The 56,563-nt window shown below is 57.7% G+C and carries 57 protein-coding genes (2 of these 57 cut by a window edge); 27 read left to right on the top strand and 30 right to left on the bottom strand.

Annotated elements, in window-relative coordinates:
• Both ACHUE7_RS08935 and ACHUE7_RS08940 read left to right on the top strand, forming a co-directional pair.
• On the top strand, positions 1–1,353 hold the 3' portion of the coding sequence (locus ACHUE7_RS08935) for an ATP-dependent helicase C-terminal domain-containing protein (protein WP_394169659.1). Its footprint begins 1,020 nt before the window's first position; only the last 1,353 of its 2,373 coding nucleotides appear in the window; the start codon falls outside the window, past its left edge; it ends in the stop codon at positions 1,351–1,353.
• A gap of 18 nt (positions 1,354–1,371) precedes the next feature.
• Positions 1,372–1,776, top strand: a complete 405-nt coding sequence (locus ACHUE7_RS08940) for a diacylglycerol kinase (RefSeq protein ID WP_394169660.1) — start codon at positions 1,372–1,374, stop codon at positions 1,774–1,776.
• A 49-nt stretch (positions 1,777–1,825) separates the two neighbouring features.
• Here ACHUE7_RS08940 and ACHUE7_RS08945 read toward each other — a convergent pair whose 3' ends face one another.
• Both ACHUE7_RS08945 and ACHUE7_RS08950 read right to left on the bottom strand, forming a co-directional pair.
• Positions 1,826–2,227, bottom strand: a complete 402-nt coding sequence (locus ACHUE7_RS08945; protein WP_127555032.1) for a hypothetical protein — start codon at positions 2,225–2,227, stop codon at positions 1,826–1,828.
• 269 nt (positions 2,228–2,496) lie between these two features.
• On the bottom strand, positions 2,497–2,808 hold the full coding sequence (locus ACHUE7_RS08950; RefSeq protein ID WP_127555031.1) for an ArsR/SmtB family transcription factor: 312 nt from the start codon (positions 2,806–2,808) through the stop codon (positions 2,497–2,499).
• 172 nt (positions 2,809–2,980) lie between these two features.
• Between ACHUE7_RS08950 and ACHUE7_RS08955 the strand changes: the two genes are divergently transcribed.
• From ACHUE7_RS08955 to ACHUE7_RS08975, 5 genes are all read left to right on the top strand, one after another.
• On the top strand, positions 2,981–3,424 hold the full coding sequence (locus ACHUE7_RS08955; protein WP_348475622.1) for an RDD family protein: 444 nt from the start codon (positions 2,981–2,983) through the stop codon (positions 3,422–3,424).
• A gap of 163 nt (positions 3,425–3,587) precedes the next feature.
• Positions 3,588–5,063 carry a leucyl aminopeptidase gene (locus ACHUE7_RS08960; RefSeq protein WP_394169661.1) on the top strand — a complete coding sequence of 492 codons (1,476 nt, stop codon included), beginning with the start codon at positions 3,588–3,590 and terminating at the stop codon, positions 5,061–5,063.
• A 457-nt stretch (positions 5,064–5,520) separates the two neighbouring features.
• Positions 5,521–5,949 (top strand): DNA polymerase III subunit chi, encoded by a 429-nt coding sequence (locus ACHUE7_RS08965; protein ID WP_394169662.1) that lies wholly within the window; start codon positions 5,521–5,523, stop codon positions 5,947–5,949.
• Positions 5,950–6,492: a hypothetical protein gene (locus ACHUE7_RS08970; protein WP_394169663.1), complete on the top strand. Its 543-nt coding sequence runs from the start codon at positions 5,950–5,952 to the stop codon at positions 6,490–6,492.
• Between the two features lie 102 nt (positions 6,493–6,594).
• Positions 6,595–9,450, top strand: a complete 2,856-nt coding sequence (locus ACHUE7_RS08975) for a valine--tRNA ligase (protein WP_394169664.1) — start codon at positions 6,595–6,597, stop codon at positions 9,448–9,450.
• Between the two features lie 14 nt (positions 9,451–9,464).
• On the opposite strand, the gene ACHUE7_RS08980 is transcribed toward ACHUE7_RS08975, so the two are convergent.
• The 9 genes from ACHUE7_RS08980 to ACHUE7_RS09020 all read right to left on the bottom strand — a co-directional run bounded on the left by ACHUE7_RS08980 (position 9,465) and on the right by ACHUE7_RS09020 (position 14,860).
• Positions 9,465–9,836: a hypothetical protein gene (locus tag ACHUE7_RS08980; protein WP_394169665.1), complete on the bottom strand. Its 372-nt coding sequence runs from the start codon at positions 9,834–9,836 to the stop codon at positions 9,465–9,467.
• Positions 9,836–10,489: a carbonate dehydratase gene (can, locus tag ACHUE7_RS08985; protein WP_127555024.1), complete on the bottom strand. Its 654-nt coding sequence runs from the start codon at positions 10,487–10,489 to the stop codon at positions 9,836–9,838. The genes ACHUE7_RS08980 and can overlap by 1 nt, the downstream gene beginning before the upstream one ends.
• Before the next feature lie 132 nt (positions 10,490–10,621).
• Positions 10,622–11,029, bottom strand: coding sequence for a YqaA family protein (locus tag ACHUE7_RS08990; protein ID WP_394169666.1), 408 nt, complete (start codon positions 11,027–11,029; stop codon positions 10,622–10,624).
• 5 nt (positions 11,030–11,034) lie between these two features.
• Positions 11,035–11,640: a flavin reductase family protein gene (locus ACHUE7_RS08995; RefSeq protein WP_394169667.1), complete on the bottom strand. Its 606-nt coding sequence runs from the start codon at positions 11,638–11,640 to the stop codon at positions 11,035–11,037.
• 73 nt (positions 11,641–11,713) lie between these two features.
• Positions 11,714–12,454, bottom strand: a complete 741-nt coding sequence (locus tag ACHUE7_RS09000; protein WP_394169668.1) for a pyridoxine 5'-phosphate synthase — start codon at positions 12,452–12,454, stop codon at positions 11,714–11,716.
• Between the two features lie 57 nt (positions 12,455–12,511).
• A complete protein-coding gene (locus ACHUE7_RS09005) occupies positions 12,512–12,829 on the bottom strand; it encodes a hypothetical protein (RefSeq protein ID WP_394169669.1) in 318 nt (105 codons plus the stop codon).
• Entirely contained in the window at positions 12,826–13,239 is a 414-nt protein-coding gene (locus ACHUE7_RS09010) for a YiiD C-terminal domain-containing protein (RefSeq protein ID WP_394169670.1), read from the bottom strand. Before ACHUE7_RS09010 ends, ACHUE7_RS09005 begins: the two co-directional genes overlap by 4 nt.
• On the bottom strand, positions 13,236–13,916 hold the full coding sequence (locus tag ACHUE7_RS09015) for an HAD family hydrolase (protein ID WP_394169671.1): 681 nt from the start codon (positions 13,914–13,916) through the stop codon (positions 13,236–13,238). Before ACHUE7_RS09015 ends, ACHUE7_RS09010 begins: the two co-directional genes overlap by 4 nt.
• A complete protein-coding gene (locus tag ACHUE7_RS09020; RefSeq protein WP_394169672.1) occupies positions 13,916–14,860 on the bottom strand; it encodes a zinc ABC transporter substrate-binding protein in 945 nt (314 codons plus the stop codon). The genes ACHUE7_RS09015 and ACHUE7_RS09020 overlap by 1 nt, the downstream gene beginning before the upstream one ends.
• Before the next feature lie 135 nt (positions 14,861–14,995).
• Here ACHUE7_RS09020 and ACHUE7_RS09025 point away from each other — a divergent pair, with 135 nt between their 5' ends.
• Complete coding sequence (locus ACHUE7_RS09025; protein ID WP_394169673.1) at positions 14,996–15,748, top strand: ATP-binding cassette domain-containing protein; 753 nt, start codon at positions 14,996–14,998, stop codon at positions 15,746–15,748.
• Positions 15,741–16,544 carry a metal ABC transporter permease gene (locus ACHUE7_RS09030; RefSeq protein ID WP_394169674.1) on the top strand — a complete coding sequence of 268 codons (804 nt, stop codon included), beginning with the start codon at positions 15,741–15,743 and terminating at the stop codon, positions 16,542–16,544. Before ACHUE7_RS09025 ends, ACHUE7_RS09030 begins: the two co-directional genes overlap by 8 nt.
• Positions 16,545–16,564: 20 nt before the next feature.
• Here the strand turns inward: ACHUE7_RS09030 and ACHUE7_RS09035 are convergent, their stop codons facing one another.
• Complete coding sequence (locus ACHUE7_RS09035; protein WP_127555015.1) at positions 16,565–16,819, bottom strand: DUF4404 family protein; 255 nt, start codon at positions 16,817–16,819, stop codon at positions 16,565–16,567.
• 204 nt (positions 16,820–17,023) lie between these two features.
• Here ACHUE7_RS09035 and cueR point away from each other — a divergent pair, with 204 nt between their 5' ends.
• The gene (gene cueR / locus ACHUE7_RS09040) at positions 17,024–17,422 is read left to right on the top strand and encodes a Cu(I)-responsive transcriptional regulator (RefSeq protein WP_394169675.1); all 399 of its coding nucleotides are present in this window, start codon (positions 17,024–17,026) and stop codon (positions 17,420–17,422) included.
• A 78-nt stretch (positions 17,423–17,500) separates the two neighbouring features.
• Positions 17,501–18,361, top strand: a complete 861-nt coding sequence (locus ACHUE7_RS09045) for a mechanosensitive ion channel family protein (RefSeq protein ID WP_394169676.1) — start codon at positions 17,501–17,503, stop codon at positions 18,359–18,361.
• A gap of 43 nt (positions 18,362–18,404) precedes the next feature.
• Here ACHUE7_RS09045 and ACHUE7_RS09050 read toward each other — a convergent pair whose 3' ends face one another.
• The 3 genes from ACHUE7_RS09050 to ACHUE7_RS09060 form a co-directional block, all read right to left on the bottom strand.
• Positions 18,405–19,373: a zinc transporter ZntB gene (locus ACHUE7_RS09050; protein ID WP_394169677.1), complete on the bottom strand. Its 969-nt coding sequence runs from the start codon at positions 19,371–19,373 to the stop codon at positions 18,405–18,407.
• A gap of 124 nt (positions 19,374–19,497) precedes the next feature.
• Complete coding sequence (locus ACHUE7_RS09055) at positions 19,498–19,959, bottom strand: YbjN domain-containing protein (protein WP_394169678.1); 462 nt, start codon at positions 19,957–19,959, stop codon at positions 19,498–19,500.
• A gap of 75 nt (positions 19,960–20,034) precedes the next feature.
• On the bottom strand, positions 20,035–20,490 hold the full coding sequence (locus ACHUE7_RS09060) for an Lrp/AsnC family transcriptional regulator (protein ID WP_127555010.1): 456 nt from the start codon (positions 20,488–20,490) through the stop codon (positions 20,035–20,037).
• 159 nt (positions 20,491–20,649) lie between these two features.
• Between ACHUE7_RS09060 and ACHUE7_RS09065 the strand changes: the two genes are divergently transcribed.
• The 3 genes from ACHUE7_RS09065 (at position 20,650) to ACHUE7_RS09075 (ending at position 23,894) form a co-directional block, all read left to right on the top strand.
• Positions 20,650–21,612, top strand: coding sequence for a DMT family transporter (locus ACHUE7_RS09065; RefSeq protein WP_394169679.1), 963 nt, complete (start codon positions 20,650–20,652; stop codon positions 21,610–21,612).
• Between the two features lie 49 nt (positions 21,613–21,661).
• The gene (locus ACHUE7_RS09070) at positions 21,662–22,846 is read left to right on the top strand and encodes an amino acid aminotransferase (protein ID WP_394169680.1); all 1,185 of its coding nucleotides are present in this window, start codon (positions 21,662–21,664) and stop codon (positions 22,844–22,846) included.
• Positions 22,847–22,997: 151 nt separating this feature from the next.
• Entirely contained in the window at positions 22,998–23,894 is an 897-nt protein-coding gene (locus ACHUE7_RS09075) for a VanZ family protein (protein WP_394169681.1), read from the top strand.
• Between the two features lie 6 nt (positions 23,895–23,900).
• Here the strand turns inward: ACHUE7_RS09075 and ACHUE7_RS09080 are convergent, their stop codons facing one another.
• Positions 23,901–24,812 (bottom strand): LysR family transcriptional regulator, encoded by a 912-nt coding sequence (locus ACHUE7_RS09080; RefSeq protein WP_394169682.1) that lies wholly within the window; start codon positions 24,810–24,812, stop codon positions 23,901–23,903.
• Between the two features lie 97 nt (positions 24,813–24,909).
• Here ACHUE7_RS09080 and ACHUE7_RS09085 point away from each other — a divergent pair, with 97 nt between their 5' ends.
• The gene (locus ACHUE7_RS09085) at positions 24,910–26,013 is read left to right on the top strand and encodes a citrate/2-methylcitrate synthase (protein WP_394169683.1); all 1,104 of its coding nucleotides are present in this window, start codon (positions 24,910–24,912) and stop codon (positions 26,011–26,013) included.
• Here ACHUE7_RS09085 and ACHUE7_RS09090 read toward each other — a convergent pair.
• The 8 genes from ACHUE7_RS09090 to ACHUE7_RS09125 form a co-directional block, all read right to left on the bottom strand.
• Positions 25,998–26,897 carry a DMT family transporter gene (locus tag ACHUE7_RS09090; protein WP_394169684.1) on the bottom strand — a complete coding sequence of 300 codons (900 nt, stop codon included), beginning with the start codon at positions 26,895–26,897 and terminating at the stop codon, positions 25,998–26,000. The two genes, ACHUE7_RS09085 and ACHUE7_RS09090, sit on opposite strands and share 16 nt — an antisense overlap.
• A gap of 15 nt (positions 26,898–26,912) precedes the next feature.
• Positions 26,913–27,332, bottom strand: coding sequence for a phosphoribosyl-AMP cyclohydrolase (gene hisI, locus ACHUE7_RS09095; RefSeq protein ID WP_394169685.1), 420 nt, complete (start codon positions 27,330–27,332; stop codon positions 26,913–26,915).
• A 58-nt stretch (positions 27,333–27,390) separates the two neighbouring features.
• The gene (locus ACHUE7_RS09100; RefSeq protein ID WP_394169686.1) at positions 27,391–28,572 is read right to left on the bottom strand and encodes a hypothetical protein; all 1,182 of its coding nucleotides are present in this window, start codon (positions 28,570–28,572) and stop codon (positions 27,391–27,393) included.
• A gap of 49 nt (positions 28,573–28,621) precedes the next feature.
• Positions 28,622–29,314: an ABC transporter ATP-binding protein gene (locus tag ACHUE7_RS09105; RefSeq protein WP_394169687.1), complete on the bottom strand. Its 693-nt coding sequence runs from the start codon at positions 29,312–29,314 to the stop codon at positions 28,622–28,624.
• A 374-nt stretch (positions 29,315–29,688) separates the two neighbouring features.
• Complete coding sequence (locus ACHUE7_RS09110) at positions 29,689–30,918, bottom strand: ABC transporter permease (RefSeq protein ID WP_394169688.1); 1,230 nt, start codon at positions 30,916–30,918, stop codon at positions 29,689–29,691.
• 1 nt (position 30,919) lies between these two features.
• A complete protein-coding gene (locus ACHUE7_RS09115; RefSeq protein ID WP_394169689.1) occupies positions 30,920–32,146 on the bottom strand; it encodes an ABC transporter permease in 1,227 nt (408 codons plus the stop codon).
• Positions 32,147–32,155: 9 nt separating this feature from the next.
• Positions 32,156–32,926 carry an outer membrane lipoprotein-sorting protein gene (locus ACHUE7_RS09120; protein WP_394169690.1) on the bottom strand — a complete coding sequence of 257 codons (771 nt, stop codon included), beginning with the start codon at positions 32,924–32,926 and terminating at the stop codon, positions 32,156–32,158.
• Between the two features lie 47 nt (positions 32,927–32,973).
• Positions 32,974–33,654, bottom strand: coding sequence for a cyclic nucleotide-binding domain-containing protein (locus ACHUE7_RS09125; protein WP_348475656.1), 681 nt, complete (start codon positions 33,652–33,654; stop codon positions 32,974–32,976).
• A gap of 341 nt (positions 33,655–33,995) precedes the next feature.
• On the opposite strand from ACHUE7_RS09125, the gene lnt reads away from it, so the two are divergent.
• Positions 33,996–35,516, top strand: a complete 1,521-nt coding sequence (gene lnt, locus ACHUE7_RS09130) for an apolipoprotein N-acyltransferase (RefSeq protein ID WP_394169691.1) — start codon at positions 33,996–33,998, stop codon at positions 35,514–35,516.
• Here lnt and ACHUE7_RS09135 read toward each other — a convergent pair whose 3' ends face one another.
• A complete protein-coding gene (locus ACHUE7_RS09135; RefSeq protein WP_394169692.1) occupies positions 35,517–36,386 on the bottom strand; it encodes a 23S rRNA (adenine(2030)-N(6))-methyltransferase RlmJ in 870 nt (289 codons plus the stop codon).
• A 558-nt stretch (positions 36,387–36,944) separates the two neighbouring features.
• On the opposite strand from ACHUE7_RS09135, the gene ACHUE7_RS09140 reads away from it, so the two are divergent.
• The 5 genes from ACHUE7_RS09140 to ACHUE7_RS09160 all read left to right on the top strand — a co-directional run bounded on the left by ACHUE7_RS09140 (position 36,945) and on the right by ACHUE7_RS09160 (position 42,225).
• A complete protein-coding gene (locus ACHUE7_RS09140) occupies positions 36,945–37,727 on the top strand; it encodes an ABC transporter ATP-binding protein (RefSeq protein ID WP_394169693.1) in 783 nt (260 codons plus the stop codon).
• A gap of 1 nt (position 37,728) precedes the next feature.
• Positions 37,729–38,433: an ABC transporter ATP-binding protein gene (locus tag ACHUE7_RS09145; RefSeq protein WP_348475660.1), complete on the top strand. Its 705-nt coding sequence runs from the start codon at positions 37,729–37,731 to the stop codon at positions 38,431–38,433.
• Between the two features lie 19 nt (positions 38,434–38,452).
• Positions 38,453–39,454 carry a branched-chain amino acid ABC transporter permease gene (locus ACHUE7_RS09150; RefSeq protein ID WP_348475661.1) on the top strand — a complete coding sequence of 334 codons (1,002 nt, stop codon included), beginning with the start codon at positions 38,453–38,455 and terminating at the stop codon, positions 39,452–39,454.
• Positions 39,454–40,719, top strand: a complete 1,266-nt coding sequence (locus tag ACHUE7_RS09155; protein ID WP_394169694.1) for a branched-chain amino acid ABC transporter permease — start codon at positions 39,454–39,456, stop codon at positions 40,717–40,719. The genes ACHUE7_RS09150 and ACHUE7_RS09155 overlap by 1 nt, the downstream gene beginning before the upstream one ends.
• Before the next feature lie 111 nt (positions 40,720–40,830).
• Complete coding sequence (locus ACHUE7_RS09160) at positions 40,831–42,225, top strand: NAD(P)/FAD-dependent oxidoreductase (RefSeq protein WP_394169695.1); 1,395 nt, start codon at positions 40,831–40,833, stop codon at positions 42,223–42,225.
• Here the strand turns inward: ACHUE7_RS09160 and ACHUE7_RS09165 are convergent.
• On the bottom strand, positions 42,222–43,688 hold the full coding sequence (locus tag ACHUE7_RS09165; protein ID WP_394169696.1) for an aspartate ammonia-lyase: 1,467 nt from the start codon (positions 43,686–43,688) through the stop codon (positions 42,222–42,224). The genes ACHUE7_RS09160 and ACHUE7_RS09165 overlap by 4 nt on opposite strands.
• 138 nt (positions 43,689–43,826) lie before the next feature.
• Here ACHUE7_RS09165 and ACHUE7_RS09170 point away from each other — a divergent pair, with 138 nt between their 5' ends.
• Positions 43,827–44,732, top strand: a complete 906-nt coding sequence (locus ACHUE7_RS09170) for a LysR substrate-binding domain-containing protein (RefSeq protein WP_394169697.1) — start codon at positions 43,827–43,829, stop codon at positions 44,730–44,732.
• Between the two features lie 68 nt (positions 44,733–44,800).
• Here ACHUE7_RS09170 and ACHUE7_RS09175 read toward each other — a convergent pair whose 3' ends face one another.
• Both ACHUE7_RS09175 and ACHUE7_RS09180 read right to left on the bottom strand, forming a co-directional pair.
• Positions 44,801–46,000 (bottom strand): ABC transporter substrate-binding protein, encoded by a 1,200-nt coding sequence (locus tag ACHUE7_RS09175; protein WP_394169698.1) that lies wholly within the window; start codon positions 45,998–46,000, stop codon positions 44,801–44,803.
• 298 nt (positions 46,001–46,298) lie between these two features.
• A complete protein-coding gene (locus tag ACHUE7_RS09180) occupies positions 46,299–47,837 on the bottom strand; it encodes an alpha/beta fold hydrolase (RefSeq protein ID WP_394169699.1) in 1,539 nt (512 codons plus the stop codon).
• 154 nt (positions 47,838–47,991) lie between these two features.
• Here ACHUE7_RS09180 and ACHUE7_RS09185 point away from each other — a divergent pair, with 154 nt between their 5' ends.
• From ACHUE7_RS09185 to ACHUE7_RS09205, 5 genes are all read left to right on the top strand, one after another.
• Positions 47,992–49,191, top strand: coding sequence for an acetate/propionate family kinase (locus ACHUE7_RS09185; protein ID WP_394169700.1), 1,200 nt, complete (start codon positions 47,992–47,994; stop codon positions 49,189–49,191).
• A 34-nt stretch (positions 49,192–49,225) separates the two neighbouring features.
• The gene (gene pta / locus ACHUE7_RS09190) at positions 49,226–51,349 is read left to right on the top strand and encodes a phosphate acetyltransferase (RefSeq protein ID WP_463558922.1); all 2,124 of its coding nucleotides are present in this window, start codon (positions 49,226–49,228) and stop codon (positions 51,347–51,349) included.
• Positions 51,350–51,462: 113 nt separating this feature from the next.
• Positions 51,463–53,310 carry a methyl-accepting chemotaxis protein gene (locus ACHUE7_RS09195; RefSeq protein ID WP_394169702.1) on the top strand — a complete coding sequence of 616 codons (1,848 nt, stop codon included), beginning with the start codon at positions 51,463–51,465 and terminating at the stop codon, positions 53,308–53,310.
• Between the two features lie 111 nt (positions 53,311–53,421).
• Positions 53,422–54,393 (top strand): D-2-hydroxyacid dehydrogenase, encoded by a 972-nt coding sequence (locus tag ACHUE7_RS09200; RefSeq protein ID WP_394169703.1) that lies wholly within the window; start codon positions 53,422–53,424, stop codon positions 54,391–54,393.
• Positions 54,394–54,618: 225 nt separating this feature from the next.
• Complete coding sequence (locus ACHUE7_RS09205) at positions 54,619–55,293, top strand: MaoC family dehydratase (protein ID WP_394169704.1); 675 nt, start codon at positions 54,619–54,621, stop codon at positions 55,291–55,293.
• 66 nt (positions 55,294–55,359) lie between these two features.
• Here the strand turns inward: ACHUE7_RS09205 and prmC are convergent, their stop codons facing one another.
• Together prmC and prfA are read right to left on the bottom strand one after the other, a co-directional pair.
• On the bottom strand, positions 55,360–56,205 hold the full coding sequence (prmC, locus tag ACHUE7_RS09210) for a peptide chain release factor N(5)-glutamine methyltransferase (RefSeq protein ID WP_394169705.1): 846 nt from the start codon (positions 56,203–56,205) through the stop codon (positions 55,360–55,362).
• Positions 56,206–56,235: 30 nt separating this feature from the next.
• A protein-coding gene (gene prfA / locus ACHUE7_RS09215) for a peptide chain release factor 1 (RefSeq protein WP_394169706.1) crosses the window boundary here: on the bottom strand, positions 56,236–56,563 show its end. The gene runs 758 nt beyond the window's last position; the window shows 328 of its 1,086 coding nt (coding positions 759–1,086); its start codon lies off the right edge, out of view — the gene reads right to left on this strand; the stop codon is at positions 56,236–56,238.

The raw sequence follows: 56,563 nt of genomic DNA on the forward strand, positions 1-56,563 counted from the left end.
ATTACCCAGGCCGACCTTAAACCCCTGGTGTTGAATCTTGCTGACTGGGGACTGCAACGCGAGGATGCCTTTTGGCTAACACCTCCCAACCCGGGCCGCTGGCAAGTCGCGCTGAGTCAACTTCACGCCTGGCAGGCCGTCGACACCACTGGCGCGCAACTGACCGATCATGGCCGCACGCTGATCCGTGTCGGGCTTCCCCCGGCGCTGGCACACCTGGTCAGTCTGGCCACCGAGGCTGGACTGGTCAGCGACGCCCTTTGGTTTGCCGCCCTGCTGAGCCTGGAACAGCCTCTGCCTGAGCCGGTGCGAGATGCATTTTCCAGCTTGGTGGCACAGGGCGATGCGCGCCTGAAACAGGAAACCCGGCGACTGGCCCGTTCACTGGGTGTAACGCTCAACAATCAGGCCGACACCCTACCCGATGCCTTGCTGATCAGGGCATTTCCGCAACGCCTGGTCCGGGTAGATTCAGATGGCAACGCCCGACTGGCAGCCGGCCGACAAGTCCGGAGCCGGGAACAGACACCCAAACCCGGCTGGTATCTGCTGTTACACGGCCAAGACCAGGGCGGCAGCATTCTTGCCCATACTTTATGGCCGCTTGATGAAGCAGCCATCATAGACGCATTGCCTGAGACGGAAACCGTTCGTTACCGGCCCGAACAGGACCGGTTTGAAGCCGAGCAACGTCGCGGTGCCTTTGTGATGTCTACCCGGCCCACACGACCGGACGCCCGCCAAAAAGCAGAAGCCTGGCGTCAGTGTTTGATTCAGACACCTGTCAGGCAGTGGCCTGACGCCGAATCTCTCGGTTACTGGATCGATCGCTATCAATTGGTACGCCATCACCTGCCGGATGACTGGCCCGATCTGCCAACTCCGGATGTTCTGGTGCGCTGGGCTGAGCCTTATTTGAGCGCTCTGACGCGTTTGTCGGGGCTCAACACCCCCGAGGTACTCAACGCCTGGCTCGGCTACGACAAGGTGAAGCAATTGCATCGACTGTGCCCGTCACGCTGGACAGCACCCTCCGGCCGGGCGGTTCCGCTGGTCTACGATGCGGATGCCAGCCGTGTGTCTGCTGATCTGAAGTTGCAGGAAGCCTTTGGTTTATCGGAGTCACCCCGGTTGGTTGGCGGCCATTTGACGCTGACACTCAACCTGCAAGCGCCCAACGGCCGAACCCTCGCCAGTGTCATCGATTTGCCACATTTCTGGGCTAGCGTTTACCCTGAAATCCGCAAGGAAATGCGCGGCCGCTATAACAAACACCCCTGGCCAACCGAGCCGATGGCGGCGCCGGCAACACAGGCCACCAACCGCCAACTGGCCAGACAACGCACATCATAACGAGGCTACTTCCACTTTATGGACTCCTATTCGCGCATCAGGGAGCTTCGCAACCTGCCCGCCAGAGGCTTGCAACGCTGGGTCAATGCCACCCGCTACAGCTGGCAGGGGTTGCGCAGCGCGGTCAAGCACGAAGAGGCTTTCCGCCAGGAAACCATCGCTTTGTTCATCGGCCTGCCCGCCGCTCTGTGGATAGCAACCACCCTGTGGCAAGCGGCCATTCTAATCGCGTCTCTTTTGCTGATTATGGTGGTAGAGATGATCAACAGTGCGCTCGAAGCCCTGGTTGACCGGGTCAGTACAGAATTTCACGAATTGTCGGGACGCACCAAGGACATGGGCTCCGCTGCGGTCTTGCTGACGATCTTCATAGCCATGGTTGTCTGGGGCGCCGCCATCTGGCAAAAATGGCTGGCGGGCTGATCCTGTTTACTTCCTATCACTCAACGGGTGAAGCCAGTCGTGGCGTCTGTCAGAAATCACTGAACGCCTGATAGGGCCAAACCTGCGCCGGGCGATCTTCCACCCGCTCAATCAGCCCGTACTCGGCTTCCAGGCGCGCCATGATGGTCATCGCCAGTTCGAATTCTGCCTGCTCGCCTATGTCTTCACCGGTTATGGCAAAGCACAGCTTCCGGTTGGACCGCATAAAGCCGCGTGTCGTTATTGCTTCCGTATTGAAGCGCTGAATAAAGCTCTTGATGGGTTCGCTCTGAGTATCAGGCGCCTGACTGAGTGTCAGGTTCCAGACACGCTCCCAGCAACGGGCAGCGAGTCGGATTCGGGGAGGCAACGGCGGCAGCTCACTTGAGCTGTACCGGGGTGCGTGCAGTCTGCTGACATTGGCATCGAGTCTGGGTTTTGCTTCGGTCATGTTCGCCCTGTCTGGTCAGTCGAATGGTACTGTAAAGCGACCGCATACCCTCCTGGGGTAGCCAGCCTGCCTGGTACACCTCGTCTTTCCGTGACTTGCAACGCTGAATAGTGTGGTCTTACCGGTCATCTTCTCCCTGACTAAAAAGTAACCTATACACTTTCACAGCAAAGTCAATTCCCCTGCCCCCAAACTGTGCTTCACAACGCAGTTAAAACGCAGGTTCCGGCCATGCTCGTCAAAATAACGTCGGCTTTCAACCCCGCAGGTTATTCGCAATAGAGCTTGTGCATCAGCCCAATGACCTGTTCTGCCTCGTCGCTGGCGATGCGGTAATAGACCGTTTGTGCCTGTTTGCGCACTTTCACCAGGTTATCGCGGCGCAATCGCGCCAGGTGCTGCGACAACGCCGACTGACTCAGGTCGATGCGCAGATTCAGCTCGGAAACGGATTTTTCACCGTCGAGCAGATTGCACAGAATCAGCAACCGGCATTCATTGCTTAATGCTTTCAGCAGCAGAGAGGCATCGTGTACGTTCTGCTCCATGTCATCAACGACCCGTTGCTTCCCGGTGGCCATTGCATCGCGCTCCTTGGTTAGGTGAACGCAAATGATAAACGACTACCCGCTACTTTCTCTACCGATAACTGTTCTTTTTTGCCCATCGACAGCGCCCGGGCCGCCGGTTGAATCTTGGCAAGCCACACGCATTGCATTACCCTGCCGACCATTCCGATTGACAGGTACCCCCATGACCGACGCTCTACCCCTCCGGCCCGCAGGACTGATCCGCCTGATTGGCAGCCTGATTTACGACTGGCTGGTGCTATTGGGCGTGCTGATGTTGCTCGGCTTTGTGGCTGTCGCGTTCAATAAGTTCCTGACCGGCGCCGATGCCATTGCCCCCGGCAACCCCCTATTCATACTTTGGAACCTATTGATCATCTATTTCTATTTTGCCGGGTTCTGGGTCACCAAAACCCAGACGGTCGGCATGCGCGCCTGGCGCATTCACCTGGCCTCGACCAATAACCGGCCGCTGGGCTGGATGCACGCGACCCTGCGGCTACTGGCAGCCATTCCCGCCTGGGGACTGGCCGGCATGGGCATATTCTGGCGCTACACCAACCAGGACCGAATCGGCTGGCAAGATCAGGCAAGCTGGACTCAGGTCTACTATCGGCCCAAACGCTGACCGATCAGCGTTCGCCGCTGCTGACACCCCGACGGCAAAGAATTTTGCCCGTGCACCGCGCCAGCGCTGCCAACTGGTGGCTCCATTGGCTATGATGGAGCTACGAACCGGGCTGCTACCCGGTCAATTCCAATTGTTCACCGCATATTAGGTTGGAGACATCATGCAATTTACCGTTTCATCCGCCGCACTCGGCGCTACCAGCACAGACGCCCTGGTTATTTTCCATTTTGAAGACACGGACAGCGCAGCCCTGGCCGGCCTGACCGAAACACACCCCAAACTGATTCAGTCGCTGCGCGACGCCAAACTGCTGTCTGCCAAAACCGGACAGGTCACCCCGCTGCTCGGTCACACCGATCTGCCGGCTGGTCAAGTCTTCGTTATCGGCGCTGGCAAACAGGCCGACTTCCGCGAAAACCAGTTCATTAAAGTCATTAAAGCGGCCATCAGCACACTGAAAGGCACCCAGGCAAAAACCGCCAGCATCGCCCTCGACGACATTCAGGTCGCCGGCCGCACCCTGCCCTGGACGGCCCAGAAAGCAACCGAGGTCATTCTGACCGGCCTATACCAGTACGACACCACCAAATCCAAGAAAGCCGATGCCAGCACCCTGACAGCGCTGACGTTCCTAAGTTCGGACGACACCCTGGAAGCACCGGTTCGTACCGGCAAGGCCCTCGCCCACGGCGTCAACGTCGCCCGCGAACTGGGCAATCTGCCCGCCAACATCTGCAACCCCCAATACCTGGCAGAGCAGGCCCAGAACCTGGCTGACGCCTACGATGAAATCAGCGTTGAGATTCTCAGCCAGAAAGAAATGGAAGCACTCGGCATGGGCTCCTTCCTGGCTGTGACCCAGGGCAGTGCCAACCCGCCCTACGTATTGGTGATGAAATACCAGGGCGCGGCTGCCAGTGAGAAGCCCCACGTTCTGGTCGGCAAAGGCCTGACCTTCGACACCGGCGGCATCTCGATCAAGCCGGCCCAGGGCATGGAAGACATGAAGTTCGACATGCTGGGCGCCGCCTCAGTGTTCGGCACCCTGAACACCATTGCCGAACTGAAACCGGCACTCAACGTCATTGGCGTTGTGGCTGCTGCGGAGAACATGTGTTCAGGCACCGCCACCCGCCCGGGCGACGTGGTCAGCAGCATGTCAGGCAAGACCATCGAGATCATTAACACCGACGCCGAAGGCCGTCTGGTGCTGTGTGATGCCCTGACCTACGTTGAGCGGTTCGACCCGGCCAGCGTCGTCGACATCGCTACCCTGACTGGCGCCATCGTCATTGGTCTGGGCCACCACCCCCTGGCGGTTTATGCCAACGACGACAGCCTGCAACAGGAACTGGTCAGCGCCGGCACCACAGCCTGGGACCGCGGCTGGCCTATGCCGTTGTGGGACGATTATCGCGACGAACTCGACAGCCCTTACGCCGATCTGCGTAACATCGGCCAGGGTCGCGCCGGCGGCTCCATCACCGCTGCGGTCTTCCTCTCCCAGTTCACCGAAAAATACAAGTGGGCTCACCTGGACATCGCCGGCGCCGGCTGGACCTCCGCCAAAGAAGGCGCAACCGGCCGCCCGGTAGGCCTGCTAACCCACTATTTGCTCAGCCAGCTGAGCCATTGACCTGGGGCGTTGCTCAACAAGTGGCCCTGGCCCGCGTCGGCCACCGGTGATGCCTCTGCGGGGTCGGCGTGAACCCATCCATGGGGCCTAGACCGCAGCATCCATGCTGCGGACTTCCCCGCAGAGGCATCACCGGCACCCGCCGCTCTGATTGTGCGCAAACCCAGACTCAGGGTTATAACTCAAGTTTCGGAGTTCGCTGAAATGATAAGCGACGACGGCCTGGGGGATCCCTGTGGGGGTGTCCGCAACATGGATGTTGCGGCCTAGGCTCCAGGGAAGGATTTACGCCGACCCCACAGGGGTGCCCCAGGTTGTCGTTGCGAACCACAGCCACCCAAAGTAAACCCGAACTCCGTAACTTGAGTTAACAAGAGGCAGACCAATGCCCGCCTCTCCCTTCCTGCTGCCAGCCGCTTTAGGTACCATGGCGTTTTCGCGCTGATGAACCCGACTCATGACCCAGGTAGATTTCCATATTGTTCCGGTGCTGCAAGCCGCCGACCGCTATGCCTATGCCGCGCGTCTGGTCAATAAAGCGCGCAGCCACAAGCACCGGGTGCTTCTGGCTGTGGACGATGAAGCCATGGCCCGGTCCCTCAGCGAAGTACTTTGGTCAACCCCGGTTGAAAGTTTTCTGGCGCACAGCTTACTCGTAGGCAGTGATGATGATGTGCAGATCGGCTGGCATGCTGAGCCGGGCCAGCATCATGATGTTCTGATCAATCTGGCCGCTGAGATTCCGGAGTACTTTTCCCGGTTCGAGCGCGTTTTTGAAGTGGTCAGCCAGGACCCCGCCGTCCTGAACGCCACCCGGTCGCACTACAAGTTCTATCAGGACCGGGGCTATCCGCTGAAACGGCATGACCTGCGAGATCGGGTATAAATGGATCAGAAGGATTCCAAGCAAAGCCTGCTGCAGGATCTGGAGGACATTCGCCAGAGCCTCGACCGGGTTGCCCGGTCGGAATCGCAGATTCCGTTGCTCGACGAAATCGTCGACAAACGCAGCCCCACGCATGTCAACCCGGACAACCCTTTTCTGTCGAGTCAGTCGCTGTCCGAGCTGATTCGTATCCGCAATGAAGCCGAAGCCCGGGCGGCCGAAGAGCTGGCGTCACTGGCGCCGCTGCGACCGATCACCGAGATCGTTCGCAAGGAGCAAGACACGCCTGCCGCACCGGAACCACCCAAGCCACCTCCGGGGCCCGATCCGGAACAGGTTCTGGCACAACTGGAATCTGTCTTCGATCACTGGATTGAGGAAACCGTGGCGGACTACCTGACGTTATTTGAACGTGACTTGCGCAACCGCCTGCAGCAAGACTTCCGGTCACTGGTCAGCCAGTGGTATGAAGACAACGACTTGCCGCTGCCAGAGTCTTTCAAACGCACCGACAGCGAAGACCCAGCCACACCGGACGATTAGTTTCGCACCTCTGACCATGTATAATGGCAAGCATCAGACTCCGGGGCCAAACCACAATTGCCCCCTTTTTTTCACCGTCAGCCAAGCGAGTTAAGAGCCCTCATGGAGAAGACGTACCAGCCGCAAGCGATTGAAGGCAAGCATTACCAGCGTTGGGAAAGCAACGAATGGTTCAAACCCTCGGGTAAGGGCGACTCCTATTGCATCATGATTCCGCCGCCCAACGTCACCGGGTCGCTGCACATGGGTCACGCCTTTCAGCAAACCATTATGGACGCGCTTACCCGCTACCACCGCATGAAAGGTTGCAACACGCTCTGGCAAACCGGCAGTGATCACGCTGGCATCGCCACCCAGATGGTGGTGGAGCGTGAGCTGGCGCGCGAAGGCAAAACCCGCCACGACCTTGGCCGGGAAACCTTCATCGACCGCGTCTGGCAATGGAAGGAGCAGTCGGGTGGTACCATCAGTTCACAGATGCGCCGGCTGGGTGATTCAGTCGACTGGACACGCGAACGCTTCACCATGGATGAAGGCCTGTCCAACGCCGTGCGCGAAGTGTTCGTGCGCCTGTACGAAGACAACCTGATTTACCGTGGCAAACGCCTGGTTAACTGGGACCCGGTATTTCACACGGCTATTTCCGATCTGGAAGTGGAAAACAAGGAAGAACAGGGCTCACTCTGGCACTTCCGCTATCCACTGGCCGATGGCGCCACCACTGCCGAAGGCAAAGCCTACATTGTCGTGGCCACCACACGCCCGGAAACCATTCTGGGCGATACCGCTGTAGCGGTAAACCCCGACGACGAGCGATATCAGTCCCTGGTCGGAAAATTCGTTGATTTGCCATTGCTTGGCCGTCGCATTCCCATCGTTGCCGATGATTATGTCGATTCGGAATTCGGCAGCGGCTGCGTGAAAATCACACCGGCCCACGACTTCAACGATTACGAAGTCGGTAAGCGCCACGGGGCCACCCTGGTCAATGTACTCGACCAGGACGCCAAGATACTGCACGCCGCCGAAGCCTATACCTACGATGGCAAACCGATCGACGATTTCGATGGCGCCCTGCCTCAGGGGTATGGCGGACTCGACCGGTTCGATGCCCGCAAGAAAATCATTGCCGATTTCGACGCGCTGGGCTTGCTCGACTCGATTAAAGACCACAGTCTGATGGTGCCCCGTGGCGACCGTTCCGATGCGGTGATCGAGCCCTGGCTCACCGATCAGTGGTACGTCAGTGCCAAACCCCTGGCTGAACCGGCCATCAAAGCCGTGGAAAACGGCGATATCCAGTTCGTACCCAAGCAATGGGAAAACACCTACTTCTCCTGGATGCGCGATATTCAGGACTGGTGTATTTCGCGCCAGCTGTGGTGGGGCCACCAAATTCCCGCCTGGTACGATGCGGACGGTAACGTCTACGTTGGTCGCAGCGAAGCCGAGGTGCGCAGCAAGTACAACCTCGACGCCGGTCTCACACTGACGCAGGACGAAGACGTACTGGATACCTGGTTCAGCTCTGCCCTCTGGACGTTTTCCACACTGGGCTGGCCGGAACGCGAGGATCTGGTGAAAACCTTTCACCCGACCGATGTGCTGGTGACCGGTTTCGACATCATCTTTTTCTGGGTAGCCAGAATGATGATGATGACTCTGCACTTCATCAAGAATGACGACGGCACCCCCCAGGTTCCGTTCAAGAAGGTCTACGTTACCGGACTGATTCGCGACGAGAACGGCCAGAAAATGTCGAAATCGAAAGGCAACGTGATTGACCCGATCGACCTGATCGATGGCATTGACGTTGACGATCTGGTCGCCAAACGCACCAGCGGTTTAATGCAGCCGAAACTGGCGGCAAAAATTGAAAAGATGACGCGCAAGAGCTTCCCGGAGGGCATGGCTTCATCCGGTACCGACGCCTTGCGTTTCACCCTGGCGTCACTGGCCAGCCAGGGGCGAGACATCAATTTCGATGTCAAACGCCTCGAAGGGTATCGCAACTTCTGCAACAAAATCTGGAACGCGGCGCGCTACGTGCTGATGAACACCGAAGGCCAGGATTGCGGCCAGAACGGCGGCGAGGTTGAGCTGAGCCTGGCGGACCGCTGGATCAGTTCACGCCTGCAGGGGCTGGAGCAGGATGTCGAGCGTCACTACACGAACTACCGCTTCGACCTAATGAGCCAGGCCTTGTATGAGTTTATCTGGAACGAATACTGCGACTGGTACCTGGAGCTGTCCAAGCCCGTGCTGTGGGATGAAAACGCCTCAGCCGAGGTTCAGCGCGGCACCCGGCGCACGCTGGTCCGCGTTCTGGAAGCCTTGCTGCGTCTGGCTCACCCGATCATGCCGTTCATTACTGAAGAGACCTGGCTGTCGATCCGGGATCTGGCGGCACGAGAAGGCGACACGTTAATGTTGCAACCCTTCCCCAAGGCCGACCCGGACAAAATTGACGCTGCTGCCGAGGCCGATATTGAATGGGTAAAAGGCGTTATTGTTGGCGTGCGTAATATTCGTGGCGAAATGAACATCGCCCCGGGCAAACCCTTGCCAGTGTTATTCCAGAAAGGCAGCGATGAAGACAAACGCCGACTCAGCGAAAACGAGAACTTCCTCAAAACGCTGGCCAAGCTTGAAAGCGTGACCTGGCTGGAAGACGGTGATGAAGCGCCCGTATCAGCGACTCAGTTGGTGGGGCAACTCAAAGTGCTGGTACCCATGGCGGGGCTGATTGATGTCGCGGCCGAGCAGACACGCCTGACCAAGGCGCTGGAGAAAACCCGCAAGGAACTGGCCAAGGTTGAAGGCAAACTGAACAATGAGAATTTTGTCTCCAAAGCCCCGGATGACGTCATCGCCAAAGAACGGGAGAAAGCCGATGGCTACGCTCACAGCGTGCGTGAGCTGGAGCAACAGCTGGAGCAACTGGCGGCGTTGAAATAACGCCCCTTTCCGATTCAGTAACGCCGCTTGCGATTATCCGGTTGCTTGGGGCGTTGCGGAACCGGCTTGGCGGGCTTGGTCAGAACCGCTTTCTTCTTGCCGGAAGGATCGGTTGCATAATCTTTGTTGACCGGTATTTTCTTCTTGGGTTTGTGACGTTTGATCATAGCGTAATGAATCCAACGCACGAACAGTAGAAATACCAGGGCGCCTATCGCGATGCCCCCCAGCCAGAGCCACTGAATATTTTCAGCCGACTCATTCATAAACTGGGCCATGCCCTGAACCCGGTCACTCTGGTTTACACCACCCGACCAGGCCGGCAAAGCAGCGGGCAGTGCAAACGCGACGGCAATGGTCTTATGTAGTGGTTTTACCTGATTCATTATTTCGCCTGTTTCAACAGGGTTTTTATCCGGTTGTGCATGGTCTCACGTAAATCGGCATCTTTCGAGTGAGTGACATCCAGGTCCTTTAGAATGCCGTTATCCAGACCGTAAATCCAGCCATGTAATGACACAGCCTGGCCACGCTCCCAGGCGTTCTGAACAATGGTGGTTTCGGCCAGGTTCAGCACCTGCGCCATCACATTCACTTCACAGAGTCTGTTCAGTTTAGTCATTTCATCGGGCAATGCATCAAAATAGCGGCGGTAGATCTTAAGCACATCCTGAATATGGCGCAGCCAGTTATCGATCAGCCCCAGCCGCTGATTGCTCAGGGCGGCCGCCACCCCGCCACACCCGTAATGCCCGGTGACGATGATGTGTTTGACTTTCAATACATCCACGGCGAACTGAATAACCGAGAGACAATTCAAATCGGTATGTACCACCAGGTTGGCCACATTGCGGTGTACAAAAACCTCACCCGGCATCAACCCCATAATTTCATTGGCGGGCACCCGGCTGTCGGCACAGCCGATCCACAACAGTTCGGGCTTTTGCTGACGCGCCAGTTGCTTGAAAAAATCTGGCTGTTCTGCGGTAATCTGCTCTGCCCATTGTCGATTGCTTTCCAGCAAATGATCCAAGTTCAAACGGTTTCTCCCAGGGTTAAGTCGTTATGCGTCTTCATCCTTGAGAACACGGTCTATAAGATTCGATCGCGTATTAGCCAGAACAACAGAGTAGTCGCTTATTTCCATGACTGCCGTCTGCTACCAGCGGCCTTATGCCAGCCAGAAACCAAGCAGGAAAAAACGCGCCCCTTTACCCAGCGCCAGCCAGAACGCAGACGCAGCCAGTGGCATCCTTAACCATCCGGCCGCTACCGGCAACAAATCGCCCACAACCGGCAGCCAGGCCATGGCCAGCAAGGGTGTCCCCCAGCGTTGCAGGTGTCGCTCGGTCGTATGCGCTGGCTGCCAGCGTGAGGACACGACACCCGCCTGACGCGCCCAGCGGGCCAGTATCAGCATCAGCCAGGCACCCAGTACGTTACCGGCCGTTGCCACGAACCAGTAAGCAATAAACAGGTGGCCCGATTCCCGCACCAGGCCGATAAAGAGCAACTCTGTTCCCAATGGCCACAGCGTGGCAGCCACAAAGGCAACGGCGAACAGCAGCAGAAAAGACACCCTTCTCAGCCAGGCCGTTCAATGTCAAAGGTATCGCGTGTGGTGCTGTAGGTGTTGCCCGCCATACGGCCGACGGCATCCAGTTTGTCGGCCAGAATGCGCCCCTCGTCATAGAGCGGGTCGGCAACCTGCACATGCACAATGTCTCCCAGCACCAGACGACCGGCCATGGGTTCATCACCAAAGCGCTGAATCTCACGCAACCGGCATTCAAAATGGATCAGCGCTTCGGCAATGCGCGGTGGTTGAACGGTCAAAGCCGGGGTGGTCGATAACCCAGCGTAACCGATTTCGCTTTCGCCCCTGGCCAGAGGTGCCGAGGTCTGGTTCATCTTTTCAACGACGGCATGGCTGACAATGTTGAGGGTGAATTCCGGGCAGGTTTCCAGGTTAAGCACCGTGTCTTTTTCACTGCCATCGGGTTTGCGCAAGGGGGCAAAAGCGACAATCGGCGGATTAACGCTGACCAGGGTAAAAAATGAAAACGGTGCCAGGTTCAACACCCCGTGCTCGTTGCGGGTGCACACCCAGGCGATCGGGCGCGGTTGAATCGAGCCTACCATTAACTTGTAGATGGCAGTGGCATCCAGGTCGGCGATGGCCAGTTCCATGGGGGTATCCTGTAACGAAAAAGGTGTCGGCCCGGTTCATCACACGGGCATCGAAAAACCGGCCAGTTTCAGGTCAGCCGGGTAGATTGGTCGAGCAGATGGCAAGATAGTCTTCAATAACCGCAGCCATGCCACGTTCGATGCACTCAACGGTCAGTACATGGCCAATCGATACCTCCAGAATACCCGGAATCGTCAGAAACGTCGGCAGGTTGTTCAGGTCGAGATCGTGACCGGCATTAACACCCAGCCCAAGGCGCCGGGCCAGTTCAGCTGCTTCCCGGTACTGCGCCAGCACGCTGGCGGCCGATTCAGTGCCATGAGCGCTGGCAAAGCCTTCCGTATAGAGCTCAATGCGCTGAGCACTGGACTTGGCCGCGCGTTGTACCTGATCGGTATCGGGGTCAAGAAATACCGAGCTGCGCACGCCAGCGGCCTGTATGCGGCTGAGTACCGTTTCAAGAAACTCAGCGTGCTGGCTGAAATCCCAGCCATGGTCGGACGTCAGCTGGTTCGGTTCATCCGGCACCAGGGTGCACTGATGCGGTTTTACCGTTTCAATCAATGCCAGAAAATCTTCGGTCGGATACCCTTCAATATTCAGTTCCACATCCGGGTAGGCGGCCAGCGCTGCTTTCAAATCGTGCGCATCCTGTGCCGTGGCGTGGCGGGCATCCGGCCGCGGGTGGATGGTAATGCCGTGCACGCCCAGCGCGATAAACTTTTCGGCAAATGCCACCACACTCGGGAAATCACGACCACGGGAATTCCGCAGCAAGGCGATTTTATTTAGGTTAACACTCAGTTGCGTCATTCAGATTCCTGCAGGCTCTTTCGACCGTTTGCCCTAGTGTATCAAAGTTTCCCGGCTTCAAACCGCTTCAGCATCAAACTGCCAGTAAAGCCCACCTGCCCCGGCTTCACTGCTAAAACCAGGCAAGGTTCTATCGAGATAGACAGCACTGGCAAACAGGGCAAAGAGCGCATCGTTTTCAACCAGGTCTTCGTGGGCCAGAAACCCCGGCGGTGGTGGTTTCAAGGCATCGCAATACCGATGCCAGAGCGCATCGAATTGTTCACAGACCTTTGCTGGAAGGTCAAACCACAGCGACCCGTGCTTGAGCATCCACACCCGGTGTACCCGGGGCTGCAAAAACAACTGGGTCAGGGTTACCTGTCTCGGCTTCATGCGTCGGCGGGTAGCAGCACCCGGTAATCGCCGGTCAGCACAGCAACCACATCGCCTTCGGCATCACGGGCCGTCACTTCAACCAGAGCGCGCCAGTGCCCGCTCGGCCTTACATCTGGCAAGGCAGTAAAGTGAGCCTGAACGTCCAGATCGGAGCGAGCGGCCTTCGGGTAGCGTACCTGGCTGTCTTTGATGGCAACCTGTTCAGGCAAGCCGTTTAGGCCTGCCCAACGGGCGGTGTGGTACCAGCCCGCTATCACCAGCGCTGCGTACTGGCTGCCGGCAAACACCGTTCCCTTGTCGTTCCGATTGCCGTGCAAGGGAATCCGGAAACGGGTGCCGTTGTCGTCACTGCCAACCCAGTCAATACCCAGCTTGGCCAACGGCTCAATGAGGTCCAGCTGTATCATCGGGCGACCTCCGCGCCTGCACCATCAAGCCAGCCGGGGAATGCTTCCAGCGAGGTCAGCGTCGCGGCCAGCTGCCCCGCCCACTGAGGGTCAGTCGGCACCAGGTCCGGCACATGCAGTACATTGCAACCGGCGGCCAGCCCCGCCAGCACGCCATTTGGACTGTCTTCAATCACCAGGGCGCTGGCCGGGGTTACTGCCAGTCGGGTGCAACCGGCGAGATAGGGTTCGGGGTGCGGTTTGCCCCGGCTCACCTGGTCGCCGCCAAGCAACGATTCGAAATACCCGAGTAGGCCGACGCGCTCCAGTTTGGCCTCGGCCAGTTCGGTGCGTGTGCTGGTCACCACCATCTGGCGCCGGCCGCTCCGGGCTACGTGCTCAAGTGACTCGATCACCCCGGGTTTTAACACCAGGTCGGTCTTTGCTCTTTCGGTGTAACGGTCGCCGGTCTGATTGATCCAGTAAATGGCGCTGTCAACGGAATCAACGTAGTTCAGAAACCACTCGATCAGACCGGCTTTGTTCAGGCCAATGGTTTCGAGATAACGGTGCTCGGCGTCCGGAACCGGCCCCCCATTGGCCATGACTTCCGTAAACACCGACCGCACCAGTCGTTCTGAATCCAGTAACACTCCGTCCATATCCCAGAGGACGGCCTCGTAATCAGGTACTGCCATCAGGCATCTCCCAGGCAAGCGGCCAAATCGCTGGCTAGTCGCAGCATCATATCAGCATAGAGTCCGGTACCGGGTTCGGATAATTGGCCCAGAGGGTCAATGGTACCCAGTGTTGCTTTGTCGAGATTATCCACCAGCGGCATCAGCCAGCGCTCGCTGTACTGGGGTTCGCGAAACAGACAGACGCGCTCAAGCGGTGCCGCCAAATCACGCAGCCGGGCAATGGTTCTTGGCCCGGGCGGTATGTCCGGGTTCAGCACCAGGGCACCCAGCCCGTTCAGATTCTGGTCGTGCTCAAAATATTGAAAACCATCGTGAAAAAGGATGTAAGGTGTGTCGCGGCTTGTGCTCAACCGGTCATTCAGTTGTTCGCCCAGTGTGTCCAGGCCAACTCGGGCTTGCTCGGCATTGCTCCGATACCGATCACGATTGTCCGGGTCCTGTTCAATCAGCCGGGCTTCCACGAAACCGACAAACCGCTGCGCATTGTCGAGGGACAGCCAAACATGCGGGTCGATGTCTCCGTGGTCGTGGCCGTGGTCATCACCGGTACCCGGCACTGAAAACAGCGTTTCGCGCATCGGCAGCAGCGTCATGCCGGCGTCGAAGTCATGCAGTTCAAAGGCCTGAGCATTTTCTGAAAGCCGCGGTAGCAACCGGGCCAGCGCGGTTTCAAGCTCCGGTCCGATCCAGAACAGCAGGTCGGCCTCGACCACCGCCTTTAACTGGCGCGGCGTCATGGCACTGGAATGGGGTGACTGACTGGCCTCGTACACCAACTCCGGCTCGGCCACGCCCTCCATCACCTGGGCGACCAGGCTGTGCAGCGGTGCGATCGACACCAGCACCCGGGGCGGTTCAGCCAGGGCCCTGGCCGGGCTTGCCATTAACACCAGCACCGCCAGTGGCCAGGCCCGGCGGGCCAGGGATTTCAACATCGACATAGTCAACTCTTGCAATTGGGTTCTGGGAGAATCATCAATAGTTGGTATGATACACTGTAACTTCAAGCCTGTGTTGGCTCAGGCGGTATCGCCAGTCAATCCATCATCGCCCGACGGTCAGGAGACATAGCACCCGTGCCACGCACCCAACCTCTCATTGAAGCCCGACAGCTGGGCGTTCGTCTCGGTGGTGAAACCATTATCCGCAACGTCAATCTCAGCGTCTTCGACGGCCAGATCGTAACGTTGATCGGCCCTAACGGCGCGGGAAAATCAACACTGATCAAAACATTGCTGGGGGTGCACCGGGTCAGTGAAGGCCAGTTGACGCTGGCACCGTCACTGACCATCGGGTATATGCCGCAACGCATCAGCATCGACGATTCACTGCCCTTGTCGGTTTACCGGCTGATGACGCTGACCCATCGCGCTGCACGAACAGCGGTGATTGATGCGCTGCGCCTGACCGATGTCCCGCACCTGATTGACCGGCCTGTCCAGCAACTCAGTGGCGGGGAATTTCAGCGGGTAATGCTGGCGCGTGCGCTGTTAAAACAACCCGATGTACTGGTGCTCGACGAGCCGGTACAGGGAGTCGACTTCAACGGGGAGGTGGAGTTGTACCGGCTGATTCAGCGCATACGCGACGAGCGCGGCTGCGCCATTCTAATGGTCTCGCACGATCTGCACCTGGTGATGGCCGCTACCGACGAGGTCGTTTGTCTAAACGGTCATGTGTGCTGCACCGGCGCACCGGAAACCATCACCCGCCAACCGGAATTTACCCAGTTGTTCGGGCACAAACATGCTGATGCCCTGGCCTTTTACAGCCACCACCACGACCACAACCACAGCCTGGCTGAACAGGGAGGCCACCTTCATGATTGAGATGCTCTGGCCTGCCCTGCTCGCCGGTACCGGCATCGCTCTGCTCGCGGGCCCGCTGGGCAGTTTCATGGTGTGGCGTCGCATGGCCTATTTTGGCGATACCATGGCCCATTCCGGCCTGCTGGGGGTAACCCTGGCCGTGGTACTGAACCTGAACTTGACGGTCGGCATCGCTCTGGTTACCACCGCCCTGGCCTTACTGCTGTTCGGCCTGCAACGCCAACGGCGCCTGCCGTCCGATACCTTGCTGGGCATTCTGTCGCACGGCTCACTGGCGATCGGCATGCTGGTACTGGCGTTTTCCGAATCGGTTCGCATCGACCTGAGTGGCTTGCTGTTCGGGGATCTACTGGCGGTTAACCAGGGCGATGTACTCTGGGTGGCGGCTATTCTTGTCGTGGCGATACCCGTCATGGCAGTGATCTGGCGGCCCCTGCTTGCCATCACCGTGCACGAAGATCTGGCCCGGGCCGAAGGGATTGCCACCGAGCGCATTCGTATTGTCTATTTGATCCTGATTGCTCTGGTCATCGCCGTGGCGATGAAGATTGTCGGCATCCTGCTGATCACCGCCCTGATGATCATTCCGGCCGCCGCCGCTCGCTGGCTGTCCAAAACGCCCGAGCAGATGGCATTGGGCGCCTCTGTGCTGGGTGTCATCTGTGTCTGGGCCGGGCTGGGCGGCTCATGGTTAACCAATGCCCCCAGTGGCCCGGCGATTGTGGTGACGGCGGTGATTGCCTTTGCCGTCTTGCTCGCGGTCAGTCAGGTCAGGCAGCGCATGACCAACCGATGAGCCAAAAACGGCGACTACGATCAAATACCCATACTGGCCAGTGACTCCAGAATGTTTCTGGCCACAGCCGCACTGCGCGGGTGATCGACGCTTAGATCCTCGATCAGCATCTCCATCGATTCCCGCAGAGTGGGCTCTTCCGGGTCCGGTTCATCCGTGTTGTGGATGTGGTACTCAACCTTGGCCAGCAATTCCTGCTGCTGCGGGCTGATTTCGCCTTCATCCATTGTCGCTCGTAACCGCTCAAGCAAGGCTCGCAAATGGTCTTTTGGCATGGTGGGACCCTTGTAGTGATGTAACACATGAATATCCTGGGACCGGCTATTCTGGTCGATACAACCCAGCAACAACCGGCTACCCTAACTATAGCAGAGCCAGACCACCCCCGAAGGTAAAAGCCATCCGGTCCAAGCTTGACATTCCCGGGGCTGGAAGGTCAAAACTGTCTGATGACCCGCGACCAACAGGAGGGTAGCATCATGTTGATTAAAGACGCAGCGCTAGCGTCCGGCTTACCGGCAAAAACGATTCGTTACTACGAGAGCCTGGGTCTGATCGAATCCCGCCGGGCCGGTAATGGGTACCGCCAATACGGCAATCGGGACATCGAACGGATGCAGTTTCTCGCGCGCTCAAGAACGCTGGGGTTCTCGCTGGATGAATGCCGCTCCCTGCTCGATTTGTACGATGACCCAACCCGGGCAAGTGCCTCGGTCAATGCGCTGGCCAGGCAACATCTGGATGAGCTGGATGATAAAATTCGTGAACTGACCGCGATGAAACAAACGCTGATTCATCTGGTTTCACAGTGCCCGGGGGATCAGTCGTCCGACTGCGCCATACTGGAGTCTCTGGCCCATGGGCAGACCAGCGAATAATCTGAAATCCAAGGCTTTGCTTTATTTAGCGTTAGCGATAGGCTAGATGCTGTCCAAAAGCCTAAAGGAAGTCAGTACATGATCGATTGGATCGTCAATTTCTGGGTCGAGAATTCGCCCTTTATACTCAGCGTCGGCTATAACCTCTTGCTGGTAATAGCGGTGTTCATTGTTGCCAGCATCGTCTCCAATGCCGTTAAGAAGTCGATCCGCAACAGCGGCAAACGCATCAAACGGATGGACCCGACTCTGATTCCCCTGTTCGCCGGCATCGCCGGTTATGCGGTCTACATCGTCGCCGTGGTTATTGTGCTGGATATCTTCGGCGTCAATACCAATTCCATCGTCGCCTTGCTGGGTGCTGCCGGCCTGGCCATTGGTCTGGCGTTGAAAGACACCCTAAGCAACATAGCGTCAGGCATCATGATGCTGATTCTGCGGCCCTTCCGGGTTGGAGACTACATCACCTTTAACGGCACCGGCGGTACGGTGGAAGAGATCAGCCTGTTTACAACCATTCTGAAGACGCCGGATGGCCAGTACATCTCAGCCCCCAACTCCAATGTCTGGAGCGCCACCATCCAGAATTCCACCCGCAACGGTACCCGCCGGATGGATGTGGTTGTGGGCGTTGCCTACGACGATGATCTCAATGCCGGTTTCCGGGCACTGCAGCAACTGGTGGATGAAGAATCCCGTTTTCTCAAAGACCCGGCCCCTCAGGTTATGGTGCAGTCTCTGGGCGACAGCTCGGTGAACCTGCAAATTCGCGCCTGGGCGACGGTGGATGATTACTGGACGATCTGGTGGGAAATGCAGAAAAAAGTGAAAATCGCCGTCGAAGCAGCCGGCCTCAGCATTCCGTTTCCGCAGCGGGATGTTCACCACTACAATGTGGAGAACCTGCCAGCGCAAGCCGACAACGCCCCCAAGCCGTAAGGCAAGACGGGCACAAAAAAACCGGGCCCAGCCCGGTTTTTTATTACCAGAATCGTAACCGCCGCAGTATCAGAAACTCGATGACGGCAACCACGCCCAGCCCGATGCAGGTATACCAGAACGCCATGCCATCATCGACGCCAGGCATACCCCCGACGTTAATACCAAACAAACCGGTTAGGAACCCCAGCGGCAAGAAGATACCGGCAATCACTGACAGCCAGTAAGTGTTGCGGTTCATTCGTTCAGCCAGTACTTGCTGCTGCTCATCTCTGACCAGTTGAATCTGTTGCAGCAACATTTCAATGGTTTCCAGCATGCGCAGCGTCACATCACGCTGGTTGGCCAGCAACATAAGATCCCGATCCGACAACCATTCACCGGCCTCGCCCGCCAACCGGTCGAGTGCGCCCATCTGTGGTCGGATAAACCGGTTCAGACGCAACAGTCGCTTGTGAAAATGCGTCAGGTCCGACAAATACTGCTGGGGATTCACACTGCTGTCGCGGCTCTCGAGACCTTCCAGCTCGCGCTCCGAGGCTTCCAGCAATTCACCAATACGATCATTCAGTGCTTCGATAATCGTTACCAGCAAGGCACTGACTGATACCGGCCCCTGCCCTTGCTCGAGCCGTTCACGCACACTGGCAATAGCCTTGAACGGCCGCTTGCGCAGTGTGATCAACCCATCCTTATACCAAAGCATGCGCAGGCTCAGCATGTCGTCAGGTGCAGCACCCGGCGTCAGGTTTACGCCTCGTAAAATAAGCAGAAAGCCGTCCCCCACGGGTTCAAACCGGGGCCGGGTATCTTCGGCCAACAAGGCCTGGCGCAACCCGCGACCAATATCCAGATGCGAAAGCCAGCCCGGCAATCCCGCATCGTCCCGCTGACAATGCACCCAGCGCCGACTTACATCATCAGGCGCACCGGTCTGGGACTGAGGGGGCTGAACATCAAACCGCCAGTGGTCGATTACGAAAGAATGATTTGTTTGGGTGTCATTCGTCATATGGAAATCCTGATTGCCCTCAGAGAATACTCAAGTAATAGTCGGGTTAGCCACACCAGCAAGCGCGGGTTGCCAGACAACAGAGAACAATTCGACGTCAAACTCTATGGAGCAGACTGTTTCGTTAATGCAACGCATCGCCTTTGGCATCAAGGTCCAGTTCGGGCTCATCGAGAAACAGTACGTCCAGCGCCGTAGCGTGTTCAAGCACATTCAGGGTGCTCCCGGTCACTGCGCTGAGAAAGGCGTTGAAATAGGTCGGCGACAGCTCGGCGGCGATCAGGATGCCGCTGATGACGAGACGGGGAATTTCGTCATCATGAAGGTTCAGCGTCACTTTCACCAGTGGGTGTTCAAAATTCACCAGGTTCAGGCTGCCGTGCAAAGGCAATACGGCTGACGGGCGTATGGGCAGCTCGGTGGAGATGATGATCATGCCCTCGTCCAGAAAGACCCGGCTTTCCAGAACGCCCAGCTGTTCTTCCAGATCCGTCAGATGAATGCCTTCGCAATTCGGGCACAGGTAATGCCGGACCGACAGGTCCTTTAACCAGTTTTCCAGATGATCTCGTGTGAAATCGGACATGCAATGGTCGCCTATCGGGGTCATTCAAAAACGGAGGGGCATTGTACGGCCATTTTGCCCCGGTCTCCACCGGGTTCACAGCAACGGCAAAGGCCCCTGTTGCTTGACGGCCCGAATCGCAAAGCTGCTGTCGATGGTATTGACCGCCGGGACTTTCTGCAGGCGCCGCACCCATTGCTCGTAACCCGGCAAATCGGCCGTGACGACCTGCAACAGGTAATCGAATGCTCCGGACACCGTGTGGCAATCGATCACTTCGGGCATGTCCCGCAGGGTGTCCTCAAAGGCTTCGACCAAGCTGTCCTGGTGTTGGTTGAGCCGTACGTGAACAAAGATGGTGATGCCCAGGTTGAGGCGCTGCCGGTCGAGATGTGCGCGATAACCGCTGATGTAGCCTTCGTCTTCCAGCCGGCGCAGCCGCCTGGCACAGGGGGATGCCGACAGCCCTACCCGCTCCGCCAGTTCCGCCGTGGTCAGACGGGCATTGCGTTGCACCGCATCCAGTAACCGCCGATCGATCCGGTCAAGCATACTCACCCTCCTTTAGCACTAATCGTCATTAATGCGAGAAACCATAGCACAGCCAGCTAATTTTGGTGAAGCGCTTGCTAAGATTCACCCAAAACCACCAGAGCGTTTGAGTCACACTATGCCCCTCCATTCGATTGCAAAGCCTGCGGAGTGACGCGCATGACACACCAACTTCACAGCACAGCCACGGCCTCCCTGCCTCGCCGGGGCCTGACCGATGTGCTGCCACAACTATCCACCCCTGGCTTGCGTCTGGCCGGTTATGCGGCAGCGCTGGCGACTGTGCTTATCTGGTCCTGCTATTTTCTGTCGCTTCGCTATGGTGCCCTGTCTGCGCTCGGCACCTTCGAGCTGACGCTGTTTCGCTTCACTGTGCCGGGGCTGATTCTGCTGCCCTGGTTCATCCGCCGGCGCCACTCTATTCTGGCCGTACACCCTGTGTGGCTGGCTGGCATTCTGGTTGGCGCCGGGTTGCCCTTTTTCCTGCTCAGTGCCCTCGCCATGGGACTGGCACCGGTGGTTCAGGGCAGCACACTGATTCCCGGTACGGCGCCTCTGTTTGTGACCGCACTCGCTGTGGCTATTTTTCGGCAGCCGTTAACCCTGGCACGCTTTGCTGGTCTGGGCAGTGTTGTCATGGGCATTCTGCTTATGCTGGCAGCGACGGGTCTGGATATGAGTGGCGCCGTATTTCAGGGGCAAATGATGTTTCTGGTGTGCAGTCTGTGTTGGGCGCTGTTTACACTCAGTGTCCGCCAGAGTGGACTGGCCCCGCTGGAAACCGCCGCAGTGTTAACCGTACCCAGTGGCGCCTTGCTGTTACTCTGGGGGCTCGTCAGCGGAACCGGCATAGACCTCGGCACCGTACCGCCCCGAGAGTGGCTGCTGCAACTGGCCGTTCAGGGGCTTGCCGTGGGCCTGGGAGCGGGCTTTCTATATGGCTACGCGATTCGCGCCCTCGGGGCTGAAATCACCTCAGCCATCGGCTCTCTGACCCCGGTTTGCGCGACGGTACTGGCGGCGGTCTTTTTGCACGAAAGCGTCGAACTGATCACGCTGTTGGGGTTATCCTTGGTGACCCTGGGCGTAATCGCTGCCAGCGGGCTGATCCGGTCACGGTAACAGCCCGGTCCGAACCTGCCACCTTGTCTTATTTATGCGGAGTGATCGAATGTTTGAACGTCTCAATGCCCCGAAACAAGATCCGATTCTGGGGTTAACCCTCGCCATTATGGCCGATCAGCGCAGCGACAAGATGGACCTGGGCATTGGGGTTTATCGGAACGCCGAGGGTGCCACCCCAATCATGGCCGCAGTTCGACAAGCTCAACGTGAACAGGCCGAAAACCAGACCACCAAGAGTTACATTGGTCTGGCCGGCAATGAAACCTTCAATTCTGCGTTGATCGACTTGCTGCTCGCTGGCACGGCCGCCCACAGCCGGGCTGCTGGTATTCAGACGCCGGGGGCCAGTGGCGCGCTGCGCATGCTGGCGGAACTGATCAAAAGCGCCCGGCCCGACGCCACCGTCTGGATCAGCAACCCCAGCTACGTGAACCATCGCCCCGTCATGGAAGCCGCGGGCCTGAAAGTCGCCGACTACACCTACTTCGACGTTGCCACCAAGCAAGTCGACGAAGCCGCCATGCTCGAACAGATAGCAACCCTGGGCGAACAGGATGTTCTTCTGTTACACGGTTGCTGCCATAACCCGACCGGGGCTGATATTTCCCTGCAAGCCTGGGAGCGCATCGCTGAGCTTGCCGAACAGCAAGGCTTTCTGCCCTTTGTCGACATCGCCTACCAGGGCTTTGGCGATGGGCTGATGGAGGACGCCGCTGGCTTGCGGCTGCTGGCCGACCGGCTACCCGAACTGATCATCGCCACCTCTTGCTCCAAGAATTTTGGCCTCTATCGCGAACGCACCGGCGCGGCCATCGTCGTGGGTCATACCCTCGAAGAGAGCCTGAAAGCCAAGGGTCGCATTCTGGAAGTAGCCCGGGGCAGCTATACCATGCCACCCGATCACGGTGCAGCGCTGGTCGCTGCCATTCTGGGGCGGGACGACCTGAAAACACTGTGGATGGATGAGCTGACGGTGATGAACCAGCGCATTAATCATCTTCGTGCCGAACTGGTGCGCCAGTTCCGTGATAGGAGCGAGAGTGATCGTTTCGATTATTTTGGCGAGCACCGGGGCATGTTCTCGGTCACCGGGCTTGGCAATGAACAAATCGATGCCCTGCGTGTTGATCATGGTATTTATATGGTCGGTGGCGGCCGGATGAACGTCGCCGGTCTGGCTGAACGTGATATTCCGCGCCTGGTCGACTGCTTTCTGGCGGTCGGCGCCTGAGGTAAACCCCCGTGTGCGGTGTACATCAACGCCGCACACGGGCATAGTCTGCACCAGTTTCCCTTCTGCCGATGGCATTACTCTGCCACAGGACAAGGACGCTCCCAATCCGCAGCATCAACACTTGGCGCCTATGACTCCCACTCCGCTTTTGACACTCCTGAAACGCTGGTTTCTACCCGCCATCCTCGTGGCATGCATTCCCTTTTTCTTCTACAGCGCTGGCCTTGGGTTGGACTCGGAACTTGAACGCTCCCTGCTCAATTTTGGGCACATTGTGTTTTTCGCCCTGGCAATTTTTGCACTGCGCAACAATCTCGACATGCGCACCTGGCCGCACTGGCTGGCGATCAGCATTGCTGTGTTTCTGGTCAGCATTATCGTGGAGTACATTCAACACAATACCGGTCGCACCCGCAGCTGGGAGGATGTCGAGCGCAATCTGATCGGTGCCTGGCTGGCCATGTTCTGGCTGAACCCACCCAGCGCTCAGGTCTGGACTGGCCGGCTGATTGCCACCGGCTTGTTTGTCAGCCAACTGGTTATGGTCAGTCAGGCCAGCATGACCGAGTACCGGTTGCTCAATACGCTTCCGGTCTTGTCCGACTTCGAGAACGACTATGAAATTGACTGGTGGCAAGGCGATGTTGCCCGTACAGAAACACGTGCCTGGCATGGACACCAGAGCATGGTGATCCGCCTGACCACCCAAACGTACTCAGGCGCCCGGATGACACGCATGCCGAATGACTGGAGCGGCTACAGCAGCCTTAATTTTGCTGTTTACAACCCAAGCCTGCTGCCCATGCCCCTGACGCTGCGCATTAACGATATGGCCCATGAGCGATCCCTGTTGTATCAGGATCGCTTCAATAGCACCTTTATTATCGAATATGGCTGGAACCTGATTGAATTCTCACTGGAGGACGTGCGCAACGCGCCGTCTGGCCGTGACATGGACATGAGCAACATCAGTCACCTCGAGCTATTCGCCTTCGAGCTCGACCGCCCCCGGGAAATCACCGTTGATTATCTGAGACTGAAATAGCTACCCTTACCGGGCTTCACTGGAAATCAGTGCCCGCCGGTCTTGCCAGAACGCCTGGCAAACCTGAATAAAATCCCGTGTGACCGGGCTTAGCTCCCGGTCGGACCGGTAAAACACCCCGACCTGGCGCTCAATGCTGGCAAAGTCAAACTCCAACAAGGGCCGGAAGTGCTGGATCTGCGGGAGCTGTCGTGTCACTTCGGTACTGATGTACCCCACCGCCAGACCCTGATCGATCAAATTCAGGCGTACATTCAAACTGCTGATTTGCCAGATCATCTGAAACCGGTCGCGCAGTTTTTCCTGATAAGGCCGCTGGTCGGGTTCATCGAGTGACGAAACCACCAGAGGAATACGCCTCAAGTCGGCCAGCGCCAGGGCGCCGCTGTGTATTGGTTTGGTGGGGTTGACCATCAACAGGCGTTTTTCCCGGTACAGGGGTACACGTTCAAACCGGTCCATTCGGGTTTGAAAGGGCCCCAGCCCCAATTCAACTTCCCCGCTGATCACCGACTGCACAATGGTCCGCGAGGGCTGCTCGATAATGCGCAATCGTGCCTCGGGCCATCGCCGGTTAAACACCGAAATCAGCTCGGCGCCGGCAAAGCGATTGTTGGTGCTGTCGATGGCAACGGTCAGCCGCTGGTCCAGCCCGCGGGACAGTCGGTTCAGATCGCTGAACACCTGCTGCTCCTGCTGACGCTGGTCATCGGCATACCGGTACAGTCGCCGGCCGGCTGGGGTTAACCGGACCGGTCGCTCACGAATCAGCAAAGGCACCCCCAACTTGGTCTCCAGCTGCTTAACCGACTGGCTGACCGCCGACTGAGTCAGGTGCAAATCAGCAGCGGCCGAGCGAAAACCACCGGTTCTTGCCACGCTCAAAAAGATACGCAGTTCACTGTTTTCGAAGCGCATGATTAGCCCTACTTATCATAAATTAATAAAGTTTAATTAGATTAACCAAAACCGGGCGCGTTTAATAGCGCCCTCACAGCGTATTGAAGGTGATTTTATGACTACCGATATCAATTCAGGACTCGAAGGCGTTGTCGTCGGCGCGACCCGCCTGTCCAATGTTGAGGGCGAAATCGGCCGTCTGACTTACCGGGGTGAAGTGATTGAAGAACTGGTAAAACAGCCATTCGCAGGCGTTGCCTACTGGCTGATGACCGGTGAACACCCGACAGAAGACCAGGTTCGCGCTCTGGATCTCTGGCTGGCGGCCGAATCTGAACTAACCGCCACAGAATTGCGTCTGCTGGAACAACTGCCACGCACCCTGCACCCGATGGCGGTGCTGCAAAGTGTAGCCCCGGTTGCCAACCTGGCACCCAACCAGCCCGCTCCCGATTTTGTCTCAGATCAATGGCAGGACGGACTGGTATTGGCGGCCCGATTGAACGGTGTCGTTCGTGTCTGGCACAACCTCTGCACTCTGGGTCAGGTACGGGTACTGCCTGCCGGCCTCGGATTTCTGGAAACTCTGTTGTACGGAATTCAGGGTCAGAAGCCCTCGGCTGAAGCACTCGGTGCCATCAACGCTACCCAGATTCTGCAGTTGGACCACGGCTTTAATGCCGGTACCTTTGCCGGCCGCGTCATCGCCAGCACCCAGGGCAGCTTGCAAGCCAGTGTTGCCGGTAGCCTGGGTGCCCTTTCCGGTGCCTTGCACGGCGGTGCCGACGAAGCCGCGGTAATCATGGCGCAAACCATTGGTTCGCCGGATAAGGCCGACGCCTGGGTGCGTGATGCGCTGGCGAACAAGGTCAAGATCATGGGCATGGGCCATCGCGAATACAAAGCACTGGATCCGCGCGCGGCCATCCTGAAGCCGATGGCGCGCCAGTTCTGCGAAGGCACTGAATGGGAAAACCTGATGGAAACGCTGGTGGCGGTTGAAGACACCTGCCAGTCAGTCTTCAGCGAAAAAGGTAAGGAAATACACGCCAACCTGGAATTCTACAAAGGCGCCGTTTACCTGGCACTGGGTATTCCGGAGCAGTATTTCACTTCCTTCTTTGCCTGCAGCCGGGTCTTAGGCTGGGTCTCGCATTATCACGAGTTCCAGACCGATGCCCGACTGATTCGCCCGCGCGCGCTTTACATCGGCGCCTGATCGGTTGCCGGCTTCGGCCGGCCAAACCGGATCAACCGGGTGGTGATGGCGGTCCCGAACAGGGTGATCGCCATCCCCAGCCAAACGGGCAGACTGATCGTCTCGCCGAGAAACACATACCCCCACCCCAGCGCACTGACCGGGACCAGAAAGGTTACCGTAGAGGTTGCCGTTGCCCCCGCACTCGACAACAACTGGAAATACACCAGAAAGGCCAGCGCCGTACTGAACAGAGCCAATGCCAGAGTGTTCAACCAGGCCTGAGTCGAAGGCATGGTATCCGGCCACAGCAGAAGGCCCGGTATCAGTAGAATCAACGCCGACAAAGCGGTGCTGCCACCGGCGACAACCTGAACCGGCAAATGCGACAGGCGTTGCTTGGTAAAATTACCGGCCACGCCATAGCACAGCGTCGCGGCCAGGGCTGCAAGAATTGACCAACCATCGCCACCCACGGAGAAATCCAGCCGGTTCCCCGACAGCACATAGACCCCGACAAAGGCGATTGCCAAGCCCAGATACTGTTGCCGGGTAACGGCCGTGGCGAAAAACATCATGCCGATCAGTGCAGTGAACAGAGGGGTCGTGGCGTTAATCAACGAGGTAAAGCCCGCTTCCAGACTCAGGGTCGCGTAAGCCAGCAACGAAAACGGCAGAACATGATTCGTTACCGACAAAACGGTCAGTGGCACCTTGTATTGCCAGACCAGAACCAGATGACGGCGAACCAGAAGCAACGGCGAAAGCAACAGAGCCGCCACACCCATCCGGATAAAAATAAGGCTGACAGCTCCAAATTCCGGTGCCGCTACCCGCATGAAAATAAAGGACACACCCCAGAGGGTAGACAGCGCCAGCAGGCGCAGTACATCTAACGGCACCATTCAATGACTTCCTGATTAGACAGAGGGCAGGCCCGAGTTGGGGTCTGTGGTAAGCGTCACACCCTTGGGGGTCAGCTCATAGAAAAAACAATCGCGGCGATTGGTATGGCAGGCCGGGCCTTGTTGATCGACCTGCAGCAACAGCGTATCGCCGTCGCAATCGAGTTTCATGCTAATCAGGCGCTGGCGGTGACCGGAACTCTCGCCCTTGCGCCAATAGGTCTGGCGTGAACGGGACCAGTAACATACCTGCTCTTGTACCAGGGTTTCCTCGATCGAGGCCCGGTTCATCCAGGCCATCATCAGCACTTCACCGGTATCGTGTTGCTGGGCGATCGCTGGAATAAGCCCGTCTTCATTGGTTTTCAATTCACTGAGAACCTCATCGAGGCTCAGTTGGGTACCGCGGGGAGACTGCTCCCATTGCTTGAACATGGTCCTGCCTTTTCGGAATTCGAGGGGTTAAGCTGAAGGTGTCACACGATGTTAGCACTTAAAACACCGTGCTCCAGTTTACCTGAATCCGGGAGGGATACACGCCATACTCATCCAAAACCCGGGGCCCGGAGTCAATGAAATCAGGCCGCTCAGCCAGAGCATGCATGAACGTCAGGTCGAGTGTGCTGTTGTTGCTCAAACTGCGACTGAGCGCTCCGGTAAACAAGAGGCCACCATCACTGAGATTAACGGCTTGCCCGAGCGATGCCTGCCACAGAGGCGACAGCGGCTTCGACGCTTGGAGGCTAAGGTAGTGTCGCCCCCAGGGCGAGACCAGGCCGGTTTGGTGCCAGCCGGAATCACTTATGTCTGCGTAGTCTCCGTCGACGCCCAGGCTGTTGAAATGATATTCAGCGACCACATAGACGTCGTCCAGAATCTGCTGATCCAACCCCAGGGTGGCGCGAAAGCCGGTACCGCCATCAGACTCCTGCTCAGTCGCTAGAACCGCCATTTCCTGCCACAGCCCCCAATCGCCCATCGAGGTTTGGGTACCCAGCCCCAGGACGTGGTGTTCCTGATTCACTGTCAGCGCGGTGGCCTCCCAGGTAAAGCGGCCAGCCTGCGTATAACCGCGGGCAAACAACACTGAATCGTCACCAAAGACCCAGCCAAGATCCAACTCGGACACCGCTCCCAAAGGCACCAGCCAGCGCAGCGCATCAACTCCCGCCCGATAATCAGGCTCTTGCGCCTGCAGCCCGGTCGGCAATATGACATCAACCGGTGAATACACTCGTGCAAGCCCAAAGCTAATGGGCTGACGCCCCAGCGTAATATCCCCAAAGCCGGGGTATGCTCGCACATAGGCCCGATCCAGGTTCTGACGAATGCGAACCGGGTCGTCATCAACCAGCGTGGCATCGAGATCCCGCCAGCGAAAATTGGCCGGGTCGGATTCCAGTGCCTGTTGCAAGGCATCATCACCGTCCGCCTGAGCCAGCCGGGCTTGTTCAGCCAGGCCATAATGCACCCCCACTTCCAGCGATGTCGTGGGATACCAGGCCAGATTCAGACGGCCACTCAGGGTTTGATCCAGTGCCCAGGCCGGCGGTTGCGACTCATCGGGCAAGCCATTTACCTGGGGGTAGATCACGGCTTCAGCACCGGCGGATAAATCCCACCAGACATCTACCTCGGCCTGAGCATTAACTGCCAGCCCAACCAACACAGCCAAAATGCCGTGCCCAATAACCCCCTTCGCGACCACGAAGCGGTTTCTGCACTTACACTTCACGTTCAGACTCGGAATCAATGCAGCCATCCTTCAGCCGTATCAGCCGGCTGGCTCGCTCCATGATCATCGGATCATGGGTAGAGAAAACGAACGTCATGCCTTCGTTGCGGTTCAAGTCGTGCATCATGTCGAGCAAATCCGACCCGGTTTGCGAATCCAGATTCGCCGTCGGTTCGTCGGCCAGAATAATGTTTGGACGGCTGACCATGGCACGCGCTACCGCCACTCGTTGCTGCTGACCACCCGACAACTGATGCGGAAAGCGCCCTTCCCGTCCCGCCAGCCCAACGCGCTCGAGCATGGCATAAACCCGCTCACGTCGCTCGGCCTCGGGAACACCCTGCAACAACATGATGTATTCACAATTCTCGGCAGCGGTTAACACCGGAATCAAATTGTAGGCCTGAAAAATAAAGCCAATGTGGTCGCGCCGAAAATCCGACAGTTCCCGCCCGGACATCTGCGTAATGTCCTTGTTCGCCAGATGCACCTGCCCGTGAGTCGGGTTATCCAACCCACCCATCAACTGCAACAACGTCGACTTGCCCGAACCCGATGGCCCGACAATGGCGGTAAACTCACCCGGTGCAATGCCAAGGCTCACCCGGTCGAGCGCCTTGACCAGCGTATCGCCTTCACCGTAATGCTTGCTGACGTCCCGGGTTTCGATCACCGACGACATGTCTGTCTCCCTTTGTTTTTAACCACGTTACGGGGTTCAAATTGACTGCGTTACCTTAAACCCGCGACGGATGGCAGGGTTGCTCCTGCGGGGGCGCCGTGAATACGTCCGTGTAGCCTTAACTTCGGCATCCATGCCTCAGATACCCCCGCAAGAGCAACCCTGCCACCCGTCGCTAACCTACGATCCCCAATTCACCACCGTTTGAGTGTTAGGTGCCGGGTGTACCTATCTGGGGTAGTCTGAGGCATGGATGCCGAAGTCTAGGCCCCATGGATGGGTTCACGCCGCCCCCAGATAGGTACACCCGGTGCCTGACACGGGCTCCTGACACCAAAGTAAAACCTAACTCCGAAACTTGGGTTATTTGGCCACTACAAACTCTTATGCAGTGCCTTCGCAGGCACAATTCTCGCTGCGTGAATGGCCGGGTAAATACAGGCCACCAGGGTCATTACCAGCACCCAAAATGGCAAGGCACTGTATTGCATGAACCGGTGTTGTGGCCGGATGATTTCGGCCAGCGCAACGCCGGAGACTTCCATGGAGCCATAATCAATACCGACTGAGGCAGACCAGGTAATCAGTAGAAGACCCAATATCAGGCCGATAACAATAGCCCCCAGCGCAAGAATAAGCCCTTCGGTCATAATCAGTTTAAACAGCTGGCGCCGGCGCGTGCCGATCGCCAGCAAAACTCCAAATTCGTAGGTTCGCTCGTAAATCGACATAAACAGCCCGTTGATTACGCCAAGCCCAGCCAGAATAAACAGCACGATCCCGGCAATGATCGTGCTGCTGTTAGTCAGTTGCAGCATGGTCGCCAGTTGCGGCATCAGCTCTGTCCAGCCCTGGGCGACCCAGCGGTCGTTGCTGAGGCGCTGCCATAAGCCGAGGCTGGTATCCGTCGCCAGGGAAGCCGAGGTCATGTTAAACGCAATTTCATGGACGGCGCCGTCGAGCCCCATCATCGACTGGGCTTCGGGCAAGCGGATAAACGCCAGGTTTTCGTCCATGGCGCGGGCGTTCAGATGAAATATTCCGCTGACTCTAAACAATTGTTGCTCGGCAGCTTCAGAGAGCTGGTTGTTCACCGAGACCACGATGCGGTCACCCAGATCGGCTTCCAGCAGTTCGGCAAGTCGATCCCCAATCAGCAGTTGAGTGACCGGCCCTGCTTCCGACAAATAGTCACCGGCGATCATCGCACCGGCAATTTTGGACACCCCGGCTTCAGCCTCCGGGTCGATGCCCACCACCTGCACGGCACGGTTGTTGGCCGCACTTGATACCATGCCGAAAGCCAGCGTTCGGGCGGCGAAACCGGCAACGTCAGGCTCCCGGGCCAGTTGGTCGAGCACGGCTTGCGGATCATCGATCACCCGGCTTTCATCCTGACGCGCCATAAAGTCGCGATGGTGAATTTGCGCATCACCGGAATACAGCCGGGTCGCTGAGCGAACCATGGTGTCTGTCATGCCTTGTACCAGCGCATCGGTAAACATCAGGGCGGTGAGGCTCAGGCTGATGATCATGGCAGTGAGCAGAGTGCGTCGCCGGTTACGCGCCAGGTTACGCAAAGCCAGTCGGCCGGTTAATCCCATATCAGAGTGTCCTCATCGCATCGACCGGCACAATGCGGGCTGCTCGAAAGCCCGGCATCAGGGCAATCAACGCGGCGGCAATCAGTATCACCAGCATCGGAAAACCGAACACATAGGCTGACATCTGGCCCCGATAATGGGAGAACACGATACCGGAAATTTCCATCGGCTCTGCCAGCGCAATGCCTTGCAAGGTGAACCAGAGGTTAATGGGTAACGCCACCAAGCCACCAAGCAGGCAGGCAATTACCGCCAGCAAGAGGGTTTCCAGCATAATCAACCAGAACAGTCGCGCGGGCGATGTTCCGATGGCTTTCAATACACCGAATTCACCAGTGCGTTCCAATACCGACATCAATACCGTATTGAGAACACCAATGCAGACCAGAAAGACAATCACGTAGAGGGTGATCAAGCCGCCCTCTTTATCGGCGGTCATGGTTTCATGAAATTCCCTTGCTACCGTTTGCCAGGGGCTTGCACTCAGCTCCTGGCCTGGCAACACCTCACCGATTCGCTCTGCCAGTCGCGGGGCACTCCGATAATCAGCACCCAGAATGACCAGCCGGTGTACTTTGCCCGGCAACACGAAAAAGGATTGAGCGGCGGCCAGCGGCATCACCACCCAGCGCTCCTCCGCATCACCGGGTTGCCCCAGAATACCCTGCACCCGGTAGAGATCGTTCGCCAGAGAGCCATCGGCCCCCTGCGACACCAGTATCAGTTCATCACCGACACCCAGTGACAATTGCCGCGCCACCTGAGCACCGATCATCACACCGGCGTAGCCCTGGTCATCGGTTTCACTGGTGAGGTAGCGCCCGGCGCTGACCTTGTCGGCCAGAAAAGACAGTGCAGCCTCGCGTTTGGGGTCGACGCCTCTAACGCTTACCGGGAAACTGCGGGTGTCACCATAGCCCAGCGCGCTGCTTTCGATACGCGGCGCCGTGGCCTGAACACCGGGCACGGCGTCGATGGCTTGCTGCAGGTCGTCGGTTAAGCTGAACGCTTTGTAGAGCGTTGGCGTCTCTACAAAGCCGCCCACGGTCACCTGAACGTGACCGGTGGTGTCGCGAGTGTAAAAATCGAGCACCTGATCATAACTGCCTTCAGTAACGGACAGCTGCACTGAGACCAGCAAGTAGCCGCCAGCCATGCTCAGTACTGTTAGCAAGGTTCGCCGCCGGTTGCGCAGAATGTTCCGAAAGGCGAGTTTGAGCATCATCATGGGGGCGACTCAGAACGGACGGCGCAGGTTATTGAGTGTGAAGAAGTCCTCGGTAAGGTCTACTCCAAAATCCAGTTCCTGATAGGTTACGGTGGTTTGGTGTCCGGTCTTGTTCATGGGCGTCAGCGTCATAGTGGCAGGTAAGGTGATGTCACCGTAGTCGGTAATGTCGCTGAATTCCATGACGCGCATCAGGGTTCCGTCTTCATCGAAGTAGCGCTGGCGAACCGGGAGCAGATCCGCTTTGCGAATGGTGATCTCCATGGCCCCCCAGACGGTTACCGTTTGCTCACGGGGCGTTAAGTCCAACTGATACTCCGTGTCTGTCTCGCTTAGCTGTACCCGATATTCCTCCACCAGGGAGACGTCGCGCATGAGGTCATCGTTGGTGAAGTCAGACCCCATCCAGCTGCCCATCATCATCGAAGGCGGCACTTTGACGACCTTGCGAATTTTGGGCAGATAATTCCACATTTCGTTGTCGCGTTGCAGTGTACTGACGCCTCGCTCGCGCTGCGGTTCCAGCACCCTGACCAGCGCATAATCGAGCCCGAGCGACCAGGATTCCAGCGACAATGACCGTTCAAAATCCGGGGTAACAATGCTCATGGTCATGATGGCCCGTGCCGAATCCTGCTGGTACAGGGTGTCGACTCGCTCAAGCAGTTCAATGGCCCTTGGGTCGGTATCGGTCGATTCAGCCCAGCATCCGGCAGCGAGCACCAGCAAAGACCACCGAGCCCAGGTAACGCCGTGACGGATAAAAGCCTTCAGTTCCATTTTGTGTACCTTCCTTCAAGCCATAATGCCTGGTCGTGCCAGGCTGGTCAGTCAGTATTGATCGGGCTGGCGCCGTTATCGCCACTGCCTTCCTCGTAGAACAAGTTGTTCCAGCGCATCAGCAATACAGTCATCTGTTGCGCCTGACGGGCCAGTGACTGCAGTTCTTCTTCGCTGTTTGGCGTTCCCCGATACAGTTCCAGTTTACGCATGTCTCGGCTGATCACATGATTGGGCTGCTGCATGCGGTAGACTTCCAGCTTCCACCGAGTGTTGGCCACCACCATGCGATAGAACAGAATTTTGGTGTGCCGGCGTACCCGGGTGTAATCGTTCAGTTCTCCAAAACCAGTACCATCGATGGCCACCAGTTTCACTTCACCGCCACTTGGGTCGGCAACCAGTGTGGCGGTGCGGTCGACGTTGCAGATCATTGCCAGCGCGCCGAACACATGCCCTGGTGTAATAATACTCAGCGGCTCGCCCTTAATATGGTCGTCGTCCGGATACACCAGCAATTGACCGCGCAACAGAAAATAAAAGCTGGGATCATGATCACCATGGTGGATAACAACTTCGCCGGGGTCGGCAGCCATTACCCGGGCATAAGTGGCCAGAAACTCGGCTTGCTTCGGGTCGACTTCGCGCAATTCCCGAAAGAATGAAATGCCGCCCAGCAAATCATCAAGTGAGACGGCTGATATGTCTTTGAGTGCCAGGGTCTTCATTTTTTTTTAGTTACCTTGTAGGTGCTCAATTTTAAACCGGCTGCGCTTTACAGCTTGCTTCAAACATAATGCTAGCCGCTAAGGTCGCAACTGTGAATTCAATGCACGCACATTGATGTGGTTTCGACCAAAAGCCAGTACATCGTCACAGTTTTGACGGTTTCCATGGCTGTGCATCGATACGACGACCGACCCTTGCTTGTTTGCAACCTGCCAGTGAAGCGCATTGAGGGGGATAATCTAAAGCGGCTTTACACCACTCGACTGCAGCATGACTTCAAAACCTCACCCAGTCTGGGCATTATGCGCACTGGCTTGCAATCCGTCGGACTCTTCTCGTAATGATGCCTACCGCTCCTGTTTTACGTTCCAGCGCCTCGCTGGCACTGTTGTCGTTGTTCTCCGGCATCCTGCTACCTCTGTCACTGGCGCCTTTCGGTTTCTGGCCTTTAGCCTGGCTGAGCCTGATTGGATATTTTTGGGTAACGGAACGCGCTCAGTCGCCAAAGCAAGCCTTCTGGCTGGGCTGGTGTTTTGGCGCTGGCTTGTTCGGACTGGGTATTTCCTGGGTCTATGGCAGTATGCGGACTGTGGCCACTCCGATCCCCCTGTCGGTTCTGATGACCACGGTATTTTGTCTGGCAATAGCCTTGTTACCGGGCCTTCAGGCCTGGTTGTATCATCGTTTTTTCAAGCAGGGCCGTGGCAGCCAGTGGCTCACTGCGCCCCTGCTGTGGCTGGTGTTTGAATGGGTCAGAAGCTGGTTGTTTACCGGCATGCCCTGGCTGTTTGCCGGCTATGCACTGACCGATACACCGGCCGGGCAGTTGGGGGCTGTGCTCAGCGTTTATGGCTTGAGTGCGATTATCGCGTTCTCCTCCGCTGCGCTGGCGATGGCCTTGCCTGCACAGGTGAACCGCTCCCTGCGCTGGGCACCCGGCCTGGGTGCGGTTGTTATCGTGGTGTCGATGGGGCTGGGCGTTGTGCTGCCAGCCGAGCGCTGGTCGACTGTTATCGACAGCGCCGATGTCGTCGCCATTCAAAGCAACGTTGCTCAGGCGCAAAAGTGGCAAAGCAGCCAGGTAAGGCCCACGCTGGAATTTTACAGTGAGCAGGCGCGCCGCTACGACAGCGCCGACCTGATGATCTGGCCGGAAGCTGCGCTGACGGTAAGGCCGGAACGCATTCCGGCTTATCTTGAAGACCTGGAACGCGTAGGCAATGAGCGCCAGCAGGGCATTATCACCGGCATTGTCACTCAGCAGGAGGGTCGTTACTTCAATGCTCTGCTTGGGTTTGGGACGGCCGATGGCGAATACCGCAAACAGCATTTGGTGCCCTTTGGCGAATACCTGCCGTTTGAACAGCAATTGCGCGGCCTGATCAATTTTTTCAATATCCCCATGTCGACGCTGACACCGGCACCCGAGCCGCAAGCGCCCATGCCCTGGATGCACCGCGGCGAGGAGCGTTATCTGGCACCGGTGATTTGTTATGAAGCGGCTTATCCGGGCCTGACGATGGCCCTGGCCCGGGAATCGGACCTGATGATCATGGTCAGTAACGATGCCTGGTTTGGTGATTCACTGGCGCCACACCAACATTTGCAGATTACCCGGATGCGGGCGATTGAAAACAGCCGGGCCATAGTGCGCTCTACTCAGAATGGCATCAGCGCCCTGATTGACGCCAACGGTGAGATTCTGGAGCGCAGCAGGCAGTTTGAAGTGGCTGCCGTGACCGGCAGTATCAATCTGAGGCAGGGTTTGACGCCCTATCAGCGCTGGGGCGGGCCTTACTGGGCGCTATTGCCACTGGCCGGGTTGATCGCCCTGGGCTGGAGCAAACGGCGGGTCGACTGATCAGCCCCGGCCTGCAGCACCTTTGCCTGGCGTGCCCTTGACCGGATGGCGGCGAATGCGAAAAAAACCATCCTGCGGGACCTGCAGCGCCGACATCAGGTCAGGCATGACTTCTTCCAGCACCGTATCCAGACCCCAGGGTGGGTTCAGGACCATCAGGCCGCTGGCCGTCATGCCATGTTCACGCGAATCCGGCGCGATGCCCAATTCAAAGACCTGCATTTCTGCCAGTCCGGTCAGCTGTCGCTCCAGCTTTCTGACCCGCTCACGCTGCACCACCGGAAACCAGACTGCGATGACGGCCGTCGACATCCGCTGCATGGCGCGTTTGACGGCGGTGGCAACGTCGTCGTATTCCGCTTTAACTTCGTAAGAAGGGTCAACCAGCACAAAGGCTCTGCGCTCCGGTACCGGCAATTCAGAGACCAGGCGCTCGAGGCCATTCTGGCGAGCTACTTTGACTGGCTTTTGCCGTTTGAACTGGGACTCCAGGGCATCGTAATCCTTACTGTGCAGCTCGGTCAGCACCAGCTTGTCTTGCGGACGCAAGCACTGCCGCGCGATCCAGGGTGAGCCCGGGTACAGGTTACCCGCTGCCGAGTCATTCGCCTGAGCGACCAGGCTCAAATACCGTTTGATCAGCGGATGATTACCGGGTTTGGCCTGCAATCGAACAATGCCTTCTGTGGCTTCACCGGTTTTTTGCGCCTGTGGTGCGGTCAGCGAGTACATGCCTGCGCCAGCATGGGTGTCGATGTACCGCAAGGGCGAGTCCTTGCGCGTCAGATAATCGAGGCACTGGATCAGTACCAGGTGTTTGAGCACGTCGGCATGGTTGCCTGCGTGAAAGGCGTGTCGGTAACTGAGCATGGGGTACGGCTTTATGGAAACGGGTCGCGCAGTATAGGGGACAGGGGACCGGGCTGTCATTCCACCCGTTAACCACCGGGCCCGATTGTCACGCTGACGCTACACAAGAACCCGCCTCTGTGGTCGAAAATACAGGCTGGGAGCCCTGATTTACCCGGCTTTCCTTTTGATTTTACAGGTGTACAAGGTAGAATCGCCGGGATTTTTTATCTTAGCCCCTTGCAATCGGGTAAGGTTGCGGGGCATCAAAACGACAAGAAGTGGCCGGCCATGCCGTCAACACTTCGGGCGTCCTCACTGACGCAACGATCAACAATAAAAAATCAAACATTGATCGAGCTTCCAATTCTCGAGCGTGATCACGACCAGCCAGACGAACCGGGTATCATCAGGGTTGACCAATCTCTATCCCTGACTGCCCGTTATTGTACAGCGGCTATCACCGACCGGAACCTTATCCCTCGGGCCGGCGGTGTGTTTACAGAATTGGACAGCGCGATCACTTGATGCGACCAGTTGCCGCAGAGCGACGGTTGAAGACTGAATGTGGGAGGGTTAATGGGATCCATCATCGAAGTACAGGGCGTATCGAAAGCCTTTGGCGGCTTGCACGTCATTAATGACTGCTCCATCGCCGTTGAGGAAGGTTCGATCACTGGCCTGATTGGCCCCAACGGGGCTGGTAAATCAACCTTGTTCAACCTGATCGCCGGTGCGTTTCCGGTCGACCGGGGCACCATCACACTGGCGGGCGAAAACATCACCAACCTGCCATCCAACGTCCTGTTTGAAAAAGGCCTGCTGCGAACGTTTCAGATTGCACAGGAATTCACGCACATGTCGGCGCTGGAAAACCTGATGATGGTGCCGCCCAATCAGCCGGGCGAAAACATCTTCAACACCTGGTTTCAGCCCGGCAAAGTGCGCGATTTTGAAACCAGCGTCCGGCAAAAAGCCATGGATGTGATCGACTTCATCGGTCTGGATCATGTCAAGAATGAGTTGGCTGGCAACCTATCTGGCGGCCAGAAGAAACTGCTGGAACTGGGCCGCACCATGATGGTAGATGCCAAGGTAGTGCTGCTCGACGAAATTGCGGCCGGTGTAAACCGTACCTTGCTGCAAGACCTGGTAGGAAATATCAAACGGCTGAATCAGGAAATGGGCTACACCTTTCTGGTGATTGAACACGATATGGACATGATCGCCGAGCTGTGCGACCCGGTGATCGTACTCGCCCAGGGCAGTGTCATGGTCGAGGGCACCATTGAGGAAATCCGCAATAACCCCCAGGTGATTGAAGCCTATTTTGGCAGTGATCCGAACGAGGCCGGAGCGTAATATGGCACTGATTGAATGCAAAAACATTCACGCCGGTTACGGCGGCATGAACATCCTCAATGGCGTCAACATGGCCATTGAATCAAGTGAGATTGGCGTGATTGTCGGCCCCAATGGCGCCGGTAAATCAACCACCCTGAAAGCCATTTTCGGTTTGCTCAACGTCAGTGAAGGCAGTATCGAACTGCGTGGCGACAACATCACCAACCTGTCCCCCGATAAGCTGGTGCACAAGGGCATGGGTTTTGTCCCTCAGGAGCACAATGTTTTCGTCAGCATGACGGTTGAGGAAAACCTGGAAATGGGTGCCTTTATCCGGCGCGATGATTTCAGCTACATGCTCGAACGTGTCTACAGCTTTTTCCCTGACCTGAAAGACAAACGCAGACAACCCGCCGGCGAATTGTCGGGCGGGCAGCGTCAGATGGTCGCCATGGGTCGCGCCTTAATGGTTGAACCCAGCCTGCTGTTGCTCGATGAACCAACGGCCGGTCTTTCGCCGCTGTACATGAATGAGATTTTCGAGCGGGTGATCGCGATTAATGAAAGCGGCGTCGGCGTGCTGATGGTTGAACAGAATGCCAAACAGGCACTGCGCATTGCGCACAAGGGGTTCGTACTGGCGGCGGGTAAAAACCGCTTTACCGATACAGGCCAGAACCTGCTGAACGATCCGGAAGTGGCAAAAAGCTTCCTGGGTGGCTGACGGTTAATAGGAGTCCGTTGTGAACGAATTTATTTTCTTTTTTAACAGTGTGGTCATCAACGGCGCGGTGATCGGATCGATCTACGCCATGGGTGCCATCGGTGTCACCCTGGTATTCGGTATTCTGCGCTTTGCCCATTTTGCCCATGCCGACATGATGACACTGGGCGCCTTTCTGGTGCTGATCCTGACGGCATTGTTTCCCGCAGTAGGCCCGGCCATCGGGTTGCCCACCGCCTTTGTGATGATGCCGCTTGCCATGGTAGCGACGGCCTTTATTGCCGTGGGCATCGACAAGCTGTTCTACAAAAAACTTCGGGAAAATAACGTTAAACCGGTCGTCATGGTCATGGCGTCGGTCGGCGTAACGCTGATGTTGCAGGGGTTGATTCGCTTCTTCGCCGGCACCGGCACGCAAAGCCTGTACGTTGATGATCGCAAGGCGATCTTCCGCATCGACCTGCCGTTTGAGTCGGCTTCGCGCAATCTGGTGGTCACCGAACCTCAGTTGTTGCTGTTCCTGTCTCTGGCATTTGCCGTTATTGCGTTGCACCTGTTCCTGAACAAGTCGCGGCTGGGCAAAGCCATGCGCGCCATGTCGGACAATCCGGATCTGGCCAAGGTCTCTGGCATCAACACCAACACCGTCGTCGGTGTCACCTGGATCATCGCCGGTGCACTGGCTTGTGCGGCCGGCACCTTGTTGTCACTGGACGTGACGCTGAAGCCTGACCTGAGCTTTATGATTTTGCTGCCCATTTTTGCGGCGGCCATTGTCGGTGGCGTCGGTAGTCCTTATGGCGCATTGGCTGGCGGTTTTGTGGTTGGCCTGACGGAAACGCTGGCAGTATTCAACTGGACGTTTGTACTGCGCCCGCTGGAGCGAGCTATCCCCGCGCTGGACTTGCCCAATACCCTGGCGTTTGTGCCCACCGAATACAAAATCACCATTCCGTTTTTCATCCTGTTGGCGATTCTCATCTGGCGACCAACCGGCCTGTTTAAAGGGAAGATCATCTGATGCAACTGCCAAAGAAAGACATCATCCTGTTCAGCCTGCTGGCTGCTTTGATTCTGATCGTATTTGCCTCTCAGGGCTCTGCTTACAGTGTCCGGGTACTAGCTGAAGCCAGCTGCTATGCCATTCTGGCACTGGGCCTGACCATTCAATGGGGTTATGCCGGTCTGTTTAACGCGGGCATCATGGGGTTCGTCGCCCTCGGCGGCTTTATTACCATGCTGTTCAGCTTCCCGACTAACGACGACTTCTGGAGCACCGACCTGCCCGGCCAACTCGGCGGCGTTGGCCTCAAAGCGTTACTGTCGGTCGCCATCATTTACGGTCTCACTCAACTTAAGCGTGTCGGCGTCAGCAAGAAGATTCGCTTGCCACTGATCGTTGTTGCTTCCGCCATTCTGTACCTCTGGGTCGTCACCTCACTGGGACCCGTTGCCGAAGCGATTGAGTCAGAAGCCGGATTCATCGGCGGTTTTGGTTTGCCGGTCTGGGTCGGCTGGCTGGTCGGCGGTGCCATTGCGGGCGGCATTGCTTATTTCATTGGCCATATTTGCCTGGGTTTGCGCAGTGACTACCTTGCCATCGCGACACTGGGCATTGCCGAAATCATCAAGGCGTTTCTGAAGAATGCCGACTGGCTGACCCGGGGCACACTGACGGTATCGCCCCTGCCCTGGCCAGTACCACAGGCCGGGGAAATCGGCTTTATTGCAGCCCGTGCAGCCTATCTGTCGGTCACCGCGGTACTGATTGCGGTCATCTACTTCCTGCTGTACCGCGCCTACAATGCCCCCTGGGGCCGCACCATGCGCGCCATCCGCGACAACGAGAACTCCTCGGCCGCCATGGGCAAAGACGTCAACCGTCGCCGCCTGGAAGTCTTTATTCTGGGCTCAGTGCTGATGGGTATTGGCGGTGCTGCACTGGTCACCTTTAACGGCATTTTTGACCCCAGTGGCTTCCTGCCTCTGAACCACACCTTTCTTGTCTGGGTCATGGTGATTCTGGGTGGTGCCGGTAACAATAAAGGCACCATTTTTGGCGCGGTGTTTATCTACATCATCTGGACCATGTCAGAACCCGCGGCGCTGTTCCTGATCGATATGGCACGCCAGTTGGGCACCGCTTGGTTTGAGTGGCAACCACCCGGTGATCTCGATAGCCGAGCGCTTCAGGCGCGGGTATTCGTGATCGGCCTGACCATCAGCCTGGTGCTGCGTTACGCTCCCAAAGGGCTGTTTCCGGAAAAGGTGGCGCATCACGCCTGACCTGATGAAGGCAGTTAAAAGGGGAGCTTGCAGCTCCCCTTTTTTGTGTCTGGCTGTCAGTCTCACGTAGAATGCTCTAGCCTAAAGACTGACAATACAGTTGAGCTCTCCATGTCCTCCAATAATTGGCCGATAACCACAGGCGAGATTTCTTTCTGGTATCAGGATATCGGCGGTTTTCCGCCTCCCAGACCTTCTCTTGATGGTGATGTCACTGCCGATGTTTGCATCGTTGGTGCCGGCTACACCGGTCTTTGGACGGCGTATTACCTTAAGAAATCTGCTCCGGAATTAAAGGTCATCATTCTCGAAGCCGAGTTCGCCGGCTTTGGCGCATCGGGGCGTAACGGTGGCTGGCTAACGGGTGGCTTTGCCTGGGACCATGAAAGGTACCTGAGCAACGGTGATGCAGCGGGTGTTCGGGCCATGGTCGATGCGATGGGGTCCAGCGTCGATGAAATTCTGTCTGTGGCATCGGCCGAGGGCATAGACGCCGATATCCATCGCACCAGCGAATTGCTGATCGCCACCAACCCGGCGCAGCTGCACCGCATGAACACCGAGATTGAACACCGAAAGACCTGGGGCGAAGCGGGCCGGATTCGGGCACTGCGCCAGGAAGACGTTGCCGCTCGAATCTCGATACCCGGCGCACTGGGCGCGATGGAAATTGATAACGTCGCCCGTATCCAGCCTGCCAAACTGGTGCAGGGGCTGGCCCGGGTGGTTGAGGGGCTGGGTGTGCGGATCGCCGAACAAACGAAGGTTATCGCTTTGGAGCCAGGCGCCGCTAAAACCGACAAAGGAAGGGTAACGGCGCCCATCATTCTGCGAGCCACTGAAGGATTTACGGCCACTTTGCCCGGCTCGGAACGGGACTGGCTGCCCCTCAATTCGGCCCAAATTATCACCGAGCCGTTGCCACCCGAAGTTTGGCAGCAGATCGGCTGGAACGGCCGTGAGATCGTAGGTGATTTCGCCAATGCCTACTGTTATTGCCAGCGTACCCGTGAAGGCCGAATCGCGGTGGGTGGTCGTGGCCTGCCCTATCGTCTGGGGAGTCAAATTGACCACAGGGGCACACCCGACCCCGACACCATTCGCCACCTGATCCAAATTCTGAACCGGCACTTCCCGGCTGCCAGCAAGGCTCGCATTGATCACGCCTGGTGTGGGGTATTGGCGGTACCCCGCGACTGGTGTGCCACCGTTGGTCTCGACCCGAAAACGGGCCTCGGCTGGGCCGGAGGGTATGTCGGCGTGGGTGTATCGACCTCCAACCTGGCCGGACGCACCCTCTGCGATCTGACTCTGGGTCGGGACACCAACCTGACCCGCCTGCCCTGGGTTGGCCGCCGGGTTCGACGCTGGGAGCCCGAGCCCCTGCGCTGGATGGGCGTCAGAGGCATGTATGCCCTGTTCAATGCGGGCGATCGGCGCGAAGCCAAAGGTGGGCCCACTCCGTCAAGACTGGCGACGCTGGGCCACTGGCTTACCGGACATTAAGCCGTTTCCGGCACCGTCTTTCGACCGGGATATACCAGTCGCTCAAGACTCAGCGCCTCATCCAGCTCCGCTTTTTGCATCAGCCCTTCGGCCAGTACCAGATCCCTGACACTATGCCCTGTCACCAAGGCCAGGCTAGCCAGGCGGGTTGCATTGTCGTAACCAATGTAGGGGTTCAGCGCGGTAATGACGCCGATGGAGGCGTTCACCTGTGCCAGGCAATGCGCCCGGTTGGCCGTAATGCCTTCGATGCACAGGGTGCGTAGCATATCCATGGCGCGACGCAGCAAGCGCATTGAATCGAACAGTTTATAGGCAATCAGTGGCTCCATAGCGTTCAATTGCAACTGCCCGCTTTCAGCCGCCATGGTGATGGCCAGGTCGTTGCCGATCACCTGATATGCGACCTGGTTTACTGCCTCGGGAATCACCGGGTTCACCTTGCCGGGCATGATGGAGGAGCCAGGCTGACGAGCTGGCAGATTAATCTCACCGAACCCGGCCCGGGGGCCGCTCGACAACAGGCGCAAGTCGTTACACATCTTCGACAGCTTGATCGCCAGCCGTTTGGTCATACCGGAAAACAACACGAAGGCTCCCATGTCTGAAGTGGCTTCAATCAGATCATTCGCCAGTCGCATCGGGTGTCCGCACAGTCGCGACAAATGGGTCACCGCCAGCTGTGCATAGTCCGGGTGGGCATTCAGACCGGTGCCGATGGCGGTGCCGCCGAGGTTGACTTCCCGCAGCAGATCAAACAGGCCGGCAATGCGATCGATGTCTTCACCCAGGGTGGTGGCAAAGGCGCCAAATTCCTGGCCCAGCGTCATCGGTACCGCATCCTGTAACTGGGTACGGCCCATCTTGAGTACATCGGCAAACTCGTCACGCTTGTCGGCCAGCGCATCCCGCAGCAGCGCCAGGCTATCGACCAGTTCTGCGTGCGACAATTGCAAACCCACCCTAATCGCCGTCGGATAGGCATCATTGGTCGACTGGGAAGCATTGACGTCGTTATTGGGGTGCAGGTGTTGGTATGCGCCTTTTGCATGACCGAGCCATTCCAGCCCCAGATTGGCGATAACTTCGTTGGCGTTCATATTGGTGGACGTACCGGCACCGCCCTGAATCATATCGACAATGAACTGGTCATGATGCTGCCCGGCGACCAGTTGATCACAGGCCGCACTGATCGCCTGAAACCGGCGCTCTTCCAGCAAACCGAGCTCTGCATTGGCGGCGGCGGCGGCTTTTTTAACCATGGCCAGCCCGATTATGAGTTTTGGAAAGTGAGCCAGCGTCACGCCCGACAAATCAAAGTTTTCGGCGGCGCGTAGCGTCTGAATACCATAGTAGGCCCCGACCGGGACGGGCCGTTGACCGAGCAAGTCGCGTTCCAGGCGAGTTGGCTGAGTGGGTTCAGGGGCAATGCGAGTGACGGCGTCGTTCTGCGTTGGCAGCATGATGGTTTTCTCTGTCCTCCGGGTGTGTCCGGCTTGCCAAATCGGCGACCGGAGAACGCATTGTGCCGCTACGCATGGCTCGCCGACCAATGCCGTTTTCAGCTATAGTATGCATATATTGCATACTAAGGAGCTTGAATGGACTTTGAAACGCGCTGGCTGGAGGACTTTGTTGCCCTGGCCGATACCCTGAGCTTTTCCCGCGCGGCGGAACGTCGCTTTGTGACTCAGCCAGCATTCAGTCGACGCATTAAAGCGCTGGAAACCACGTTGGCAGTGCCGCTGGTGGACCGCTCAACAACGCCGGTGAAATTGACCGACGAAGGCCAGCTGTTCCTGCTGACGGCGAGAACTGTGATGTCTCAGTTGCGTGAAACCGTCAGCCGACTGCGCGGGCTGGACGCAAACCAGCAAACGCTGCGCGTTGCTGCCGCCCATTCGCTGGCATTCTCCTTCTTCCCCGACTGGATGACCGAGCACCGGGATGTGATGAACAACCTGAACATGCGCCTGGTGGCAATGAACGTTGAAGAAGCCTTGCATGCCCTGCGCGAAGGCCAGTGTGATTTGCTTCAAATCTATTATGACTCCTACGCCACCCTGCAACTCGATGCCAATACCTTTCCCTCCATTACTCTGGGACACACGCGCCTGGTTCCTGTGTCAGTTCCATTGCCTGGCACCGACCAGCCACGCTATTCGCTCGACAGTGAAGGCCAGGAAGAAATTCCGTTACTGGCCTACACACCCGGGGCCTTTCTGGGGCGGACATTACGGCTGATGTTAAAGCAGGACCCGATCAGATTACGGCTGAAAACCGTCTACGACACCGCCATGGCGGAAGGGTTGAAAGGCATGGCATTAACCGGCGCTGGCATCGCCTGGGTACCGGAGCTCTGTATTCGTCGGGAACTTCGAGAGGGTGAACTGGTAATCTGCGGGGCTGAGCGCTGGCATGCGCCACTGGAGATCCGGCTGTATCGATGTGCACTGGTTCGGAACCCATCGGTAAACCGGCTTTGGCAGCGATTGGCCGCCCAATAAAAAACCGGCCCAAAAGGCCGGCTTTTAACGAACTCAGTATCTGTTCGTGGAGCAGTAACCCGTCTGTTTTACTGGACTTCGCCCACTTCCACAAACGCACCGTTACGCACGGTCATTTCAACAATCACGCCAGGAACGTCACCGCTGTCATCGAATTCGTGCTGACCGGTTGCGCCTTCGTAGTTAATGTCCTGACCGGCTGCCAGCAGACGCTTGGCTTTGCTCCACTCACCCGGCAGGATCACTTCACCCGGCGCAGTCGCTACGCGGCGGACATGGTCGCTCAGGCCTTCACGGCTGTCTTCGCCCATTGATTCGATGGCCAGCGCAATAATAAAGGCGGCATCGTAAGACTGACCGGCAAAGGTCGCGTTCGGATCCAGCTCAACCGCTTCGGCCAACCCGGCAAACACAGCTGATCCTGGCAGATCCGGGGTGCCCGGCTTGGTAGCAATCATGCCTTCAAGCACGTCGGCGCCCACAGCCCGAACCAGGCCGTCACCGACCATACCATCACCACCAACGTAAGTGACGAAGTTGCCGCTCTCGTTCGCCTGGCGCAGGATCGTCTGACCAGACCCGTCAGCATAGGCCAACACGACCAGGTTTTGTGAACCGGTAGACGCCAGAGAAGCAATTTCAGCACGATAATCGGCTTTGCCGTCTTCATGCGCTTCATTGGCCATGACCATGCCACCTTCGTTTTCATAGGCCGCCGCGAACGCATCGGCCAGGCCCTTGCCATAGTCGTTGTTCACATAAGTGACCGCGGCATCGTTAATACCTTTGGAGATCAGCAACCGTGCCAGAACTTCGCCCTGATAAGCGTCAGACGGCGGTGTACGGAAAACCTGATCATTATCATCCATCTCTGTAATCGCCGGCGAGGTAGACGCCGGTGAGATCATCACCACACTGGCAGGAATGCCTACGTTGTTGGCGGCGGCAATGGTCGCCCCTGAACACAGGGCACCGACGATAGCGGTCACATTTTCCGAGTTGATCAGTCGGTCGGCACCGTTGGTAGCGGCCGACGAGTCAACGCAGGTGGTATCAGCACTGGGCATGACCAGAATGTCACCATCCAGAATGCCGCCCTGACCATTCACATGCCTGACTGCCAGACGCGCAGCGTCATAAATGGGTGGTGTCAAACTTTCAATAGGGCCGGTAAAACCACCCAGAAAGCCGATTTTTACTTCTTCAGCCTGTACGGCACCGACGAGTGCTGCAGCGGTTGCTACGCCCAAGAGTGTTTTTTTAATCATAGAGTTCTCTCTCGCTGTTATTATGTTTCCCAAAGGGACCACTTCATGTTGAGGATTTTTTGTCAGAAACACAAGCCTTCAAACGGCGCATAGGCCCGCATTGTCGGCTTTGTTCACTTTCTGTTCAGACATGACCTGCAATCCGGTGATCGCGTGAGCTGTGCACAGTGCCAGTCTTGTTCTTGTTGTTAGACGGTATTGTGTTACTGCGCCATCGCAGCTTCTCCTATTTTTCAAGCAACAGCACCCCCGGCCGGAGAAAAAGCTTTGCGATGCGTTGTAAAGCCACGATTCCAGCTCAGGGAAAGAAGCCATTGGTCAGAAAAAAGGCCACCCAGAACCGCACGTCCTCATCGTTCATGATGAAGGTATGACCAGCCTCTGCCAGACGGAAGCCATCGGCCTCGCTCAGGCGGGCACTGGCCACCGATACCTTGCCATCGTGATCACCCTGAAACAGAACATTGAACCAGGGGTCGCTGGAGCGGGTGCCGGTAATGACCCCCACGGGCACATCGATGGGATCAAGCTGGTTCACCAGCGCCTCGTCATCGGTGGCCAGTTCCAGCGCCGCGGGCCCCATAATCCACTGAAACCAGGCCTGGTCTCCCAGGGCATCGATCACTTCACTGCCGTGGTTGGGCGGGCTCAGCATCACTACCCGCCCCTGGCCCGGCAGATCAGCGCGCTGCAGCCAGTAACGGGCCAGTATGCCGCCAAGTGAATGGGTCACCAGATGAACGGTGTCGTAACCCTGCCGGTTCACCCGCTCCACCGCGTTCGCAACGTAGGCCGACAACTCCGGGACGGTCTCCTTTCGGCTTGGGTATTCCTGATTACAGGTGGCAAAGCCTGCCTCCTGCAGAGCACCCGCCAGCCTGGCCATGGACCTATCGGTTCGGCCCAGTCCGTGCACCAGTACCACAATCTGATCGCCCTCGCCTTCCACGGTGCACAAGTCCTCCTGCTCCGGCACCATCAAGCCGGCGTCAATGCGCACATCGGCCAGACTTACGCGCCAATCGAGATGCGGCCCGGTGCTACGACCCGTTGTGCCCACCGCTGCGATCAATTCACCCTGTTCAACCCGATCGCCCACACTGACATGCACACCGGATAAATGCAGAAAACTGGACGTCAGCCCCATACCGTGGTTCAGCAACACCGTTCCACCGCTGAAATACAAATCCGGTTCTGCCAGCGTCACAACGCCGGAGGCTGGCGCGTATACCGGTGTGCCTGTGGGTACCGCAACATCAATGCCCCAGTGCGGCGCTGAAGGCGTTCCGTTCAGAATACGCTGGCTGCCATAGACGCCGGAGATTCGCCCATAGGCGGGCCAGACGAAAGGCTCAAGCCAGCCTTCACTGTCGACCCGGCGAGCGCGGGCTGCCTTGACACGTTCCGCTTCGGCCAGTATGCGGGCAATCTGCTCTTCAGGCGGGTTTACCCGGGACGGATCAAGACCGTCGACGCGCTGAATTCGATAGTCCCGTTCTTCAATTTCCAGCTGAAACCGCTGTTCTGCCTGCCCGGGCACACGCACAGATAACGGATACTCGCCTTTCATCATGCGCTCGAAACCCAGAATATAGCGGCCTTCAGCGTCTACCGGTACGGATTGCCCGGCAAACCTTACGTGGCTTTCGGGCTCGGCCCGGCCGACAAAATAGCCACCACCCTGAAGTACTCCGTACCCTTCGGGCATGGCCCAGGCTGGCAACGTCATAAACCAGCACAACGCTGCTGCAACCAGCAGCAGGAGGCTTCGCCGATGGCGACGCCGGACGGCACGCGTCGGGACCTGATGCAGGTCATTACCCAAGGTAGCTATCATCTTATATACTCATTTAAGGTTCACGACTTGCCAAACTCCGGCACTGTAATGGCGCGCTGACTCTGCGTCAGTCTGTAGGCGTCAGCTCGATCTATCTTACACACTATTGGCTCCCTGTTGGGCCCGCCATCAAACCGGTTAAGGATTCAACTCCATGGCTGTAGTTCCGGTGCTTGTTATTAATTCCGGCAGTTCATCGCTCAAATTTTCGCTGTTCGACATGACCACCGGCCGCGACATCCTTTCGGGTTCAGTCGATCGGCTCAACACTCGCAGTGCCGAACTGAACTGGCATCTCGATGAAGAAAAACACACCACACCCCTGCCCGGCCAGGGTCACTCGGGGGCCTTACAAGCGGTCAACAACCTCGTGACCCGCCTTGCATTAAAAGAACCGCTGGCGGGTATCGGCCACCGGGTCGTACACGGTGGTGAAACCTTTACCGATTCAGCCCGCATTACCGAGGCCACCCTGCGCGGCATTGAAGCCTGCGCCAACCTGGCTCCTCTGCACAACCCGGCGAATGTGCTGGGCATTCAGGTAATGCAGGCCTTGTATCCGTCAGTGCCCCAGGTCGCTGTCTTTGATACGGCGTTTCACCAGTCGCTGGATCCGGAGGCCTTTCTCTATGCCGTGCCAATGAAACTCTACCGGGAGCAGGGCGTTCGACGTTACGGTTTTCATGGCACCAGTCACAAATACGTAGCGCAACAGGCGGTGCAACAACTGGAGTTGAACCCTGAATCGCATGCGATTATCACAGCGCACCTGGGCAACGGCTGCAGTGCAACCGCAATTTCCGACGGTTTTTCGATCGACACCACCATGGGGATGACCCCCCTGGAAGGGCTGGTCATGGGCACGCGCAGTGGCGATATCGACCCGGGCTTGCATGAATACCTGAGTGAGCAACTCGGCTGGAGCATCGCCGATGTGACCCAGATGTTGAACCGCGACAGTGGCCTGCTGGGTCTTTCGGAACTGTCGAACGACATGCGCACGCTTACCGAAGCGGCGGCCGGCGGGCACCGTCAGGCGCGCCAGGCCATCGATGTGTTCTGTTTCCGCCTGGCCCGCCAGATCGGCGGTCTGGCGGCATCGCTTGGCCGGCTGGATGCCCTGATTTTTACGGGAGGCATCGGTGAAAACGCCGTTGATATTCGCGCTAATGTTCTGCAACGCCTGGGTGTATTCGGGTTTGAACTCGACGATGTCCTAAACAAAGCGCACGGTGACAGCCGGGGCCAAATTTCAGCAAGCAAGGGCCCGGTTGCTGCTGTCATTCCCACCCGGGAAGAATGGATGATCGCGCAGGACACCCTGCGGTTGATCAACGAAACGCCTATTAACTGATCAACAGGGAGCGCCTGTGCAACACACTTTTTTCATGACAGCCATCGGTGCCGGTACCGGTCTGACCTCGGTGTGCCTGGGCCTGGTTCGGGCACTGGATCAACTTGGTATTCGGGTGGCCTTCTGCAAACCCATCGCCCAGCGCTATGGCACGGATCCGGGGCCGGAACGGTCCACCCACCTGATCAACGCCACGCTCGGCCTGCATCCGGCCGCCCCGATCAGCCTGGCGACGGCCCAGCAGGCGTTATCTCAAAACAAGACAGATGATTTAATGGAAGACGTCATCCAGCTGTTCCAGCAATCGGCAGGCGAGGCGGATGTCGTGATCGTCGAAGGGCTGGTGCCGCTGGGTGATGAAAACTACATCGGCAAGCTGAACTTGAACATGGCCCGGGCACTGGATGCCGACGTCATTCTGGTGGCCGCCAAAAACGCAGAAAGTACGGCGCAGTTGAACGAACGAATTCAGGTCAGCGCCAGCCTGTTTGGCGGCATCGACAACGCCCGGGTGATCGGCTGCATACTCAACAAAATCGGGGCGCCAGAACCCGACTACCAGCAAATATTACCGAGTGAAGACGGCGAACAGCATCTGGCCATTCCCACCGACCCCGACAAGATCATCGCCTCGCTTCGGGTCTTTTCGAACCCGTCGTTCCGGTTCCTGGGGGGTATTCGCTGGAATCCGCTGCTGGTCGCCCCCCGCACCCGCGATGTTGCTGACCATCTGCAAGCAACACTGCTGAATCGTGGCGAGCTGGAGACCCGCAGAGTCCAGGCCATCACCGTCTGCGCGCGAACCATGCGCAACATGCTGCATACCCTGAAAGCTGGCACCCTGGTAGTGACCCCGGGCGATCGCGAAGACATCGTTCTGGCCAGCTGCATGGCCGCTCTGAACGGCGTGCCCCTGGCCGGCCTGGTACTGACGGGTGGACTGAAACTTGATAACGCCGTCATCGATCTGTGCCAGGCCGCCTTTGCCACCGGCCTGCCGATGATGGAAGTCAGCTCCAATACCTTCGTGACCGCCCAGCGGTTGAACGCCATGAACACCGAAGTTCCTGTCGACGATGTCGACCGCATGGATGCCGTAATGAACGCGGTTGCGGCCGATCTGGATGGCGCCTGGCTGGCACAGCGTGCCCGGGTCGGCCTCGAACCGAGACTGTCGCCCCCGGCTTTTCGACACCTGCTGGTCGGTCGTGCCCGCCAGGCCAAAAAGCGCATCGTACTGCCTGAGGGAGATGAACCCAGAACCGTGCAGGCAGCCATTTCCTGCCAGCAGCGTGGCATCGCGCACTGCGTGCTGCTGGGCAAGCGTGACGACATAGAGCGAGTCGCCGCCAGCCGCAACCTGACGCTGCCGCCCGACCTTGAAATCGTCGACCCGGAGCAGGCCCGCCCGCGGTACATTCAACCCATGGTTGCCCTGCGCCAGCACAAGGGTCTAACGGCTCCAATGGCTGAAGCACAACTGGAAGATACCGTGGTGCTGGCCACCATGATGCTGGCCGAAGGCGATGTGGATGGCCTGGTTTCCGGTGCGGTGCACACCACGGCCAATACCATTCGCCCCGCGCTGCAGCTGATCAAGACCAGAGCGGATGCCAGCCTGGTGTCGTCGGTATTTTTTATGCTACTGCCCGACCAGGCGGTGGTCTATGGCGACTGTGCCGTTAACCCGGACCCGAATGCTGAACAACTGGCCGACATTGCCATTCAGAGTGGCGACTCGGCCCTGGCGTTTGGCATAGAGCCACGCATCGCGATGATCAGTTACTCCACCGGCGAATCAGGCTCTGGCGATGACGTGGAAAAGGTACGCGCTGCAACCAAACTGGCGCAGGCAAAACGCCCGGACCTGCTCATCGACGGGCCCTTGCAATACGATGCCGCATCAACCCCTTCGGTTGCTACCAGCAAGGCCCCGAATAGCAATGTGGCTGGGAAAGCCACAGTATTCATCTTTCCGGATCTGAACACCGGCAACACCACCTACAAGGCGGTGCAGCGCAGCGCCAATGTGGTCAGCATCGGCCCCATGCTGCAGGGGTTGAGCAAGCCGGTGAACGATCTGTCACGCGGTGCCACGGTCGATGACATCGTCTACACCATTGCCCTGACTGCCGTGCAGGCTAACCAGCCCGTCTGAGCGAGTCACCGGTTTCCAGAAACTGGCCGAAGTGCCGTTACCTGAACTATATATTAGGTAACGGTCATTCAAATACGAATGGCTTGGTATTCTTTTTCCTGGGAGCCCGACTCATGACGTCCTGGACTATTCGCACCCGCCTGATGGTCGGGGTGGCGCTCAGCGTATTGGTGCTGGTCGCCATCAACGGTGTTTATAACTACCAGCAAGCCCGGTCGGCACTGGTTGAGTCGGTCTCCGACACGGTGCAACGCAGCGGCACCAGTACCCGGCGCTTTGTCAGTAACTGGCTGGCCAGCAAGGCACAGGTGGTCGAGTCGGCCGCCCAGGCGATTGCCAACGCCCCCGATCCGATTCCGGTGCTTACCCAGGGCAACAACGCGGGTAACTTTCTCTATATGTACCTGGGTACCCGGGCTGGTGACATGATCATGTTCCCGGCTGAATCCTTGCCCGATGATTTCGACCCCCGCACCCGGCCCTGGTTCATTCAGGCTCAGGAGGAACAGCAACGCATTGTTACCGCCCCCTATATTGATGCGTCCTCTGGGGGTCTGGTGATGAGCTTTGCCCAACCGGTGGGCGCCAATGTGCTTGCCGCCGACGTAGCCCTGACCGATATTGTTCAGGAAGTGCTGGGGGTTGAACTGGGCGAGTCGGGCTATGCGGCACTGGTCGATGGCGACAACCAGTTTCTGGTTCACCCCGACGAAAACCGGCTGGGAGAGAATCTCAATGGCTTGATCGGCAATGCCCGACTGACCACAACCACCTCTGGCGTCTCCGTCAATGGTGAAGACTGGCTCAGTGCCGCCTACCCGATTGAAGGCAGCGACTGGCAGGTCGTCTTAATGGTCAAAAGCAGTGAGGCCTTTGCCGGACTCGGTGCCCTGGCACTGAGCAACACCCTGGTATCTGCCCTGACCATCCTGATTGTGACCATCGTTTCCGGATTTCTGATTTCCTATCTGCTGCGGCCCCTGGCCGGGCTCGATTCGGCCATGTCTGATATTGCCCAGGGTGAAGCCGACTTGACTCGCCGGCTCACAGTTGTGCGCGACGATGAAATCGGCTCGCTCAGCCAATCGTTCAATCAGTTCGTTGAATCGGTGCATCAACTGGTGTCGGAAAGCCTTGGCTATTCCCATGAGCTGGAAACCCTGTCGGATTCCTCGCGCAGAAATGCCAAGGCCAATAACGATGCCATTCAGTTACAGCAGAGCGAAATCAGCCAGGTAGCCGCCGCCATTAACGAGATGTCGTCTACCTCGGCCGAGGTGGCACAAAATGCGGGAGATACCGCCGAAGCGGCTCAGAAAGCCTCGACTGAAGGCCAGAACGGCATGGGTAATGCCGCCGAGAATCGTCAGCGTATGGGCAAACTGACCGGGCAGATCGATACCGCCACGGGTGTTATCGGTAAACTGGATGAGCAGGCACTGGAGATCAACACCATTCTGTCGACCATTCAGAACATCGCCGAACAAACCAATTTGCTGGCTCTGAATGCGGCCATTGAGGCGGCTCGTGCCGGTGATCAGGGGCGTGGTTTTGCCGTGGTTGCCGATGAAGTGCGGGCTCTGTCGCAACGCACGCACCAGGCTACCGGCGAGATTCAGACCATGATTGAAACCCTGCAGGAGCAGACCCAACAGGCCGTGTCGATCATGACCAGCAGCAAAACCCTGACCGATGAAACGGCCAGCAGCGCCCAGCAGGTAACCACCAGCCTTAACGTGATTGCCGAATCGATAGAAGACATTTCTTCCCGGGCACAGAGCATTGCGGAGGCTTCTCGCGAGCAGAACATCGCAACAGAGGAGATCAGCCGCATCGCCACGGCCATTCAGGATGCCTCCAACCAATTGGCCGACAACGTCGATCAGGCAACCGCCCAGTCGGACGAGTTACATGGCGTCAGCCGCAAAATCCGGCAAAATTTGTCGCGCTTCAAGGTCTGAGCGTCCGGGTAGTCGGCTGAAACAAAAGCAGAGCCGGTGTCTGCAAGGTGGGCACTGGCTCTCTGAATAGGGTACATTCAGTGGCACAGAGTCACCGCTGACGGAGCCCTCATGAAAGCCGTATTCCTCGACGCCGCCACCTTCCCCGACGAACAAACACTGACGCCACCAGACACCGTAACCGACTGGCAAAGCTTCGACAAAACCTCACCCGAACAGCGTCTCGAACGCTTGCAGCAGGCTGATATTGCTCTGGTCAACAAGGTGGTGCTGGATGCACCCCTACTGGCCCGGCTACCGGACCTCAAGTGCATTGGCGTAACAGCCACCGGTACCAACAACGTTGATCTGGAGGTCTGCCGGGCCCGGGGCATTGCTGTGTTCAATGCCACCGGTTACGCCGTTGACGCCGTCGGTGAGCATTGCATCATGATGATGCTGGCACTGGCCCGGAACCTGAAGGCCTACCTCAGAGATGCCGACAACAAAGGCTGGAGCCAGAGCCCCTTTTTCTGCAACCGTATCGCCCCGATCAACACCCTGAGTGGTAAGCGCCTGGTGATTGTTGGCAAAGGTGATCTGGGCACAGCGGTTGCGACCCGGGCTCAAGCCCTGGGACTCTCGGTGATTTACGCTGAACGGCCCGGGGCAGAGACCGTCAGGCCGGGGTACACCGCCTTCGAAACCGCGCTGTCGCTGGCCGATGTAATGAGCCTGCACTGCCCGCTGACTGACCAGACCCGGGGCATGATCAATCAATACACGCTGAGCCTGATGCAGCCGCACGCCCTGCTCATCAACAGCGGCCGGGGCGATTTGGTGGTTGAACCCGATTTACTGGATGCCCTGACCCGGGGCGTCATCGGCGCCGCGGCGCTGGATGTGGCCAGCAGTGAACCACCCCCGCCCGAGCACATCATCTGGCAATTGGCGGCCTTGCCAAACGTTATTGTGACACCCCATGTCGCCTGGTCGTCAGATGGCGCCATGGCCCGCCTGCTGCGCCAGTTGGAGGAAAAACTGAATCGCTGGGCCCGACAGGAACCCAATGCCCTGACCGACTCACTGACCCACGACAGTTAAGAACTCAAGTTCCGGAGTTCGGGAACCTTGGGTGCCTAACGTCCGCGTCGGATACCGGTGGCCATCGCCTACGTGTGAGCCACCTCACAGGACGTGAAAAAAGCATGATCAGTGACATACTTTCATGGCACTCATTTCCCTCCAGACTAAGCAATACGGGGGTTTTGGCGTATAATCCCGATCATTAGCGCTAGACCAGCCTCTGTGTGAAATGGATTCCCGGACATGAGTGTCATCGATTTAATCAAAGAAAAGAAAGAACGTCTGAGCCAGAATCAGGCGGAATTCAGGGAGCTTATAGCGCCGCAATGGCGCGAGTACTGGAACGAACTCTGGCAAAGTGCCCGCAATCACGAATGGGTCAACTGGGTTCTGGACCAGGATCGCAAACCGGTCGATACCCCGCAGGATTCGCTGACTGAATGCGACAACCCACGCGCTGAAGCCATGCGCCAGACCTTACTGAGCCAATTGGGTGACGTCGTCTATGAAGGCCAGTGGCTGACTCTGGAGCAAGACCGGATCAACGCCTTTGCCGAGGTTACCGAAGACCAGCAGTGGATTCATACCGACCCGGCACGGGCTGAACAGGAATCTCCGTTCAGGGCCACCATCGCCCATGGGTTTCTGACCCTGTCGATGATTCCCAAGCTCACCAACTCAGTTGACCCGAGCAATCCGCCTTACCCCGGCGCAAAAATGGTCGTCAATCTCGGCCTGAACAAGGTGCGTTTTCCCTACCCGCTAAAAGCAGGCAGCCGAGTCCGGGCAACCAAGAAAATCGTCGCAGTTGAAGTGGTACGTCGCGGTCTGGAAGTCACGGAAGAAGTCACCGTCAATATCGAACACACTCGACGCCCAGCCTGCGTGGCTGAAACAGTGGTTCGCCTGGTCTATTAGAAGTTCGGGCAAGCTGAGAGGCGTTGGCCCGCGACGAGCGAACTGCAAAACTTGAGTTAATTAAAACTAAGTTGCCACAGGGTTCCACTGACCAAAGCTAACCCTATCCCGGCTCCCCATATCCTGCAAGGTTGCTATTGAGCCATAGCCGTGGCTTTCAAAACACTCTCTGACTGCCTCCCCCTGCGTCCAACCATGCTCCAGAAACAACCAGCCACCTGACGCTAGAACCCGCCGCCCCTGCTCAATCAGAAGTCGAATATCGGCCAGACCATCGTCGGCTGCTACCAGAGCAGACAGTGGCTCCCAGCGCACATCGCCTTGCTGCAAGTGAACATCATCAGCGGCAATATAGGGGGGATTCGATACCAGCAGATCCAGGCTGTGATCCGCCAATGCATCGCACCAGTGGCTTTGGCCCACGGTTACCGGGAATCCCAGTTGGTGCGCATTCTCTTGCGCAAGGGCTACGGCATCCGGTTGAACATCAAAAGCGCTGATGCTCCAGCTGGGTCGTTCGCTGGCCAGTGCCAGCGCTATGGCACCCGTTCCGGTGCCCACATCGGCGACTCTTAGGGATGGTTGGTCAAAACGGTTTAGAATAGCCTCGACCAGCGTCTCGGTATCAGGTCTCGGAATCAGGGTGCTGGCATTAACCTTAAGTGGCAAAGACCAGAACTCACGCGTACCAAGAATATGAGCGACCGGCTCACCGCCCTCTCGGCGGCGCACCAGGTCTTCAAAGTGGTGCTGCTGGTCAGCGCTCAGCTCCCGTTCAGGCCAGGTAAAAAGCCAGGTTCGGCTTTTACCGAGCACAAAGGCGAGCAACAAATCGGCATCGAGCGCTTCCAGGCCCTGCTGCTGCGCCCATTGCTGGGCCTGGCGCACCTGGTTCAGGCCGGAGTCTGACATGGGTTAGGTTTCCTGTAAGGTCAGCGCAGATCAGGACTGCGACATATCAGCCAGCAGTTGTGCCTGATGTTCCTGCACCAGCGGGTCCACTACCTGATCCAACGTGCCCTGCATCACTTCATCGAGTTTGTAGAGCGTTAAATTAATGCGGTGGTCGGTGATGCGCCCTTGCGGGAAGTTGTAGGTACGGATGCGCTCGGAGCGATCGCCACTGCCGACCAGGCTGCGCCGGGTATCGGCTTGTTCACGGGCGGCGGCACTGGATTGGGCGTCCATAATCTTGGCGGCCAGTAACGACATGGCCCGGGCCTTGTTCTTATGCTGGGAGCGTTCATCCTGGCATTCCACCACGATGCCG

This window comes from Saccharospirillum alexandrii (assembly GCF_043641555.1).
Taxonomy (GTDB): Bacteria; Pseudomonadota; Gammaproteobacteria; order Pseudomonadales; family Natronospirillaceae; genus Saccharospirillum; species Saccharospirillum alexandrii_A.

Bases quoted from the DNA above. Each gene is read 5' to 3' on its own strand.
- ACHUE7_RS09185 (WP_394169700.1), top strand. From the start codon at position 47,992: ATGGCTGTAGTTCCGGTGCTTGTTATTAATTCCGGCAGTTCATCGCTC.
- ACHUE7_RS09115 (WP_394169689.1), bottom strand. From the start codon at position 32,146: ATGATGATGCTCAAACTCGCCTTTCGGAACATTCTGCGCAACCGGCGG.
- ACHUE7_RS09200 (WP_394169703.1), top strand. From the start codon at position 53,422: ATGAAAGCCGTATTCCTCGACGCCGCCACCTTCCCCGACGAACAAACA.
- ACHUE7_RS08995 (WP_394169667.1), bottom strand. From the start codon at position 11,640: ATGGAACTGGCCATCGCCGACCTGGATGCCACTGCCATCTACAAGTTA.
- ACHUE7_RS08975 (WP_394169664.1), top strand. From the start codon at position 6,595: ATGGAGAAGACGTACCAGCCGCAAGCGATTGAAGGCAAGCATTACCAG.
- ACHUE7_RS09030 (WP_394169674.1), top strand. From the start codon at position 15,741: ATGATTGAGATGCTCTGGCCTGCCCTGCTCGCCGGTACCGGCATCGCT.
- ACHUE7_RS09045 (WP_394169676.1), top strand. From the start codon at position 17,501: ATGATCGATTGGATCGTCAATTTCTGGGTCGAGAATTCGCCCTTTATA.
- ACHUE7_RS08980 (WP_394169665.1), bottom strand. From the start codon at position 9,836: ATGAATCAGGTAAAACCACTACATAAGACCATTGCCGTCGCGTTTGCA.
- ACHUE7_RS09035 (WP_127555015.1), bottom strand. From the start codon at position 16,819: ATGCCAAAAGACCATTTGCGAGCCTTGCTTGAGCGGTTACGAGCGACA.
- ACHUE7_RS09090 (WP_394169684.1), bottom strand. From the start codon at position 26,897: ATGGTGCCGTTAGATGTACTGCGCCTGCTGGCGCTGTCTACCCTCTGG.
- ACHUE7_RS08950 (WP_127555031.1), bottom strand. From the start codon at position 2,808: ATGGCCACCGGGAAGCAACGGGTCGTTGATGACATGGAGCAGAACGTA.
- ACHUE7_RS09010 (WP_394169670.1), bottom strand. From the start codon at position 13,239: ATGATACAGCTGGACCTCATTGAGCCGTTGGCCAAGCTGGGTATTGAC.
- ACHUE7_RS09050 (WP_394169677.1), bottom strand. From the start codon at position 19,373: ATGACGAATGACACCCAAACAAATCATTCTTTCGTAATCGACCACTGG.
- ACHUE7_RS09105 (WP_394169687.1), bottom strand. From the start codon at position 29,314: ATGTCGTCGGTGATCGAAACCCGGGACGTCAGCAAGCATTACGGTGAA.
- ACHUE7_RS09175 (WP_394169698.1), bottom strand. From the start codon at position 46,000: ATGATTAAAAAAACACTCTTGGGCGTAGCAACCGCTGCAGCACTCGTC.
- ACHUE7_RS09140 (WP_394169693.1), top strand. From the start codon at position 36,945: ATGGGATCCATCATCGAAGTACAGGGCGTATCGAAAGCCTTTGGCGGC.
- ACHUE7_RS09005 (WP_394169669.1), bottom strand. From the start codon at position 12,829: ATGAAGCCGAGACAGGTAACCCTGACCCAGTTGTTTTTGCAGCCCCGG.
- ACHUE7_RS09180 (WP_394169699.1), bottom strand. From the start codon at position 47,837: ATGATAGCTACCTTGGGTAATGACCTGCATCAGGTCCCGACGCGTGCC.
- ACHUE7_RS09000 (WP_394169668.1), bottom strand. From the start codon at position 12,454: ATGACGCAACTGAGTGTTAACCTAAATAAAATCGCCTTGCTGCGGAAT.
- ACHUE7_RS09070 (WP_394169680.1), top strand. From the start codon at position 21,662: ATGTTTGAACGTCTCAATGCCCCGAAACAAGATCCGATTCTGGGGTTA.
- ACHUE7_RS09020 (WP_394169672.1), bottom strand. From the start codon at position 14,860: ATGTCGATGTTGAAATCCCTGGCCCGCCGGGCCTGGCCACTGGCGGTG.
- ACHUE7_RS09155 (WP_394169694.1), top strand. From the start codon at position 39,454: ATGCAACTGCCAAAGAAAGACATCATCCTGTTCAGCCTGCTGGCTGCT.
- ACHUE7_RS09160 (WP_394169695.1), top strand. From the start codon at position 40,831: ATGTCCTCCAATAATTGGCCGATAACCACAGGCGAGATTTCTTTCTGG.
- ACHUE7_RS09080 (WP_394169682.1), bottom strand. From the start codon at position 24,812: ATGCGCTTCGAAAACAGTGAACTGCGTATCTTTTTGAGCGTGGCAAGA.
- ACHUE7_RS09195 (WP_394169702.1), top strand. From the start codon at position 51,463: ATGACGTCCTGGACTATTCGCACCCGCCTGATGGTCGGGGTGGCGCTC.
- hisI (WP_394169685.1), bottom strand. From the start codon at position 27,332: ATGTTCAAGCAATGGGAGCAGTCTCCCCGCGGTACCCAACTGAGCCTC.
- ACHUE7_RS09120 (WP_394169690.1), bottom strand. From the start codon at position 32,926: ATGGAACTGAAGGCTTTTATCCGTCACGGCGTTACCTGGGCTCGGTGG.
- ACHUE7_RS08945 (WP_127555032.1), bottom strand. From the start codon at position 2,227: ATGACCGAAGCAAAACCCAGACTCGATGCCAATGTCAGCAGACTGCAC.
- ACHUE7_RS09060 (WP_127555010.1), bottom strand. From the start codon at position 20,490: ATGCTTGACCGGATCGATCGGCGGTTACTGGATGCGGTGCAACGCAAT.
- ACHUE7_RS09110 (WP_394169688.1), bottom strand. From the start codon at position 30,918: ATGGGATTAACCGGCCGACTGGCTTTGCGTAACCTGGCGCGTAACCGG.
- ACHUE7_RS09205 (WP_394169704.1), top strand. From the start codon at position 54,619: ATGAGTGTCATCGATTTAATCAAAGAAAAGAAAGAACGTCTGAGCCAG.
- prmC (WP_394169705.1), bottom strand. From the start codon at position 56,205: ATGTCAGACTCCGGCCTGAACCAGGTGCGCCAGGCCCAGCAATGGGCG.
- lnt (WP_394169691.1), top strand. From the start codon at position 33,996: ATGATGCCTACCGCTCCTGTTTTACGTTCCAGCGCCTCGCTGGCACTG.
- pta (WP_463558922.1), top strand. From the start codon at position 49,226: ATGACAGCCATCGGTGCCGGTACCGGTCTGACCTCGGTGTGCCTGGGC.
- ACHUE7_RS09055 (WP_394169678.1), bottom strand. From the start codon at position 19,959: ATGTCCGATTTCACACGAGATCATCTGGAAAACTGGTTAAAGGACCTG.
- ACHUE7_RS09135 (WP_394169692.1), bottom strand. From the start codon at position 36,386: ATGCTCAGTTACCGACACGCCTTTCACGCAGGCAACCATGCCGACGTG.
- ACHUE7_RS09165 (WP_394169696.1), bottom strand. From the start codon at position 43,688: ATGCTGCCAACGCAGAACGACGCCGTCACTCGCATTGCCCCTGAACCC.
- ACHUE7_RS08965 (WP_394169662.1), top strand. From the start codon at position 5,521: ATGACCCAGGTAGATTTCCATATTGTTCCGGTGCTGCAAGCCGCCGAC.
- cueR (WP_394169675.1), top strand. From the start codon at position 17,024: ATGTTGATTAAAGACGCAGCGCTAGCGTCCGGCTTACCGGCAAAAACG.
- ACHUE7_RS09015 (WP_394169671.1), bottom strand. From the start codon at position 13,916: ATGGCAGTACCTGATTACGAGGCCGTCCTCTGGGATATGGACGGAGTG.
- ACHUE7_RS08960 (WP_394169661.1), top strand. From the start codon at position 3,588: ATGCAATTTACCGTTTCATCCGCCGCACTCGGCGCTACCAGCACAGAC.
- ACHUE7_RS09145 (WP_348475660.1), top strand. From the start codon at position 37,729: ATGGCACTGATTGAATGCAAAAACATTCACGCCGGTTACGGCGGCATG.
- ACHUE7_RS09085 (WP_394169683.1), top strand. From the start codon at position 24,910: ATGACTACCGATATCAATTCAGGACTCGAAGGCGTTGTCGTCGGCGCG.
- ACHUE7_RS08940 (WP_394169660.1), top strand. From the start codon at position 1,372: ATGGACTCCTATTCGCGCATCAGGGAGCTTCGCAACCTGCCCGCCAGA.
- ACHUE7_RS08970 (WP_394169663.1), top strand. From the start codon at position 5,950: ATGGATCAGAAGGATTCCAAGCAAAGCCTGCTGCAGGATCTGGAGGAC.
- ACHUE7_RS09065 (WP_394169679.1), top strand. From the start codon at position 20,650: ATGACACACCAACTTCACAGCACAGCCACGGCCTCCCTGCCTCGCCGG.
- ACHUE7_RS09125 (WP_348475656.1), bottom strand. From the start codon at position 33,654: ATGAAGACCCTGGCACTCAAAGACATATCAGCCGTCTCACTTGATGAT.
- ACHUE7_RS08955 (WP_348475622.1), top strand. From the start codon at position 2,981: ATGACCGACGCTCTACCCCTCCGGCCCGCAGGACTGATCCGCCTGATT.
- ACHUE7_RS09170 (WP_394169697.1), top strand. From the start codon at position 43,827: ATGGACTTTGAAACGCGCTGGCTGGAGGACTTTGTTGCCCTGGCCGAT.